55 protein-coding genes, 1 tRNA gene and 1 pseudogene (2 of these 57 cut by a window edge) are annotated in these 55,522 nt (G+C 71.4%); 25 read left to right on the top strand and 32 right to left on the bottom strand.

Translation table 11 applies throughout. The features are described 5' to 3' along the window. The 6 genes from BLT67_RS13150 to BLT67_RS13125 all read left to right on the top strand — a co-directional run. A protein-coding gene (locus BLT67_RS13150; protein ID WP_092667415.1) for a hypothetical protein crosses the window boundary here: on the top strand, positions 1-171 show its 3' portion. It extends 234 nt beyond the left edge of the window; the window shows 171 of its 405 coding nt (coding positions 235-405); the start codon falls outside the window, past its left edge; the stop codon is at positions 169-171. A gap of 93 nt (positions 172-264) precedes the next feature. Next, positions 265-1,164 carry a hypothetical protein gene (locus tag BLT67_RS13145; RefSeq protein WP_092667414.1) on the top strand — a complete coding sequence of 300 codons (900 nt, stop codon included), beginning with the start codon at positions 265-267 and terminating at the stop codon, positions 1,162-1,164. Beyond that, positions 1,161-2,162, top strand: coding sequence for a ParB N-terminal domain-containing protein (locus BLT67_RS13140; protein WP_092667413.1), 1,002 nt, complete (start codon positions 1,161-1,163; stop codon positions 2,160-2,162). Before BLT67_RS13145 ends, BLT67_RS13140 begins: the two co-directional genes overlap by 4 nt. 36 nt (positions 2,163-2,198) lie before the next feature. Continuing rightward, positions 2,199-2,891 (top strand): hypothetical protein, encoded by a 693-nt coding sequence (locus tag BLT67_RS13135; protein ID WP_172802066.1) that lies wholly within the window; start codon positions 2,199-2,201, stop codon positions 2,889-2,891. A gap of 13 nt (positions 2,892-2,904) precedes the next feature. Next, entirely contained in the window at positions 2,905-4,515 is a 1,611-nt protein-coding gene (locus tag BLT67_RS13130; RefSeq protein ID WP_092667412.1) for a M23 family metallopeptidase, read from the top strand. Between the two features lie 6 nt (positions 4,516-4,521). After that, positions 4,522-4,788: a DUF6112 family protein gene (locus BLT67_RS13125; RefSeq protein WP_034224879.1), complete on the top strand. Its 267-nt coding sequence runs from the start codon at positions 4,522-4,524 to the stop codon at positions 4,786-4,788. Between the two features lie 8 nt (positions 4,789-4,796). Here BLT67_RS13125 and BLT67_RS13120 read toward each other — a convergent pair whose 3' ends face one another. Further along, positions 4,797-5,648, bottom strand: coding sequence for a TIGR02391 family protein (locus BLT67_RS13120; protein ID WP_231945514.1), 852 nt, complete (start codon positions 5,646-5,648; stop codon positions 4,797-4,799). 203 nt (positions 5,649-5,851) lie between these two features. On the opposite strand from BLT67_RS13120, the gene BLT67_RS13115 reads away from it, so the two are divergent. The 3 genes from BLT67_RS13115 to BLT67_RS13105 are packed head-to-tail and all read left to right on the top strand — an operon-like array spanning position 5,852 to position 9,026. Beyond that, positions 5,852-6,148 carry a DUF6112 family protein gene (locus BLT67_RS13115; RefSeq protein ID WP_375544631.1) on the top strand — a complete coding sequence of 99 codons (297 nt, stop codon included), beginning with the start codon at positions 5,852-5,854 and terminating at the stop codon, positions 6,146-6,148. Positions 6,149-6,179: 31 nt separating this feature from the next. After that, complete coding sequence (locus tag BLT67_RS13110; RefSeq protein ID WP_092667686.1) at positions 6,180-7,553, top strand: conjugal transfer protein TrbL; 1,374 nt, start codon at positions 6,180-6,182, stop codon at positions 7,551-7,553. Between the two features lie 3 nt (positions 7,554-7,556). Then, positions 7,557-9,026 carry a PrgI family protein gene (locus BLT67_RS13105; RefSeq protein ID WP_034224873.1) on the top strand — a complete coding sequence of 490 codons (1,470 nt, stop codon included), beginning with the start codon at positions 7,557-7,559 and terminating at the stop codon, positions 9,024-9,026. Between the two features lie 49 nt (positions 9,027-9,075). Here BLT67_RS13105 and BLT67_RS13490 read toward each other — a convergent pair whose 3' ends face one another. Together BLT67_RS13490 and BLT67_RS13095 are read right to left on the bottom strand one after the other, a co-directional pair. After that, a complete protein-coding gene (locus tag BLT67_RS13490) occupies positions 9,076-9,894 on the bottom strand; it encodes a hypothetical protein (protein WP_157674362.1) in 819 nt (272 codons plus the stop codon). Between the two features lie 19 nt (positions 9,895-9,913). Next, on the bottom strand, positions 9,914-11,707 hold the full coding sequence (locus BLT67_RS13095) for a hypothetical protein (RefSeq protein WP_197674423.1): 1,794 nt from the start codon (positions 11,705-11,707) through the stop codon (positions 9,914-9,916). Positions 11,708-11,750: 43 nt separating this feature from the next. Between BLT67_RS13095 and BLT67_RS13090 the strand changes: the two genes are divergently transcribed. From BLT67_RS13090 to BLT67_RS13055, 8 genes and pseudogenes are all read left to right on the top strand, one after another. Beyond that, the gene (locus BLT67_RS13090; RefSeq protein ID WP_034224869.1) at positions 11,751-12,581 is read left to right on the top strand and encodes a hypothetical protein; all 831 of its coding nucleotides are present in this window, start codon (positions 11,751-11,753) and stop codon (positions 12,579-12,581) included. Then, a complete protein-coding gene (locus BLT67_RS13085) occupies positions 12,578-14,062 on the top strand; it encodes an ATP-binding protein (RefSeq protein WP_034224867.1) in 1,485 nt (494 codons plus the stop codon). Before BLT67_RS13090 ends, BLT67_RS13085 begins: the two co-directional genes overlap by 4 nt. After that, complete coding sequence (locus BLT67_RS13080) at positions 14,059-14,607, top strand: hypothetical protein (RefSeq protein ID WP_092667411.1); 549 nt, start codon at positions 14,059-14,061, stop codon at positions 14,605-14,607. Before BLT67_RS13085 ends, BLT67_RS13080 begins: the two co-directional genes overlap by 4 nt. Beyond that, positions 14,604-16,382: a type IV secretory system conjugative DNA transfer family protein gene (locus BLT67_RS13075; protein WP_092667410.1), complete on the top strand. Its 1,779-nt coding sequence runs from the start codon at positions 14,604-14,606 to the stop codon at positions 16,380-16,382. The genes BLT67_RS13080 and BLT67_RS13075 overlap by 4 nt, the downstream gene beginning before the upstream one ends. A gap of 80 nt (positions 16,383-16,462) precedes the next feature. Further along, positions 16,463-16,903 carry a single-stranded DNA-binding protein gene (locus BLT67_RS13070; RefSeq protein ID WP_092667409.1) on the top strand — a complete coding sequence of 147 codons (441 nt, stop codon included), beginning with the start codon at positions 16,463-16,465 and terminating at the stop codon, positions 16,901-16,903. Positions 16,904-16,940: 37 nt separating this feature from the next. After that, on the top strand, positions 16,941-17,480 hold the full coding sequence (locus tag BLT67_RS13065; protein ID WP_081794104.1) for a hypothetical protein: 540 nt from the start codon (positions 16,941-16,943) through the stop codon (positions 17,478-17,480). A 4-nt stretch (positions 17,481-17,484) separates the two neighbouring features. Next, complete coding sequence (locus BLT67_RS13060) at positions 17,485-17,712, top strand: hypothetical protein (RefSeq protein ID WP_034224858.1); 228 nt, start codon at positions 17,485-17,487, stop codon at positions 17,710-17,712. Positions 17,713-17,893: 181 nt separating this feature from the next. Continuing rightward, a pseudogene (locus BLT67_RS13055) lies at positions 17,894-18,934 on the top strand (recombinase family protein); the annotation flags it as partial. Between the two features lie 613 nt (positions 18,935-19,547). Here BLT67_RS13055 and BLT67_RS13050 read toward each other — a convergent pair. Then, positions 19,548-19,620 (bottom strand) — tRNA-Ala (locus BLT67_RS13050). Between the two features lie 112 nt (positions 19,621-19,732). On the opposite strand from BLT67_RS13050, the gene BLT67_RS13045 reads away from it, so the two are divergent. Both BLT67_RS13045 and BLT67_RS13040 read left to right on the top strand, forming a co-directional pair. Beyond that, positions 19,733-20,338 (top strand): potassium transporter TrkG, encoded by a 606-nt coding sequence (locus BLT67_RS13045; RefSeq protein ID WP_231945513.1) that lies wholly within the window; start codon positions 19,733-19,735, stop codon positions 20,336-20,338. Beyond that, a complete protein-coding gene (locus BLT67_RS13040) occupies positions 20,331-21,044 on the top strand; it encodes a potassium channel family protein (protein ID WP_231945512.1) in 714 nt (237 codons plus the stop codon). Before BLT67_RS13045 ends, BLT67_RS13040 begins: the two co-directional genes overlap by 8 nt. 152 nt (positions 21,045-21,196) lie before the next feature. Here BLT67_RS13040 and BLT67_RS13035 read toward each other — a convergent pair whose 3' ends face one another. From BLT67_RS13035 to pdhA, 8 genes are read right to left on the bottom strand one after another with little or no spacing between them, the layout of a single operon-like run. After that, entirely contained in the window at positions 21,197-21,514 is a 318-nt protein-coding gene (locus tag BLT67_RS13035) for a hypothetical protein (RefSeq protein WP_157674361.1), read from the bottom strand. Then, the gene (locus tag BLT67_RS13030) at positions 21,511-22,341 is read right to left on the bottom strand and encodes an HpcH/HpaI aldolase/citrate lyase family protein (protein WP_092667405.1); all 831 of its coding nucleotides are present in this window, start codon (positions 22,339-22,341) and stop codon (positions 21,511-21,513) included. Before BLT67_RS13030 ends, BLT67_RS13035 begins: the two co-directional genes overlap by 4 nt. Beyond that, the gene (locus BLT67_RS13025; RefSeq protein WP_092667404.1) at positions 22,338-22,886 is read right to left on the bottom strand and encodes a MaoC family dehydratase; all 549 of its coding nucleotides are present in this window, start codon (positions 22,884-22,886) and stop codon (positions 22,338-22,340) included. The genes BLT67_RS13030 and BLT67_RS13025 overlap by 4 nt, the downstream gene beginning before the upstream one ends. Next, positions 22,883-24,940: an acetyl/propionyl/methylcrotonyl-CoA carboxylase subunit alpha gene (locus BLT67_RS13020; protein WP_231945511.1), complete on the bottom strand. Its 2,058-nt coding sequence runs from the start codon at positions 24,938-24,940 to the stop codon at positions 22,883-22,885. The genes BLT67_RS13025 and BLT67_RS13020 overlap by 4 nt, the downstream gene beginning before the upstream one ends. Before the next feature lie 5 nt (positions 24,941-24,945). Next, on the bottom strand, positions 24,946-26,634 hold the full coding sequence (locus BLT67_RS13015; protein ID WP_092667402.1) for a carboxyl transferase domain-containing protein: 1,689 nt from the start codon (positions 26,632-26,634) through the stop codon (positions 24,946-24,948). A gap of 4 nt (positions 26,635-26,638) precedes the next feature. Further along, positions 26,639-28,048, bottom strand: coding sequence for a dihydrolipoamide acetyltransferase family protein (locus tag BLT67_RS13010; protein ID WP_092667401.1), 1,410 nt, complete (start codon positions 28,046-28,048; stop codon positions 26,639-26,641). Further along, positions 28,045-29,106, bottom strand: coding sequence for an alpha-ketoacid dehydrogenase subunit beta (locus BLT67_RS13005; RefSeq protein WP_092667400.1), 1,062 nt, complete (start codon positions 29,104-29,106; stop codon positions 28,045-28,047). The genes BLT67_RS13010 and BLT67_RS13005 overlap by 4 nt, the downstream gene beginning before the upstream one ends. After that, a complete protein-coding gene (gene pdhA, locus BLT67_RS13000; protein WP_172802029.1) occupies positions 29,103-30,221 on the bottom strand; it encodes a pyruvate dehydrogenase (acetyl-transferring) E1 component subunit alpha in 1,119 nt (372 codons plus the stop codon). Before pdhA ends, BLT67_RS13005 begins: the two co-directional genes overlap by 4 nt. 176 nt (positions 30,222-30,397) lie before the next feature. Between pdhA and BLT67_RS12995 the strand changes: the two genes are divergently transcribed. Next, a complete protein-coding gene (locus BLT67_RS12995; RefSeq protein ID WP_092667399.1) occupies positions 30,398-30,871 on the top strand; it encodes an Lrp/AsnC family transcriptional regulator in 474 nt (157 codons plus the stop codon). Between the two features lie 6 nt (positions 30,872-30,877). On the opposite strand, the gene BLT67_RS12990 is transcribed toward BLT67_RS12995, so the two are convergent. Further along, a complete protein-coding gene (locus BLT67_RS12990) occupies positions 30,878-31,465 on the bottom strand; it encodes a cyclodeaminase/cyclohydrolase family protein (RefSeq protein WP_157674360.1) in 588 nt (195 codons plus the stop codon). An 89-nt stretch (positions 31,466-31,554) separates the two neighbouring features. Here BLT67_RS12990 and BLT67_RS12985 point away from each other — a divergent pair, with 89 nt between their 5' ends. Beyond that, positions 31,555-32,433 carry a VOC family protein gene (locus BLT67_RS12985; RefSeq protein ID WP_231945510.1) on the top strand — a complete coding sequence of 293 codons (879 nt, stop codon included), beginning with the start codon at positions 31,555-31,557 and terminating at the stop codon, positions 32,431-32,433. Between the two features lie 544 nt (positions 32,434-32,977). Here the strand turns inward: BLT67_RS12985 and rsfS are convergent. The 9 genes from rsfS to rplU all read right to left on the bottom strand — a co-directional run bounded on the left by rsfS (position 32,978) and on the right by rplU (position 39,754). Next, positions 32,978-33,355, bottom strand: a complete 378-nt coding sequence (gene rsfS, locus BLT67_RS12980) for a ribosome silencing factor (RefSeq protein ID WP_092667397.1) — start codon at positions 33,353-33,355, stop codon at positions 32,978-32,980. A 14-nt stretch (positions 33,356-33,369) separates the two neighbouring features. Beyond that, complete coding sequence (locus BLT67_RS12975) at positions 33,370-34,530, bottom strand: hypothetical protein (protein ID WP_092667396.1); 1,161 nt, start codon at positions 34,528-34,530, stop codon at positions 33,370-33,372. Then, entirely contained in the window at positions 34,527-35,123 is a 597-nt protein-coding gene (gene nadD, locus BLT67_RS12970; RefSeq protein ID WP_269456968.1) for a nicotinate-nucleotide adenylyltransferase, read from the bottom strand. Before nadD ends, BLT67_RS12975 begins: the two co-directional genes overlap by 4 nt. A 10-nt stretch (positions 35,124-35,133) precedes the next feature. Then, complete coding sequence (locus BLT67_RS12965) at positions 35,134-35,319, bottom strand: hypothetical protein (protein WP_092667395.1); 186 nt, start codon at positions 35,317-35,319, stop codon at positions 35,134-35,136. Positions 35,320-35,405: 86 nt separating this feature from the next. Continuing rightward, complete coding sequence (locus BLT67_RS12960) at positions 35,406-36,656, bottom strand: glutamate-5-semialdehyde dehydrogenase (protein WP_092667394.1); 1,251 nt, start codon at positions 36,654-36,656, stop codon at positions 35,406-35,408. 129 nt (positions 36,657-36,785) lie between these two features. Beyond that, the gene (proB, locus tag BLT67_RS12955) at positions 36,786-37,565 is read right to left on the bottom strand and encodes a glutamate 5-kinase (RefSeq protein WP_092667393.1); all 780 of its coding nucleotides are present in this window, start codon (positions 37,563-37,565) and stop codon (positions 36,786-36,788) included. Next, positions 37,562-39,094: a GTPase ObgE gene (gene obgE, locus BLT67_RS12950; protein ID WP_092667392.1), complete on the bottom strand. Its 1,533-nt coding sequence runs from the start codon at positions 39,092-39,094 to the stop codon at positions 37,562-37,564. The genes proB and obgE overlap by 4 nt, the downstream gene beginning before the upstream one ends. Before the next feature lie 82 nt (positions 39,095-39,176). Next, on the bottom strand, positions 39,177-39,431 hold the full coding sequence (gene rpmA, locus BLT67_RS12945) for a 50S ribosomal protein L27 (protein WP_092667391.1): 255 nt from the start codon (positions 39,429-39,431) through the stop codon (positions 39,177-39,179). 14 nt (positions 39,432-39,445) lie between these two features. Further along, positions 39,446-39,754: a 50S ribosomal protein L21 gene (rplU, locus tag BLT67_RS12940; protein WP_092667390.1), complete on the bottom strand. Its 309-nt coding sequence runs from the start codon at positions 39,752-39,754 to the stop codon at positions 39,446-39,448. Between the two features lie 186 nt (positions 39,755-39,940). On the opposite strand from rplU, the gene BLT67_RS12935 reads away from it, so the two are divergent. Continuing rightward, positions 39,941-40,210 (top strand): DUF4031 domain-containing protein, encoded by a 270-nt coding sequence (locus BLT67_RS12935; protein ID WP_092667389.1) that lies wholly within the window; start codon positions 39,941-39,943, stop codon positions 40,208-40,210. Between the two features lie 14 nt (positions 40,211-40,224). Here BLT67_RS12935 and BLT67_RS12930 read toward each other — a convergent pair whose 3' ends face one another. Both BLT67_RS12930 and leuE read right to left on the bottom strand, forming a co-directional pair. Beyond that, positions 40,225-42,801, bottom strand: coding sequence for an Rne/Rng family ribonuclease (locus BLT67_RS12930; RefSeq protein ID WP_092667388.1), 2,577 nt, complete (start codon positions 42,799-42,801; stop codon positions 40,225-40,227). 190 nt (positions 42,802-42,991) lie between these two features. After that, positions 42,992-43,675 carry a leucine efflux protein LeuE gene (gene leuE, locus BLT67_RS12925; protein WP_092667387.1) on the bottom strand — a complete coding sequence of 228 codons (684 nt, stop codon included), beginning with the start codon at positions 43,673-43,675 and terminating at the stop codon, positions 42,992-42,994. 42 nt (positions 43,676-43,717) lie between these two features. Here leuE and BLT67_RS12920 point away from each other — a divergent pair, with 42 nt between their 5' ends. Beyond that, positions 43,718-44,338: a vitamin K epoxide reductase family protein gene (locus tag BLT67_RS12920; RefSeq protein WP_092667386.1), complete on the top strand. Its 621-nt coding sequence runs from the start codon at positions 43,718-43,720 to the stop codon at positions 44,336-44,338. Between the two features lie 58 nt (positions 44,339-44,396). On the opposite strand, the gene ndk is transcribed toward BLT67_RS12920, so the two are convergent. The 8 genes from ndk to BLT67_RS12880 all read right to left on the bottom strand — a co-directional run bounded on the left by ndk (position 44,397) and on the right by BLT67_RS12880 (position 54,409). Further along, positions 44,397-44,807 carry a nucleoside-diphosphate kinase gene (ndk, locus tag BLT67_RS12915; protein WP_092667385.1) on the bottom strand — a complete coding sequence of 137 codons (411 nt, stop codon included), beginning with the start codon at positions 44,805-44,807 and terminating at the stop codon, positions 44,397-44,399. Positions 44,808-45,145: 338 nt separating this feature from the next. After that, positions 45,146-45,451 carry a GIY-YIG nuclease family protein gene (locus tag BLT67_RS12910; protein ID WP_092667384.1) on the bottom strand — a complete coding sequence of 102 codons (306 nt, stop codon included), beginning with the start codon at positions 45,449-45,451 and terminating at the stop codon, positions 45,146-45,148. 689 nt (positions 45,452-46,140) lie between these two features. After that, a complete protein-coding gene (locus BLT67_RS12905; protein WP_092667383.1) occupies positions 46,141-46,560 on the bottom strand; it encodes a DUF4233 domain-containing protein in 420 nt (139 codons plus the stop codon). Next, positions 46,557-48,041 (bottom strand): bifunctional folylpolyglutamate synthase/dihydrofolate synthase, encoded by a 1,485-nt coding sequence (locus BLT67_RS12900; RefSeq protein ID WP_092667382.1) that lies wholly within the window; start codon positions 48,039-48,041, stop codon positions 46,557-46,559. Before BLT67_RS12900 ends, BLT67_RS12905 begins: the two co-directional genes overlap by 4 nt. Beyond that, the gene (ileS, locus tag BLT67_RS12895; protein WP_092667381.1) at positions 48,038-51,331 is read right to left on the bottom strand and encodes an isoleucine--tRNA ligase; all 3,294 of its coding nucleotides are present in this window, start codon (positions 51,329-51,331) and stop codon (positions 48,038-48,040) included. The genes BLT67_RS12900 and ileS overlap by 4 nt, the downstream gene beginning before the upstream one ends. Before the next feature lie 272 nt (positions 51,332-51,603). Then, positions 51,604-52,494: a DUF4097 family beta strand repeat-containing protein gene (locus tag BLT67_RS12890; RefSeq protein ID WP_092667380.1), complete on the bottom strand. Its 891-nt coding sequence runs from the start codon at positions 52,492-52,494 to the stop codon at positions 51,604-51,606. Then, positions 52,491-53,183 (bottom strand): LuxR C-terminal-related transcriptional regulator, encoded by a 693-nt coding sequence (locus tag BLT67_RS12885; RefSeq protein WP_092667379.1) that lies wholly within the window; start codon positions 53,181-53,183, stop codon positions 52,491-52,493. The genes BLT67_RS12890 and BLT67_RS12885 overlap by 4 nt, the downstream gene beginning before the upstream one ends. After that, positions 53,171-54,409, bottom strand: a complete 1,239-nt coding sequence (locus BLT67_RS12880; protein WP_092667378.1) for a sensor histidine kinase — start codon at positions 54,407-54,409, stop codon at positions 53,171-53,173. Before BLT67_RS12880 ends, BLT67_RS12885 begins: the two co-directional genes overlap by 13 nt. Positions 54,410-54,517: 108 nt before the next feature. Here BLT67_RS12880 and BLT67_RS12875 point away from each other — a divergent pair, with 108 nt between their 5' ends. Together BLT67_RS12875 and BLT67_RS12870 are read left to right on the top strand one after the other, a co-directional pair. Continuing rightward, positions 54,518-55,027 carry a hypothetical protein gene (locus BLT67_RS12875; RefSeq protein ID WP_092667377.1) on the top strand — a complete coding sequence of 170 codons (510 nt, stop codon included), beginning with the start codon at positions 54,518-54,520 and terminating at the stop codon, positions 55,025-55,027. After that, positions 55,024-55,522, top strand: partial view of an aminotransferase class IV gene (locus tag BLT67_RS12870; protein ID WP_157674359.1) — the 5' portion only. 356 nt of this gene lie beyond the right edge of the window; the window shows 499 of its 855 coding nt (coding positions 1-499); the start codon lies at positions 55,024-55,026; its stop codon lies beyond the right edge, outside the window. The genes BLT67_RS12875 and BLT67_RS12870 overlap by 4 nt, the downstream gene beginning before the upstream one ends.

The raw sequence follows: 55,522 nt of genomic DNA, 5'->3' as shown, positions 1-55,522 counted from the left end.
GGCCGCGGTCTCGACTTCCAGGCCGAGCTGGCACGCCGCACCCGCAACCCAATAGGGGCCGGGGTTCGTCGTCTTGGGGACCGCGCCCGTCGGCTGCCGCCGATCTCGGCGTTCGGGCGCAGCACCGCTCTTGCCTCGCAGGTGTCTCGCTCCGGGGTCTCGATGAGTTGACGGCGGTGACAGGTCATGGTTGCGACGGCACCGGCATGCAGGACGCACTCGTGGGAGCGAGTGCGCACCTGCCTGCCAGGAGGTGCCGACACCATGACCACACCAACCCGCACCAGCAGGAACACCAGGGCCGAGCCGACGGCCTTCGGGACTGAGGACTTCACCACCGGAGAGGGCCTGCGCGCCCTGCTCAACCGTCTCGCCGAGGGCGGCGAGGATGCCTGGGTTCACGACCCGGTGGCCCGCGACCTGATGGAGTTCGCCGCCGACAAGTACCGCGCTCTCGCGAGGAAGCACAAGCTCGACACCTGGGAAGCGGTCACGGCGGCGTTCGACGCGATGCAGTACCACTCGACCCGCGAGGCCAACGATCCGTGGGCGATCATCACCCACGCCGTGCGGATCACCTGCGTCTACGAGGAACGCGCCCAGGGATTGCTCTGCTCGGTGCACCAGGCTCGTCGCGCGCACGTCTCGGCGTTCCACGACCCTGAACGGTTCTCCGAACGCGACACCGCGCTGGCCGACTACCATCCCGCGTTCCACACCACCGACCTGCGCCCTAGCGACCTCGAGCCGGAGCCCCGCGACAGTCTCGGGTCGGCGCAGGCGTGCATGTCCGCTGGATCGGCGGCCGAGGGCGCCATCGCGATGCTGTGCCTGCTCGACTGGCCGACCGACACGGCACGGGCTGCGGTCGAGCACGTCTGCGGGGCCTTGATGAAAGCGGGCACCCGCCAGTCCGCCTACGAGACGCTGCGCCGCGACCGGTACGCGCGGGCACTGCTCGACCTGCCGCGCCGCTCCTGGGCCGCGCTGCTGAAGGCACTGCTCGGGAACCCTCACCCGGCCTATTTGGCCACCAGCAGCGGTCGCGGCATCCTGCTCCGGCTCCTGCTGGGCGAGACCCTCGACCTGCTGCTCCGCGACGACGACCTGATCCTCGCCCTCGCACTTGCCGCGCCGAGCGGCGGAGGCGGTGAGTCGTCGTGACCGAGCCACAGATCGGCAGCATCCAGCTCGACCGCACCGTCGATTCGATCCTCGTCGGCACCCGGCACCGCGCAGACCTCGGCGACATCGACGCACTCGCGGCATCCATCGACCGCGACGGACTGCTACAACCTGTCACCATCACCATCGACGGCGTGCTCGTGTGCGGGGCACGACGCCTGGCCGCGATCAAGAAGCTCGGCTGGCGCACCGTCAACGTGTGGGTTCGCAGTGGCCTGTCTGATCGGCTCGGGCAGCTCCTCGCCGAGCAGGACGACAACATGCTCCACAAGCCCTACACCCAGCTCGAAGCCGCCGGCCTCTACCGCGAAATCAAGCAAATGATGGCGGAGGACGCGGCCCGACGGAAGTCCGCCACGCAGTTCAGCAGCGAGAACCAGCCGGGAAACGACGGTGGTGCAAACTTTGCACCACCGTCGAGCGGGCCACTCGGGAAGGCCCGTGAGCAAGCGGCGGCGATGATTCCCGGCGGTGCCTCGCACACGACGCTGGAGAAGATCGGCTACCTCGAAGACATCGCCAACAACCCCACCCAGCCCGAGACGTTGCGCGCCGAGGCTGCCGCCGGGCTGGAGCGGATTGAGGCCGGTGACCCGGTGCATCCGATCTACCAGGCGATCCGCGATGCCGACACCACCGCGCGGGAGCGACGTGAGGCCGAGCTGCACGCTCGCGCCGAAGCAGCCGTGGCCCACGCGAAGTCGATCAAGAAGGGCAAGCGCACGCCACCGCGGCCCCTACCGGTTGTCACGGACAACGGCCAACCCGTCCGCTACCCGCTGCGCGCGTTCATCCAGACCTGGGGCGAACTGACGAAATGGTGGACCCACTACGACGCCGACACCCTCGCAGCCGAGCTGACCGATGAGCAACTCGAGAACTTCCTCGCCACCGCCGACGGCACCGTCCGGTTCGCCGATGCCCTCCGAGCCGCCCGTGAGGCCACGGCGGAGAGGCCACGCCTCCGCGCGCTCTGACCACAGTCCTCGGTGGCGGGTGTGCACCTGCTCGGCATGAGCCCTGCACCCACTGACACCCGGAACCGCCGCCGACTCGTCGCCCTCATCGCCGCCGGCATCGTCCTGCTACTCCTCGCAGGCGTTGGCGTCTACGGACTTCTCGCCGGCCCCCGCAGCAGCACCAGCACCGATGATGGCCCGGAGCCCGGCCCGGTCACCACGGCCCCGCCGACGGTGGCACCGAGCACACCTCGGCCGCCGCGGGTGCCAGCGGTTCCGCGTTCGGCCGATCCCACGACCTTCGCGCAGGGTCTGGCGTCCACGCTGTTCGCATGGGACACGGCTTCGGGGTTGTGGCCGCTGGACTACACCTCGGCGATCCTCGCGGTCGGTGACCCCAGCGGGGATGAACAGGCGGGGCTCGCTTCCGACGTGGCCGCGTACCTGCCGACCCGTGACGCCTGGATCGAGCTGCGGCAGTACGCCACCCGCCAGCACCTCACCATCGACACCGCATACGTCCCCGACGCCTGGGCCGACGCGATAGCGCGGGCACAGCCAGGGCAGCTCGCGCCTGGAACGACGGCCATCACGATTGAGGGCACTCGCCACCGTGCCGGGGTCTGGAACGGGCAGGCGGTCACCAGCGAGCATCCGGTCGCTTTCACCGTATTCGTCGTCTGCGCACCGACCTATCCGACCTGCCACCTGCTGCGGCTGTCTCAGCTCGACAATCCGCTGCGTTGAAGGGGTTGGCGTCGTGTTCCGCAAAGCCGCCATCGCGGCCCTGGCGCTGCTGTTCTTCGCCCCCGCCGCAGCACTGCTCGGGGTTGGGGTGCTGATGAACCCCGCCGCGGCCTACTGTGCAACCCCTGCCGGGATGGTGAACCTCGGCCCGATCCCGGACTCGCTCACCGTCACGACCGCGAACGGCGAGACCTTCACCCTGAATCGTCAACAGCTCACGCACGCGGCCACCATCATCTCTGTCGGCAACGGCATCACCGACGTGGGCCGGCCCGGGATCAAGATCGCGCTGATGGCCGCGCTCACCGAGTCCACGCTGCGGATGCTCACCAACACGAGCGCCTACCCCGAGTCGGCAAACTACCCGAACGACGGCAACGGCGGCGACCACGACTCCCTCGGCCTGTTCCAGATGCGCCCACAGTCCGGGTGGGGTTCGGTCGCCGAACTCATGGACCCCGACTATCAGGCGCGAGCGTTCTTCGGCGGGCCGACCGGACCGAACTACCCCTCGCCGCGCGGCCTGCTCGACATCCCCGGCTGGCAACAGATGGACCCCGGCGAAGCCGCCCAAGCCGTCGAGGTCTCCGCCTACCCCGACCGCTACCGCAACTACGCGCCCGTCGCCGACAGCATCCTCGCCACCCTCACCAGAAGCGGCAGCGCGACTGGCGGCGTTGGTGGCCCGGCAGTGTCGTCGTCGCGGGTGGTGTTCCCGCTGCCCGAGGGCACCTGGGTGCTGACCTCGCCGTTCGGGATGCGCGTGCACCCGATCACCGGCGAACGGAAACTGCACACCGGCACCGACTTCGCAGCGGCCGACGGCACGCCGATCCTCGCCGCCGCGGACGGCACCGTCACCTTCGCCGAGTTCTCCGGTGGATACGGCGGCCTCATCGTCATCGAGCACGCCATCGACGGCAAGACCGTCGCGACCGCCTACGCGCACATGTGGCAGAGCGGCATCCACGTCCGTCCCGGAGACCGCGTGAGCGCCGGGCAGCACATCGGCGATGTCGGCTCCTCGGGCATGAGCACCGGCGCACATCTGCACTTCGAGGTCCGGCCCGGCGGCGCGAACGGCGAGGCCATCGACGCCGCCGCCTGGCTCAACGAGCACGGGGCCGCGAACCTGCCCACGGCGACCAGCGGATCACCTGCCGCCTGCAACACGACCACCGCGGGCACGCCCACCGGCGTCGATGGAGACCCCGACCGGCTCGTCGACGATCCCACCAGCTCGGGCAAGATCACCGCCCGCATGCTCCACCTCTACCAGCAGACCCTCGCCGCGTTCCCCGACACCGGCTGGGGCTGCTACTCACCGCGCCCCGGCACCAAGTCCGAGCACCCCCTCGGGCGGGCGTGCGACATCACCTTCGGCAACCGCATCGGCCAGCGACCCACCCCGGCCCAACTCGACGCCGGCTGGAAGGTCACCAACTGGATGAAGGACAACGCCGACGTGCTCGGCGTCGAGTACCTGATCTGGCAAGGGAAAATCTGGTCCCTCGGCCGCGACGCCGACGGCTGGCGACCCTACAACGGCGGCGGCATGCACGACCCCGCCTCCATCACCGGAGGCCACTACGATCACCTCCACGTCACCGTCAAGGCAGGTTGATCGGCGATGGGTGTCTTCCCCGACTTCGACGGGCTCGGCGGCATCGGAGACCTCCGCGCCGTGGTCGGCGCTCTCCTGACCTTCGTCCTCATCGTCGCCGTCCTCATGCTGATCGTCTCGGCGATCGTGTGGGCCATCGCGACAGCGCACGGCAACTACGCCACCGCCAGCAAGGGCCGCATCGGAGTCCTCGTCGCCGTCGGTGCCGCCGTCCTCGCCGGAGGCGGCGTCGCCTGGATGAACTGGCTACTCACAGTCGGGTCGAGTTTGTAGCGTTGCGGTCATTGATCCGATTCCTCCGCGTCGGCGCTCGCTGTTTCGCACCGGTCGAGCAGGCGCGCGAGGTAGCTGTACGCCGCGAGGCGCTCCATCGCTTCCTGCTCGGACAGTTCGGTGCGCGTGTGGGTCGTCACGTTGCGGACCGTGAGGTTCAGACCAGTGGCCAGCGCGTTGAGTGCCTTCGCGAGCGGCTCAAGACCACCGCGCATGCTCTTCACCGTCTTGTCATCCGACCCTCCCGGCCAGGTGAGCTTCGGCTTGCCCGGTTCAGGTGCGCCTGGCGACAACGTCTGCTGCCAGAAGACCGTGTCATCGACATCGTTCCTGCCGAGACGTTCCTTCCAGTGGACCGTGAGGCCTTCGGCCGCTTCACGAACTGCAACTCGGTACTGATGCGTCGTCCAATGGGCGGAGGCACCAGCCCAGACCACGGGGTGAAACTGTGCGGGAGCGAAGGTCGGAAGGTCAGAGTCCGTACGTGACTCGGCATCGACGATCATCGCGTCGAGCCTGCCCTTGACGTTGGCGGTAGTAGTCCGAATATCCCGAGGCGCGATGGGGGCCTTGGGTGCAGACATAAATGACCAGTTGGAGATTGGGTCGATCGCTCCGAGACCCGCGATCCCAATGTAGGCACCGGTCACTGACACTGCGCTCGCTGCCAGGCCAGCAGCCTCGGCGACACCGAGTTCGAGACGTTGAACCTCGTTCTGTTCCTGACCTTCCTTTGTCCACACAGTAGGAAAGAGGCCGCGCGCCGACATGTGATCTGACTCGACCTGAGTGCTCATCCAAGCGTCGAAGGCTTCCTCGAACTTCTCAACGGCGGCACGCAATCGCTGGAGGTAGTTCACCCCGTACTGACTCATATTCCTTGCACCTCTCGATCCGGCGGTCCCTTGCGGGCGCGCGACGCACAGATGCTCCAAGGCTACGGGCGGCCACCGACGGGGACGGCGACGAGAGCGCACCTGTCGCGTGTACCCCGTCTGCGAGTTCGCGGGCGGACCGCCCGTCGCCAAGGAGACCTACTGTGTTCGATCTGCTCACCAACGTCATGTCCGCGCCCCTACTGGTGCCGATGGACATCAACATCGACCCCAACACCGACGGCCTGCCGGGGATCAATCAGCTGCGCACCATCGTCGGCGCGGTGATGACCGTCGGCCTCATCCTGTCCGTGCTCGCGCTGATCGTGTCCGCGATCGTGTGGGGCTTCGGTGCGAACTCCTCGAACCCGCACCTCGCCTCGCGCGGGAAGATCGGCGTCCTCGTCTCCTGCGGCGCAGCGGTGATCTGCGGCGCGAGCGTAACGCTGATCAACTTCTTCTGGAACGTCGGCCAGTCCGTCTGACCCGCCCCGTCGTCGAGAGCTGGTGTTCGTGATGGGCGTGTGCGACGCTCCCGTGATCTCCTCGGTCTGCGATGCCGTCGGCGAAGGAGCCGCGTCTCTGGTCGCGGCCCCGTTCGACTGGCTCGCCCAGGCGATGGGTGCCGCCGCCGGGTGGCTGTTCGAGGCCGTCTGGTCGGTCTTCGACACCACGACTCTCGTGGATGTCACCAAGCCCGGTTACATCGCCGTCTACAACCTGCTGTTCGGCATCGCGGTCTTCGTCATGCTGATCTTCTTCTGCCTCCAACTCATCACCGGGCTGATCCGCCGCGACCCCACCGCCCTCACCCGAGCCGCGCTGGGGCTGGCGAAGTCCGTCCTCGGATCGTTCGTGGTCATCGCGCTGACAGCGCTGCTGCTCGAAGTCGTCGATCAGCTATGCATCGGGATCGTGCAGGCCGCCGGAGAGACCACTGAGTCGATGGGCGACAAGATCGCCCTCCTCGCCGCAGGGCTGGTCGGGATCAACATCGCCGCACCCGGTGTCGGAGCGATCATCACGATCTTCATGGCCGGCCTCGCGATCACCGCCGCCGCGATCGTGTGGCTGTCCCTCCTCGTCAGGAAAGCGCTCCTTCTGGTGGCGGTCGTGTTCGCGCCGCTCGCGTTCAGCGGCGCATCCTGGGACGCCTCTCGGGGGTGGATCGGGAAGTGGGCGATGTTCGTCGTCGCCCTGATCTGCTCCAAGCTCGTCCTCGTCGTGATGTTCCTCGTCGCGATCACCCAGGTCTCGGCACCGATCGACGCCGACCTCGCCTCGGTCAGTGATCCCATCGCGGGGATCGTGCTGATGGCGATGGCCGCGTTCGCGCCGTACCTCACCTACAAGTTCATCGCGTTCGTCGGGTTCGACATGTACCACGCCATCGGTTCCGAGCAGGACGCCAAGAGCGCACTCAACCGGCCGATCCCCGTCCCGACCAAGCCGCAATCAGGCGGAGAGCCAAAGAAGGTGCTCGACGGAACCAGCGGCGGCGGGAACCCGGGCGGAGGCTCCGCCGGTGGAGGTAGCGCTCCACCGTCGCCGAAGACCCCGGCACCGGCACCCGCCGCGAGCGGCGGAGGGGCCGCCGGTGGTGGGGCTGCAGCAAGCGGAGGCAGTGCAGCCGCGGCCGGTCCCGTCGTGGCAGGCGTCGTGGTCGGGGCGAGTGTCGCCAAGGGTGCCGCGACCGCCGGGCCGGAGGCCGGAACCGCGTTGGGAGCCCAGGGTGAGCACGCCGCAGACGCAGCCGTGCAGACCCCGCCGCCGCCCGCCGCCTCACCTGCGGCACCGCCGTCGAGCCCGGCACCACGACCGCCGAGCACCGACCCGTCACCGCCGCCGAAGCAGCCCCCGCCGCCCGCGCCACGCCCACCGAAGGAGTAGACGATGAGCAGCACGAACCACGACCACCCGACCGCGGGCGAACTCGTGCCGGTGAAGTTCTCCCGCCTCACCCGCCGTGGTGTCCTTCTCGGCCTGTCGCTGACCCAGCTCATCACGCTTGCCATCGGCGGAGCCACGCTCATCGGCGCGTTCTACGCCGGCGGCGGGATGCTCCTCGCCTACACCGCGCCCATCTGGGTACTCGCCGCAGCCCTGACCTGGATACCCATCGCAGGCCGTCCCATCGTGGAGTGGCTACCCATCGCCTGCTGGTGGCTGTGGCGCACCACCGGCGGCCAACTGCTGTACCGGCTCAGGATCGTCGTCCCGCGCCCCGTCGGCACCCTCGCACTGCCCGGCGACATGGCGCGACTGCGCGAGTACACCGACCCCGACACCAGCGCCGGCATGATCCACGACCCCCACGCCGCCACGTTGACCGTCGTGTGCGAGGTCACCCATCCCGCGTTCGTGCTCCTCGATCCCGGCGAGCAGGAACGCCGCGTCAGCTCCTGGGGCCGCGTCCTGGCCACCGTCTGCCGTTCCGGGCGGATCGCGACGCTGCAAGTCCTCGAACGCACCCTCCCGGACTCCGGCACCGGACTGGCCGAATGGTGGGCCACCCACGGCACCCCGGACGGCTCGTGGGCGGCCGACACCTACGCCGAACTCATCGACCGCGCCGGACCCGCCGGCGAACGACACGCCACCACGCTCTCGCTGTCACTGGACATGAAGACCAGTGCCCGTCAGATCAGGACCGCTGGCGGCGGGATACGCGGTGCCGCCGCCGTGCTGCGCCAGGAGATGAACACCCTCGTCGCCGCGCTCCGCTCCGCCGACCTCTCGCCGTCCGGGTGGCTGACACCGGGGCAGATCGCGGTGATGCTGCGCTCGGCCTACGACCCCGCCATCGCCGCCACGCTGGAACGCCACGGGAGGCTCGGCCAGTCGCTTGCGACTGCGGGGCCGGTTGCCGTCACCGAGACCTGGGGCAGGTTGCGCACCGACTCCGCTCACCATGCGGTGCTCTGGGTCAGCGAGTGGCCGCGGTCGCTGGTGTATCCGGGGTTCCTGTCGCCGGTGTTGCTGTCCACTGGCATCCAGCGATCGTTCTCGCTGATCTGCACCCCGATGCGCTCCGATGCTGCCGCTCGCGACATCCGCAAGAAGAAGGTCGAGCACATCTCCGACCAGGCCCAGCGCGCGAAGATCGGCCAGATCGAAGATGCCTCCCAGACCGCCGAGTACCACGACGTGCTCCAACAAGAAGCCGACCTCACCGCCGGACACGGCATCCTTCGCTACACCGGCCTCATCGCCGTCTCCGCACCCACCGTCGAAGAACTCGACGCAGCCGTTGCCGCCATCGAGCAAGCCGCGATCCAGGCATCCTGTGAGACCCGGCTCCTCGTCGGACAGCAAGCCGCCGCGTTCACCGCCGCCGCGCTCCCGCTCTGCCGCCGGGTCTAAGTCAACCGCCACCGCCGCGGCGTGACCCGACCCTTGCTCCGGCAGTGGATCAGGCTCGCGCCTCGATGAACCGAAGCATCGAAACAGGAACCGGCGCGTCTGGGGTTCGTGGCAGATCGACCACGGGAAGCACCAGGGACACGTCTGCGAGGTCGTCGACCCCGAGTTCTAGCCAGTCCGTGCAGTCGGCATGTGGCAAAGCGCTCACCAGCTGGCGATCCGCGAGCAGCAAGCTGAACGGAGGGAAGTGAATCACGGCAGAGATTGTCGGTGTGGTCGTTGTCGTCCATTCATCGTCCCTTCCACCATCCCGCGACAGCTTTACGGCCAAGCCCTCGTGTGCTCCCTCAAGGACCGCCGCCGCTCCGTCCGGCGCGATCGCCGCCAAGAGCCGGATGCCCTCTGGCGCTGGGGCTGCGACTCCATGCCGCACGGCCCCGACCAGGTCAGGGTGTGAATCGATGAGTTTCGGAGTCAGCGCTGTCATGCCCGCGAGCGCGGAGCGGATGAATCGGCCCGGGCGAACCTCGTTGAGCTTTCCTTCAATATGAGTCCGCTCGCCCTTCCATTGGGAGTGGAGCAGGTTGCCTGCGAAGGTGTAGGCCCACCGAATGTACTCGTCATCCCAAGGGGATGTGGCTGCCCGGCAAGGTTCGCAATGCGCATACAGGCTGGCGCCACTGAGTCGTGGACGCCCGTGGGCAAGTCGGTTGCCTGCTGTCGTGCCGCCCCAAGAGAAGCTCCCATTGTTGAATGCAGCTCTCGGTGGCACGTGTGCCTTGGTGAGTCTTGCCCGGGCCCCGCACAGCGCGCACTTGCCGCTCTTTGCCCGCCCACCCGTCGGCCGGAAGCCTTCCTGCTCACTCATGCCTGCACTCGCGCAATCTCTAGGCATCGATGGCGGAGTCTGCTGTGGCAAGTCCTTCAATCGCTGTCGGGGCCGAAACAGCGTGGGGCGTTCTTTCGGAGAGAGCCGCCGCCAAGCTGTCGATGTCCTCGTGCTCCGCGGCGTCGGGGAACATCCAATGCAGATCGCGCTCCTCTGTGGCCACGTCGATAGTGGGTCGGACGCCCGCTCCGCGGTGCGAGCGACCGCGTACATTCCGCACGTCATCCAGGGAGTAGATCGGGCCGAGTTCGCCTCGCTTTAGGAGGTTCCCTGGGTTAGCGGTGACGATCCGTCGGTCAGTCACCGCTACGAACGTGCTCGACGCGAACTTCTCAACGATGGCACTGGCTCTTCCTGGCGCGAGCGCATCCCAGGTCGCATCAACCCTTCTGGCGAGAATGGCCGGCACGACGCCAGCGAAGTTGTGAGTTCCCATTTCGTATGGGAAGGCCACGCTGCGAAGCGTCTCGCCATCCTCAAGGAACCACCGAAGGATATGCAGATACGGATCGAGTTCAAGCCCTTCGGGTGCGCATACCGCCGCTGGTACTGCTGGCATCTCGACTGCTGGCTGGAGCATGTTGGCCAAAGGGTCGATCGCTTCGAGGAGCTGCCTGCAAGTGAGTTGAGAAGCCTTGGCGTCTTTTCGCTTCTTCGTGAGAGGCACGGTGGCGCGGCCGGGGAGTTCGGCGATGATCCGCAACTCGCGGACGAGCGACTCGGTCAGCGATCGGATTTCGGAGAGCGACTCGTCGATCTCGACGGGAGTGTTCCGGGCGATCCGGTCGAAGAGCTGCGCTTCGCTCTCGTCGTTGGTGCTTCGTGTTCTGGCGAGGGCGGCCCGGACAGCCTGGTACTCCGCGTGGGTCTTGAGTGAGCTGAGAAGCGCGTAGGTATCGAAGACGATTGCTTCGGCGTTGGATTCGAGGTACTGGCGGCGAGCGCGACCGTCCAACTTCCCGAGTTCCTGGACATGGCCTGCCACGTTCTTGCGGTATAGCTTCAATTGCTTGCGGATGTTGGGACCGCTGGGAGCGATGGGCTCCCAGACAGAGTCTGTGATGGCGTCGAGTTCGCGGGTCTCCTTGACTGCCTCATCGACGGACTCCGCCAGCCCTTCAAGTTCTGCCCATTGCTCGTTTCGGATGGCCTTGAGCGTCTGCGTCGTGAGCTGGATGTTGGAGCGGACGAGGCCGGAAATCTCGCCGAGCTGCATTTGGAGCGCGATCATGGCGACGGCCGGGCCGATAGCTGCGATCGCCGTGGCGGCCGTCATGGAGGCTGGGATGAATCGCGCCTGGGCGACCAGTTCACCGTTCTTGAAGATCGCCCCGAGCTTGGCGCCGTCCTTTGCTGCCATCTCCCCGCCGCTCTTCAACAGAGACAGCGTCGCATCGTTGACGCGGAAGAGGCCTTGCGCGCTCGATACAGCCTCTGCGACGTTCCCGACGATCGTGCCTGCGTTGCCGAAGGAGCCGAGAGCGGTGGAGAGCTGAGCGCGGTCGAAGGACGGCACCATGTCAAGACTGATGAGTTCAAGACCGTCGGGGACTTCGCCGAATACGACTGCGACGCCTGGCGTCACCTCGACGAGGGTCGTGGACGCTGCGACCTCAAGCGCGTCGGACCTGACCTGACCGTCCTCTGCGGTCTGCCTGCCAACGGCGTCATCATTACCGGACTCGTCGCGCGGGTCGTCCATGTGGCTCTCCTTCTCGCCGGTGACTGCCTCGTGCCTCCCTCCGACGCCTCCATCAAGTATGTCAGCCGCCTTCGACAGCGCCTGGGTCATCGCAGCACACCTCCTGGTCACACGACTTGCGAGGAGGCCGACCATGCCCACGTTCTTCGATTCGACTGCCGATGCCGCTGAGGCGTCCCAAGCCTTGCGCGGACTCACTCACGCGAGCCGGGGGTTCGATCAGCCAGCCGAGATGTATGGGGTTATCGGTGACCTGTCCTCGGGGATGCGGTCGCTGCGGCAGGCGCTCGACCAGATCGCTGATGTTCACGAGCGCAAGGCCGCGCACGCCTTCAACGACGCCGGCAGCCACGAGGCAGGAGTGCGGGACGCGCTCGCCACTGCGGAGGAGTTGCGTCAGGCCGCGAGTCTCGTCGACCGGGCGTATGACCGGCTCGCGGAGGGGTTCATCGCTGCGGGGCGGATCGCTTGGCATCCAGAGCCCGCCGTCGAGGAGGCCGCGCCGTCGCGGTGGGTCAGCGTGGTGTTCCTCCAGGGCGAAGAGGCCGACCGGCCATTGCGCATCCTCGGCGAGCTGGGCCATGTCGATGCGGTGGACTTCCTCGCGCAGTGGGACTACGGCGACGAGACCACGCAGGCCGCGCTGGAGAACGGATACGTCTACGACGAGCCCGGCGAGGGAACAAACGACCGGGTGGCGCTCTCGGGCGACTACGCGCTGGTCGTCAACCCGCACGTCGGCTACGTCTCGTTGCTGCGCCGCTACACCGAACCGGAGGCAGAGACCCACGCCGCCGAACAGATCGAGCCCGAGCCGGTGCAGGGTGGGCCGGAACTGCTGGTGTCGTACTCGTCGCCGGGCGCCCCAGAGCGGGCCGACCTGCCCGCGCCGAAGCGAGACGGGTCGTGGTTCGAGCCGGCCAAGATCACGGCGGTCAAGCAGGCGCGGGGGCTGGTGCGGTGACCGAGGATCGCGCGCGGCTGCACACTGCCGTTCTGGTGGCACCGTCGAAGGAGCGGCGCAAGCTCCGCAAGCAGCGCCGCAAGGCCGAGGCGAGGCTCCACGCCGAGCAGCACAGGACCGCGATCGCCGCCGCGAAGGCGAAGGCTGAGCAGGAGCGCGCCGAGCGCCGCGCGACGATCTACCTGCCGAAGGCGGGCGAGTCCGGTGCTGCGCGGCTGCGCACCCCAGGTCGGTTTCATCTGACGCGGCATCAGGACACGTCGGCGACACTGGCGGGCGCGTACCCGTTCGTCGCCGAGGGCGGTCTCGGCGCCGACGGCGTGTTCGTCGGCCAAGACCTCTACTCGGGCGGGAGCTTCGTCTACGACCCGTGGGTGCTCTACGCACGCGGCATCATCACCGCACCCAACGTGGTGCTGGCCGGGATCGTCGGCTCCGGCAAGTCATCGCTGGCCAAGTCCCTCTACACGCGGTCGCTACCGTTCGGGCGGCGCGTGTACGTTCCCGGCGATCCAAAGGGCGAACACACCGCCGTCGCCAACGCCGTCGGCGGACGCGCCATCGTCCTCGGCCACGGACTCAACACTCGCCTGAATCCACTCGACGAAGGCCACCGGCCCAGCGGACTCTCGGATGAGCAGTGGGCCTCGACCGTCGCTGCGCGACGCCGTGACCTGATCGGCGCCCTCGCGGAGACCGTGCTCGCGCGCGGCTTGTCGCCGTTGGAGCACACCGCGATCGACATCGCCCTGACTCAGACGGTGCGGGAGAACGACGTGCCGATCCTGCCGATGGTCGTTGATCGCATCCTCGCCCCGAGTGCGGATGCCGACGACAGGTTGGCCGAGGACGGCAGGCTTGTCGGCCATGCGCTGCGCCGCCTCGTGGCCGGTGACCTGGCCGGGCTGTTCGATGGCCCTTCGACGGTCGCGTTCGATCCGTCGTTGCCGATGATCTCGCTCGATCTCTCGCGGGTCACCGAGAACTCGACGCTCATTTCGGTGTTGATGACGTGCTCGTCGGCGTGGATGGAGTCTGCGCTGCTCGACCCGAACGGTGGGCAGCGGTGGGTGATCTACGACGAGGCCTGGCGGCTCATGTCCCACCCGGCTCTGTTGCGGCGGATGGATGCGCACTGGCGACTCGCCAGGCACTACGGGATCGCGAACATGCTGATCTTCCACAAGCTCACCGACCTCGACAACGTGGGCGACCAGGGCTCCGCCATGCGCTCGCTGGCCAACTCACTGCTTGCGAACGCCGAGACGCGGATCGTGTACCGGCAGGAGTCCGACCAACTCGGACCGACCGCTACCGCTCTCGGCCTGACCGGCACCGAGCAGCAACTCTTGCCAAACCTCGGCGTCGGACAAGGCCTATGGCGGATCAAGGCCAGAAGCTTCGTCTGCCAACACCAACTCCACCCCGACGAACTCGCACTATTCGACACCAGCAGCCGTGCAGCCGGAGGCCACCGATGAACCTCAATGGCCCACGCCGATCCACCACGACCGACGACGAGAACACGGCTCCCGTCGAGCTGCCGCATGTCCTCGTGACCGTCGCCGAAGACGGCACCCTCGCCGCGATGGTCGATGGGACACCGTTCGCGTCGCCGGACGGGAGCGCTTGGACGCGGGCGACGTTCGGGCCGCTCATGGATGCCATCACCAAGGACCGCACCATCACGGTCCGGGTCGAAGTGCGCGAGAACGATGGCGGCGTCTTCATCGAGATCCTCCGCACCCGCAAGCCCCGACGCGCAGCGGCACCGACCGAGAACCCGGTGCCGGAGACTCGTCGGAGCCGTCACGCCCGACGGATGCCGCGCTTGGCCGAGGTCACCGCGGGCGGGTTCGTCCCCGGCGAGGATGTCGCCGTCGCGACGATCGTCTCCCACACCGACGCCACCGGAACCGGCGAAACCCGGACGCTCATTGACCTCGACGACCTGCCGGACGGCACACACGAGGTGATCCTGTTCGGGCGCATCTCGGGCACGCTCGCGGTGCGGCGGCTGACATGAACCAGCGGCAAGCCGCGGGCATGGGCGACGAACTCACCAATGCCGCCCTCATTGGCCTGATCGGCATGTTCGGGATCGCTCTCGCCCTCCGCGCCGCTGGTAGCGTCGCCGCGTTCCTCACCGGCACACCGCAACCAGACGCCGGCGCAGCGGCGGGGCTCGCCGTACTGTTCAACCCCGGCGATCCAGCGACCGCGCTCGGTGCCGACGGACTCAACCCGGTCGTCTACTGGCTTGTCAGCACGGCACTGCTCGGCGGACTCGCTGCCGGGATCGTCTGGGTGTGGATCGTGCTGCGCCGCCACACGCGGAAGACAGAGACCGACCCGCACCGACTGGCGGGGATCGCGACCAGCCACGAGGTCAAGACCGCCGCATCCGCGAAAGCACTGCTTCACCGCGCGGCCACGCTGCGGCCCTCCTTGGAGTCGCCAGCACCGCAGGATGTCGGCTACCTGCTCGGTGCCAGTCGTGGAACGAAGGTCTGGGCATCGGTCGAAGACTCGATCCTGCTGATCGGCCCGCCCCGCTCAGGCAAGGGCCTGCATGTCGTCATCAACGCGATCCTCGACGCACCCGGAGCGGTCGTCACCACCAGCACCAGGCCCGATAACCTCACCGCGACCCTCCGCGACCGACGCCGCAAGGGCGGGCCGGTCGCCGTGTTCGACCCGCAACACCTCGCCGAGGGCATCCCCGCCGGGCTGCGCTGGTCGCCCATTCGCGGGTGCGACGATCCGCTGACCGCGATGATCCGCGCCAACGGCCTCGCCGCCGCCACAGGCCTCAGTGCTGGCGGGGTCGAGTCCGGCGGGTTCTGGGAGGGCAAGACCCGCACAGCACTCCAGAGCCTGCTGCACGCTGCCGCGCTCGACGGCCGCCAGCCGGCCGAGCTGTTCAGGTGGACTCTTGATCCCAGCGCGGCGTCGGAGGCCGTCGCGATCCTCAACTCGCACCCGAACGCCGCGATGGGCTGGGACGACTCGCTAGCCGCGATGATCGACGCCGACCCCAAGACCCGCGACAGCATCTGGCAAGGCGTCTCCCTCGCGCTCGCAGCCCTCGCCGACCCGCGCGTACTCGATGCTGTCACGCCAGGACCGCACGAACACTTCGACCCCGAGACCTTCCTCACCGAACAAGGCACCCTCTACCTGCTCGCCACCGGTGCCGGAGCGGGAGCCCCCACGTCGCTGGTCGCGGCGTTCGTCGAAGACCTCATCGAAACCGCCCGCCGACTCGCGGCACGCTCACCGGGAGCCCGGCTCGACCCGCCGCTGTTGCTCGCGCTCGACGAGATCGGAAACCTCGCGCCGCTGCCGTCACTGCCGACGCTCATGGCCGAAGGTGGCGGCACCGGGATCACGACCATGCCGGTCTTGCAGTCCCTCGCCCAGGCTCGCGACAGGTGGAGTGAGCATCAGGCCGGCGCGATCTGGGACGCCAGCATCGTCAAGATCATCCTCGGCGGCGCATCCAACAGCCGTGACCTCCAAGACCTCTCCACGCTCATCGGAGAGCGCGACGAGCACACCGACAGCGTGACCCTCGGCGACCACGGCACCCGCTCGAATCAGCGCTCGATCCGCCGCGTCCCGATCCTGCCGCCAGACCGCATCCGAACACTGCCGTTCGGCACCGGCATCACGATGCTGCGCTCTGCGCCGCCCATCGTCACCGACCTGCGCGCCTGGCCGACCCGGCCCGACGCAGCGCAGCTCCGCACTGACCGCGACGAACTCGAAGCGCTTCTGCGCCACCGTCCCGCCTCCTGACGACGCTTGGAAGCTCCAGTGCACCTGCCTGACAGAGCGACCCACACGCAGTTGGTCGCCCGAGTCAGGAGGAGGCCATCATGGCCATTCACACCCAGGAATCGCTGTCAGGCTTCATCGCTTCGGAGCCGTTGCTCACCGAGACGGCAAAGGGAGACGCCAGGTTCTTCGCCCGTATCGGCAAGGAGCACTTCCGCCGCGAGGACGACGGCTCGTTCACGCAGACCGGGACGACCTACCACCACTTGGTGATGTTCGGGCGTTCCGCTGAGCACGCGCACGCGAGCTTCGCCCAGGGCGACAACTTCGTCGCCGAGGGCTACACGCGGCCGGTCAACTACGAGCGCAACGGTCAGGCAATCGAGGGCGAAGAGTTCGTCGCCAAGAAGATCGGCCACGACGCCGCGCGAACCCGCTACGAGGTCGACCGGACGCCGCGCAATGGAGTGGGCCGGGACGCAGCAACGTACGAGCCGACGCAGCGAGCAGCGACCGCGGCGCACGCCCCGGTCAGCATGTGAGTTCGGGAGTCGAAGCACCATGAACGATCAGCATGAGATGGATGAGCCGGACGTCTTCGACGGACCGCCCCGCGTCACGAACGCGGACATGCCCGAACCGCCGCACCCCGTGAACTGGAACCTGCTGACGGCGCACGAGCTGGAGCAGGAATGGCTCGCGCTGAACCGGTGGGTTGACTGGCTGCGGCGCACCTATGGCCTCCCGGTCGCGGTGGTGCCGCCGTTCTGGCACCACCACCCGGAGATGGTCTGGGAGCTGTCGGCGCTGCACCTGCATTGGCTCGCGGCCTACGACCCCGAGCAGAACGCATCCGCGCCGCTCGGTTGGCACCGCGACTTCGCCGACGCTCGAGAGCGGCTTCGCTACTGGGTCACGGCCTGCGGTACTCGTGGGGACCGCGACCGCCCGACCCGGCAAGCTGCGTGGCCCGGTGAGGACCCGGCACCCACGATCCAGGACTTCACCTTCACCGACCGGGACGCCGAGTTCGTCGAGTTCGTCATCGCCCAAGTCCGCAAGCGCCAGGAGGCCGAAGACGAGTTCTACGCCGGCCTGGACGACGACGAAGCGCAGTAGACCGATGAGCCGCTACGCCAAGAAGACCGACCGTCGCCCCTACGAGGAGCGGTCGTTCTCCGTCCGGGCCGTCCACCGCGAACGCGCCGACCTGCACAAGCTCGCCGAGGTTCTCATCCGGCTGACATTGCAGGAGACCGGCGAGAGCCGCGCGGCCCGCGCGGCCGAGCGGGTGCCCGACACCTACCGGGCGGCGCCGGATGGCCTGGCCGCCTCTGAAGCCGCCCGGTAGAATGAACTGTGCAAGCCTCGCGATGCGGGGTGTTGTGGCCTAAACCTCGCCGCTCGGCGGGCGACACGCACCGAGACCATCGGGTCTCGCCCTACAGCCTTCAACGGCTGCTCTCACGATCAACACCCCTCCCACCAACAGTGGGAGCGCGAGGGTCGAACCGCGTGAGAGTGAGCCCCCGATGACCACCATTGCCGACGATCCGGCAGCCAGCCTCATCGACCCGCCCAAGACTGCGGCTGCCGCCGTGTCGTACCTGCGGGTCTCCACCCGCGAGCAGGCCGAGAAGGGCGGGACCGACGAAGGCTTCTCGATCCCTGCCCAGCGCGAAGCGACCCGGCGTAAGGCCGAACAGCTCGGCGCCGGCATCGTCGAGGAGTTCGTCGACGCGGGAGCCTCAGCCAAGTCGTCCGACCGGCCCGAGCTGATGCGGATGATCCAGTATGTCAAGGCCAACAAGGTCGCGTACTGCATCGTTCACAAGGTCGACCGGCTCGCCCGCAACCGCGCCGACGACGTGAGTATCCACCTCGCACTCCAACAGTGCGGGGTCATGCTCGTGTCTGCGTCCGAGAACATCGACGAGACCCCCTCCGGGATGCTGCTGCACGGCATCATGTCCACCATCGCCGAGTTCTACTCCCGCAACCTCGCCACCGAGGTCGCCAAGGGCATGAACCAGAAGGCCATCGGCGGCGGCACGAACGGGCGCGCGCCCATCGGCTACTTGAACGTCCGCAAGCGCGACGAGCTCGGGCGCGAAGTCCGCACCATCGAGCTCGATCCCGAGCGAGCACCGATGATCGAGTGGGCGTTCAAGGCGTACGCCTCGGGCAACTGGAGCGTCAGCCAACTCCACGACGAACTCACCTCGCGCGGGCTGCGCAGCCTGCCCACGCCGAAGAGGCCGGCGAAGCCTCTGGCGGTATCCACCATCCATCGGCTCCTGACCAACCCGTACTACAAGGGCGATGTCATCTACAGGGGCACCCGCTACAAGGGAAGCCACCCGGCACTCGTGCCAGCCGAGGTCTGGTACCAGGTACAGTCCGTGCTCACCGCGCACCAGTGCGCCGTCGAGGCAACCCAAGTCCACGGCCACTACCTCAAAGGCACCATCCACTGCGGCCAGTGCGGCTCCCGGCTCATCGTCTCCAACGCGAAGAACCGCCACGGCAACGTCTACTGCTACTTCGTGTGCTCCGGTCGGCACTCCAAGCGCACCGACTGCACACGCCAGGCGATGCTCATCGAAGACGTCGAGAAGCTCGTCGAGGACTACTACACCCGCGTCCAGATCACGCCCGCCCAGCAGGACGCCCTCGCGGGCATGCTCCACCACGAGTTCGACCGGCTCATGGCCGTCGAAACCGAGGAACTGGAACGCCTCACCACCAACCGTGACCGGCTCGAAAGCGAGCAGGACCGCCTCATGCAAGCGCACTACGCCGACGCGATCCCGCTCTCCGTGCTCAAGCGCGAGCAGGACCGAATCGTCGTCGAACTCAACCAAGTGACCCGCCGCATCGACGCCCACTTCGGCGACTACGCCGACGCCCGAGCCCACCTCGACGACGCCCTCGGCCTACTCGCCAACTGCGCCAACATCTACACCCGCTGCGACGACACCAACCGGCGCCTGTGCAACCAGGCCTTCTTCACCAAGGTCTTCATCGACGAGGACAACGAGCTGCGCGTCGAGCACAACCGGCCCTTCGAGATGCTCCTCGATCCGCAGGTCAACGCCAACGCCCTGACCTGGGCCGCAGACGCGAACAAGGCCCGAACCTCGACCAACGTTTCCGTTGGCAAGGGTTCGAGCCTTGTGCGTGCGGTGGATCTGGGGGGACTCGAACCCCCGACCCCCTGCATGCCATGCAGGTGCGCTACCAGCTGCGCCACAGACCCAGAGCCGCTTCCGACGCTGTCGGAGCAACCCTGCCACTATACATGGCCGCACAGCCGCGTGTCACATCCGCAGGTGCGCCGGATGCGGCCGACAGGCGTATGCTCGGCGCTCGTGCAGACGACAGGCCGGGCACGTCCGGGTCTCATCCAGCTGTGGGAGCGACAGCATCCCGCCAGGCGCATCTTCGGCGGCTTCGTGCTGCTCAACCTCGTCGGCTGGGCGCTGCTCATGCTGCCCGTCTCCCGTCAGGGCAGCGGCGCGGCCACCTGGATCGAAGCGCTCTTCACCGCGGTCTCGGCCGCCTGCGTGACGGGCCTGACGGTCGTCGACACCGCCCTCTACTGGACGCCGTTCGGCCAGGTCGTCATCCTGTTGCTCATCCAGCTCGGCGGCCTCGGCGTCATGGTCTTCGCGAGCCTCATCGGCATCTTCGTGGTGCGTCGCTTGACGCTCGGCTCACGCATCACCACCGCCCAGGAGACGCACCTCGACGGCCCGGGCGGCGTGCGCACGGTGGTCGTGAGCATCCTGCGCATCGCGCTCGTCGTCGAGGGCGTCGTGGCACTCGCGCTCTTCGCGCGCTTCTGGCTCGGCCGCGGCGAGGATCCGTTGCACGCGCTTTGGCTCGCCGTCTTCCATGCGGTCTCGAGCTACAACAATGCGGGCTTCGCGCTCTTCAGCGACAACCTCATGGGGGAAAGGCCCGTCATTGGCTAGGCTCCGCAACCCCTTCGACCCGCGCACGATCGGCTCGGCGACCTCGGTCGCCGTCATCGGGCTCGGCCGCTTCGGCAGCGCGCTCGCGCTCGAGCTCATGGCCAACGGCACCGAGGTGCTCGGCATCGACGACCGAGAGGATGCGGTGCAGGCCCTCAACGGACGGCTCACGGGCGTCGTGGCCGGCGACGCGACGCAGCCAGAGCTCATCGAGCAGCTCGGGCTCGCGGATTTCGATCGGGTCGTCGTGGCGATCGGCACCGACGTGACCGCCTCCATCCTCTGCACGAGCCAGCTGCTGCGGGTGGGCGTGCGACAGGTGTGGGCGAAGGCCGTCGACGAGCGGCACGCGGTCATCCTCGACCAGCTCGGCGTCACCCACGTCGTGCGGCCCGAGGCCGACATGGGCCGGCGCGTCGCCCACATGGTGCGCGGCGCCGTCGAGGACTTCATCGAGATCGAACCGGGCTACGCGGCGGTGCGGCTCGAGGTGCCGGCGTCGCTCGCGGCGGTGCCGCTGCGGGAGCTGAACCTGCAGCAGCAGCACGGCGTCGGCATCGGCGCCGTCAAGCGCGAGGGAGCGTGGGTGCTGGCGAACGCCGAGACGCGCTTCGAGGCAGGCGACACGATGCTCGTGCACGGGCGCACACCCAAGGTCGAGGCGTTCGCGGTGGCGATGGCGAAGCAGCGCCTGCAGCAGGCGTAGACGCCTGGGTACCGGGTGGTCACGACGCGCCGCCGGCGCCCGTGAGCGTGGTCACGACGCGCCGCCGGCGGGCGCCTGCGCGCGGCGTGTCGTGACCACCCTCGGCCGGCGCAGCCGGCGCGCGCGGCGTGTCGTGACCACCCTCGGCCGGGTCAGCGGGTGGGAGCGGCGGGCGGCTCGAACATCATGAACATGTCGCCGTACTGCTCGCCGACGATGCGGAACTCGCCCCAGCGGACGCCGCCCGCCTCCTGGTGCTCGAGGCCGATCCAGTCCCACCCCATGATCGCGGGGTTGTCGTCGCTGCACGCAGGCGGCTCTCCCCCGCCGGTGCCGTCGAGGCACAGCAGCGCGAGCCCGTCGCCGCCCTCGAGCACGGTGATGCGCTCGTAGGCCTGCGTCGTGTCGGCGCAACCGGCGAGCGCCACCGCGACGACAAGCGCTCCTGCTGCCGCGGCGAGCCTCCTCATGCCCCCAGCGTATGGGCGCGCGCAACGACGCTGCGCGCGTGCCGCAGGATCGGCTCGTCGACCATGCGGCCCTCGAACGAGAAGACACCCGGCGTCGCCTCGGCGGCTGCGAGGATGCGCCGCGCCTCGTCGAGCTGCTCGGCCGTCGGCGCGAACGCGCGCCGGTACGGCTCGACGTGGTTGGGGTGGATCGCGGCCTTCGCGCCGAAGCCGGAGGCGGCCGCATCCACCGCCTCGGCGTGCGCGCCGTCGAGGTCGGCGATGTCGGTGCGGATCGCGTCGATCGCCGTCTTCCCGAAGGCGCCGGCGGCCAGCAGGATGCGGCTGCGGGCGTGCACGGCGACGTCGCGGTAGGCGCCGGACGCGTCGCGGCTCGAGGTGCCGCCGATCGACGCGACGAGGTCCTCCGCGCCCCACATGACGCCGACGACCGCCTCGTGCGCGACGAGCGGCTCGACGGCGAGCACGCCGCGGGCCGTCTCGACGAGCACCACCACGCGCGCGCCCGGCACCGCGGCGACCACGCGGTCGACCTGCGCGGCCGACTCGGCCTTCGCGAGCATCACGGTGCGGAAGGGCGACGCGGCGACCGCCGCGAGATCGTCCTCGAAGCCGTCGGCCGACGCGTCCTGCACGCGCACGATCGTCCCCGCGGGGTCGAGCGACGCCGCCTGCACCGCCTCGCGGGCGGCAGCCTTGGACTCGGGCCCGACGGCGTCCTCGAGGTCGAGGATCACCGCATCCGCCCGGTCTGCGGCATTCTGGAACCTGTCGGGCCGGTCGCCGGGGCAGAACAGCAGCGCGGGGCCCATGCCGAGGAGCGTCATGCCTGCTCCCCCGCGGCCTCGCCCGAGGCGCCGGGGCTCCCCTGCATGAGCACCTGCCGCACCGCCTTCGCGACGACGTCGCCGTGCTGGTTGCGCGCGAGGTGCTCGAAGGTCGCGATGCCCTGGCCGGGCCGCGACTTCGAGGGGCGCTTGGCGGTGACGCGCGTCTCGCAGTAGATCGTGTCGCCGTGGCGCACCGGCGCCGGGAACGACACCTCGCTGAAGCCGAGGTTGGCGACGATCGTGCCCTGCGTCAGCTGCCCCACCGACAGCCCGACCATGGTCGCGAGCGTGTGCATCGAGTTCATGAGCGGCTCGCCGAACTCGGTCGTCTCGCTCCACGCGCGGTCGAGGTGCAGCGGCTGCGGGTTCATCGTGAGCGTCGTGAACAGCACGTTGTCGGTCTCGGTCATCGTGCGGCCGGGCCGGTGCTCGTAGACGACGCCCTCCTCGAGCTCGTCGAAGTAGAGGCCGCGCTGCGTGATGCGGCGCTCGGATGCGGCGGCTCCGGTGGGCGCGGCGGATGCGGTGCGGTCCTCGGTCATGCGGCCTCCTCGGCGTCGCCCGGGCTCCCGGGCGTGACGGTCGCGAGCTCCTGCCCGCGCGCGACCTGCGCGCCGCTGACGGCATGCAGGTGCACGGTGCCGGCGACGGGTGCGCGCAGCACGTGCTCCATCTTCATGGCTTCGACGCTGATCACGGCGGCACCCTCGGCGACCGTGTCGCCGTCGGCGACGTGCACCGCCACGACGGTGCCGGGCATGGGGGATGCGAGGCTCGGCTCGGCGGGACCGCGTCCGCGCCGGGTGCGCGGCGGCGCCTCGACGAGCCAGTCGCCGTGCTGCGTCGACACCCACATGCCGTCGGGGGTCTCGAAGGTCGGACGCTCGAGAGGCAACCGCGAGAACCGCTCGACCGTGCCGTCGGCGCGGCGGATCTCGATATCGACGTCGCGCAGCTCGACGAACCGGTGCTCCTGCGGCTCGTCGATGCGGCGCACCCGCACGGTCGCGACGCCGTCGCCGTCGGCGAAGCGCGCGACGCGGCCGACCGCGCCGCTCATGCGCCAGCCGTCGCCCGCCCACGGTCCCTGCTGCGGCACCGCGCCGCCCTGGAGGGCACCCGCGACGGCGAGCACCTCGGCCGGGAGCCGCCCCACGACCGCGAGCTCTGGGTCGGCGTGGTCGCCGAGCGAGGCGGCGATGCGCTCGCCCTCGCGGTCGATGAAGCCGGTGTCGAGCTCGCCCGCCCACACGCTCGGCTCCCGCAGCAGCGCCCGCAAGAAGCCGCGGTTCGTGACCACGCCGAACAGGTGCATCTCGCGCAGCGCGTCGCGCAGCCGCTCAATCGCCTGCTCGCGGGTGGGCGCGTGCGCGATGACCTTCGCGATCATCGGGTCGTAGCTCGAGCCGACGGTCGTGCCGACCTCGACGCCCGCGTCGATCCGCAGCCCGCCCGTCTCATCCCACGGCCACTGCAGGTCGACGACCTCGCCGCCGGTCGGCAGGAAGCCCGCCGCGGGATCCTCGGCGTAGAGGCGCGCCTCGATCGCGTGCCCGTCGAGCACGATGTCGCCCTGCGCGATCGCGAGCCGCTCCCCCGCAGCGATCCGCAGCTGCTGCTCGACGAGGTCGACGCCCGTGACCATCTCGGTGACCGGGTGCTCGACCTGCAGGCGCGTGTTCATCTCCATGAAGAACGGCTCGTCGGGCCGGTCGCCCGCGACGATGAACTCGACCGTGCCGGCGCCCACGTAGCCGACCGAGCGGGCGGTCTCGACCGCTGCCTGCCCGATCGCGGCGCGCTGCGCCTCGCTCAGCAGCGGGCTCGGGGCCTCCTCGATCACCTTCTGGTGGCGCCGCTGCAGCGAGCACTCGCGCTCGCCCAGGTGGATGACGCCGCCGTGCCGGTCGGCGAGCACCTGCACCTCGATGTGGCGGGGATGCGTCACGAAGCGCTCGATGAAGAGGGTGTCGTCGCCGAACGACGCCGCCGCCTCGCGGCGCGCCGTCGCGAGCGCATGCGGCAGGTCGGCCGGGTCGTCGACGCGGTGCATGCCCTTGCCGCCGCCGCCCGCCGCTGGCTTGATGAGCACGGGGAAGCCGACGCGCTCGGCGCCCGCGATGAGCGCCGCGTCGTCGAGGCCGGGCTCGGCGATGCCCGGCACCGTCGCGACGCCGCGCGACTCGACCGCGTGCCGGGCGGAGATCTTGTCGCCCATCGTCTCGATCGCGGATGCGGGCGGGCCGATGAAGACGATGCCCGCCTCCTCGCACGCGCGGGCGAAGGCGGCGTTCTCGCTCAGGAACCCGTAGCCCGGGTGGATGGCCTGCGCGCCCGACGCGCGCGCCGCATCCAGGATCCGCTCGATCGAGAGGTACGTGTCGCGCAGCGGCCCGGAGCCGAGCGTCACGACCTCGTCGAAGTGCGCCGGATGCGGCGAGGGGTCGTCGTCGGCGCGCACCGCCACCGAGCGGATGCCGAGGTCGCGGAGCGTGCGCGCGACGCGGATCGCGATCTCGCCACGGTTGGCGACGAGCACGGTGTCGAACATCTGGGCGGTGTCGAACATCTGGGCGTCATCCATCTGGTCTGCCATCCCCATCACATCCGGAACACGCCGAAGCGCGGCTCGGGCAGCGGCACGGCGGTCACGACGTCGAGCGCCATGCCGAGCACGCGGCGGGTGTCGGCCGGGTCGATCACGCCGTCGTCCCACAGCCGGGCCGACGCGTAGTAGGGGTTGCCCTGCCGCTCGTACTGCTCGCGCACCGGGCGCTCGAACTCGGCCTGCGCATCCGCCGACCACTCCTGCCCCGCCGCCTCGAGCTGCTCGCGCTTGACGGTGGAGAGCACGGATGCGGCCTGCGGCCCGCCCATCACGCTCACGCGGGCGTTGGGCCACAGCCACAGGAACCGGGGGTCGTAGGCGCGGCCGCACATCGAGTAGGTGCCGGCGCCGAAGGAGCCGCCGACGACGACGGTGAGCTTGGGCACGCGCGTGGTGGCGACGGCCGTGACCATCTTGGCGCCGTGCTTGGCGATGCCGCCGCGCTCGGCCTCGGAACCGACCATGAAGCCGGTGATGTTCTGGAGGAACACGAGCGGCACGCCGCGCTGGTCGCACAGCTCGATGAAGTGCGCGCCCTTCATCGCCGACTCGCTGAAGAGCACGCCGTTGTTGGCGACGATGCCGACCGTGTGGCCGTGCAGCTCGGCGAAGCCCGTGACGAGCGTGTCGCCGTAGCCGGCCTTGAACTCGTGGAACTCGCTGCGGTCGACGATGCGCGCGATCACCTCGCGCACGTCGTAGGGCGTCTGCAGGTCGGGCGGCACGACGTCGTAGAGCGTCGAAGGGTCGACCGCCGGGGCCGCGTCGTCCTCGAGCGCGCTGAGCGGCGCGTACGCGAACCAGCCGAACGCCTGCCGCTTCGCGGGCACGACGCCCGGCTGCGCGGCGCGATCCTCGGGCGGGAGCGCCGCGACCATATCGCGCACGATCTCGAGCGCGTGCTCGTCGTCGTCGGCGAGGTGGTCGACGACGCCCGAGACCTCGGCGTGCAGCTGCCCGCCGCCGAGCGACTCGGCGTCGATCACCTCGCCGGTGGCGGCCTTCACGAGCGGCGGGCCGCCGAGGAAGATCGTGCCCTGCTCGCGCACGATCACCGTCTCGTCGCTCATCGCCGGCACGTAGGCGCCGCCGGCGGTCGAGGAGCCCATGACGGCCGCGAGCTGCGGGATGCCCTGCGCCGAGAGCTGCGCCTGGTTGAAGAAGATGCGGCCGAAGTGCTCGCGGTCCGGGAACACCTCATCCTGCATCGGCAGGAACGCGCCGCCCGAGTCGACGAGCGCGATGCACGGCAGGCGGTTCTCGCGCGCGATCTGCTGCGCGCGCAGGTGCTTCTTCACCGTGAGCGGGTAGTAGGTGCCGCCCTTCACGGTCGCGTCGTTCGCGATGACCATCACGTGCCGGCCGTGCACGAGGCCGATACCGGCGACGATGCCGGCCGAGGGCGCGTCGCCGGGCTCACCCTCGGCGGGGTCGCCGTAGACGCCCCACGCCGCGAGCGGCGCGACCTCGAGGAAGGGGCTCCCGGGGTCGAGCAGCCGGTCGATGCGCTCGCGCGCGAGCAGCTTGCCGCGCGCGACGTGCCGCTCGCGGCTCGCCTCGGGACCGCCGAGCGCCGCGGTGCGGAGGCGCTCGCGCAGCTGCGCGACGAGCGCCTCCATGGCGGCGCGGTTGGCCTTCGCCGCGTCGGCGGTGACGTCGACGTGGCTCGTGAGTGCGTGCATGCCCCTACCGTGCCAGCGCCAGGCTGGGCTTCTCCAGCACCGCGGCGATGTCGGCGAGGAATCCGGCGGCCTCGCGGCCGTCGAGCACCCGGTGGTCGAACGACACCGTCACCGTGCACACGTCGCGCAGCACGATCTCGCCGTCGAGGTTCCAGGGCAGCTTGCGGATCGCGCCGAGCGCGATGATCGCCGACTCCCCCGGGTTCAGGATCGGGATGCCGCCGTCGACGCCGAAGACGCCCACGTTCGAGATCGTGATGTTCGACGAGGTCAGCTCCTCCATCGTGAGCTTGCCCTCGCGCGCCCGCACGGCCCGGTCCTTGATCTGCGCGGTGAGCTCGACCGCATCCATCGCCTCGGCCTCGTCGATCGAGGCGACCACGAGGCCGCGATCGGTCGAGACGGCGATGCCGAGGTTGACGTGCGCGAAGCGCTCGAGCTCGTTCGTGTCGGCGTGGAACGCGGCCGTCACGTCGGGCCAGCGCTTCGCGGCGAGCAGGATCGCGCGGCTCGCGAGCGCGAGGAACGACGCGTCGCCGCCCTTCGCGAGCGCGAGCGTCTCGGTCACGTCGACCTGGTGGAACGTCGCCGCGTGCGGCACGGTGAGCGCCGACTGCGTCATCGCGGCGGCCGTGTGCTTCCGCAGGCCCGTGACCTTCTCGCGCGTCGAGGCGGGCGCTGCCGCGGGCGCGGCGGATGCGGTGCCGTGGCCCTCGACGTCGGCGCGGGTGACGAGGCCGTCGGCGCCCGAGGGGCGCACCGACTGCAGGTCGATGCCGCGATCCTTCGCGAGCTTGCGCACCGGCGGCATCGCGCGGTTGGGGCCGCGCTGCTCCTGCCGCACGAACGGCTCGGCCTCCCACGTGCGCTTCGCGCGCGTGGGCTTGCCGCCATGGACGGTGATGTGGCCGACGAGCACCGAGACCTTCTCGGGCTTCGCGTCGGCGCCCGAGGCGGCCTCCGCCTGCGCGGCGACGTTCTCCTCGGGAGCGGCGGCGGGCGCGGTCACGACGTCGGGCTCGTCGCCGACGGGACCGGGCGCGTCCGGTGCCTGGTCGGACGGAGCCTGGCCGGACGGAGCCTGCTCGGGCGTGGCCCGCTTGGCCGTCTCGGCCGCCGCACCCGCCTGCGCGGCCGGGGCCGACGCATCCGTCGTCGGGGCCGGAGCGCCCGCGTCGTCGCCGAGGTCGAAGTCGATGAGCGGGGCGCCGACGTCGACCGTCTCGCCCTCGCCCGCGTAGAGCTTGGCGATGCGGCCCTCGTAGGGGCTCGGCAGCTCGACGACGGCCTTGGCGGTCTCGATGTCGGCGAGCGGCTGGTTGAGCTCGACGGTGTCGCCCTCGGCGACGCGCCAGGCGACGATCTCGCTGTCGGTGAGGCCCTCGCCGAGGTCGGGCAGCAGGAAGGTCTTCATCGGGCGCCCCCAGTCGTGACGGATGCGTAGTCGAGCCCGGTGCGCGAGTTGCGGCGGCCGAGGGTGCGGTCGACCGCGTCGAGCAGCCGGTCGAGGCTCGGCAGGTAGTCGTGCTCGACGGCCGACGGCGGGTAGGGCGTGTCGTAGCCGGTGACGCGCTCGGGTGCGGCCTCGAGGTGCTGGAAGGCCCGCTCGGCGACGGAGGCGATGAGCTCGGCCGAGACGGACGACTCGTTCGGCGCCTCGTGCGTGACGACGAGCCGGCCGGTGCGGCGCACCGACTCGACGACGGTGTCGACGTCGAGCGGCGAGATGGAGCGCAGGTCGATCACCTCGACCTCGATGCCCTCGTCGGCGGCGGCGACCGCGGCGCGGAGAGCCGTGTCGACGGTCGGCCCGTAGGCGGCGATCGTCACGTCGCGGCCGCTCGCGACCACGTGCGCGGTCTCGAGGTCGCGCACGATCGACCGGTCGACCTCGCCCTTCGTGTAGTACTTGCCCTTCGGCTCGAAGAACAGCACCGGGTCGTCGCTCGCGATCGCCGCGCGCAGCGTCGAGTACGCCTCCTGGGGGGTGGATGCGGTGACGACGCGGAGGCCCGCGGTGTGCGCGAAGTACGACTCGGGGCTCTCGGAGTGGTGCTCGACCGAGCCGATCGCGCCGCCGTAGGGCACGCGGATCGTCAGGGGCATGGTCACGCGCCCCTTCGAGCGGTAGCGGAGCTTCGCGACCTGGGCGACGATCTGGTCGAACGCCGGGTAGATGAAGCCGTCGAACTGGATCTCGGCGACCACCCGGAAGCCGCGGTAGCTCATGCCGATCGCGGTGCCGATGATCGCCGACTCGGCGAGCGGCGAGTCGATCACGCGCTGCGGGCCGAAGCGATCCTGCAGGCCGTCGGTGACGCGGAAGACGCCGCCGAGCTTGCCGATGTCCTCGCCCATGAGGAGCACGCGGTCGTCGTCCTCGAGCGAGTCGGCGAGGGCGGCGTTGACGGCCTTCGCGAGGGTGAGGGTCTCGGTGCCCGTGGTGGTGCTGGCGGTGGTGGCGGTGCTCACTGGGCTCCCTCGATGCTGCTGCGGAACGCGCGGTGCTCGAGGCGCTGGCGCTCGAGGCGCTTCGTCGGCTGCGCGTAGACGTTGTCGAAGATCTCGTCGGCGGCCGGCGGCTCGGCGTGCTCGGCGGCGGCGCGGAACTCCTTCGCGAGCTCGTCGGCGCGGATCTTCGCCTCCTCGCGCACGGCGTCCATGTTCGCGCCCATGCGGGTCAGCGCCCGCTCGACGCGGTCGATCGGGTCCTTCGCCGTCCACGCCTCGACCTCGGCCTCGTCGCGGTAGCGCTTGGGGTCGTCGGTCGTCGTGTGGGGGCCGCGGCGGTAGGTGACGGCCTCGATGAAGGTGGGGCCGCCGCCGCTGCGGGCGCGGTCGAAGGCGATGCGGGCTGCGGCGTGCATCGCGAGCACGTCGTTGCCGTCGACGCGCATCGACGGGATGCCGAAGCCGGTGGGGCGCAGGGCGAGCGGCACGCCCGACTGCACCGCGACGGGCTCGGAGATCGCGTACTGGTTGTTCTGGCAGAGGAAGACGACGGGCGCCTGGAACGCGGAGGCCCACACGAGCGCCTCGTTGACGTCGCCCTCGCTCGTCGCGCCGTCGCCGAAGGTCGTGAGCGCGACCTCGTCGGCGCCGTCCATCTTCGCGGCCATCGCGTAGCCGGTGCCGTGCAGCGTCTGCGCGCCGATGATGATCTGCGACGGGGCCATGCGGATCTCCTGCGGATCCCAGCCGCCGTGCGCGTACGCCTTCCAGATGCGCGCGAACTCGGCCATGTCCGCGCCGCGCAGCAGCGCGAAGCCGTGCTCGCGGTAGGAGCCGAACACCCAGTCCTGCGGCGCGAGCGCGCGGGCGGGGCCGACCTGCGCGGCCTCCTGGCCCAGCAGCGGCGGCCACAGCACGAGGTGGCCCTGGCGCGTGAGCGCGAACGCCTCGGTGTCGAGCCGGCGCACGCGCACGAGGTCGACGTAGAGGTTCGTGAGCGCGTGCTCGTCGATGTCGGTGAGGTGCGGGTCGAGCAGCTCGTTCGGCAGGCGGGTGCCGTCGAGGTCGAGCACGGTCAGCGGGCAGTCGAGGCCGACGGCGAGCTCGGGGTCGGGGGCTGGCACGGTGATCGACACGGTCGAACCTCCTCGTTCGAAGCGCTTCGTGGGCGCCGGTCGGATCCGCGGAGCGGGGTCGCCCGCGGGTCTGTGCAGTCACGCTAGCCCCGAGTCGCACTTCGCGCAATCAGCGACACGCTTGCTGCGCATCGAGCGCATTCCTCGCGCGCCGCACCTGCGCTAGATTGCGCACCATGCGCATCGTCGATGACACCGACCGGAGGATCCTCCTCGAGCTCACGCGGCATCCGCGGATCACGAACGCCGCGATCGCCGAGCAGCTGGGCCTCGCGCGCAACACGGTGCAGAACCGGGTCGCGGCGCTCGAGGCGTCGGATGCGCTGCAGGGCTTCGACCGCAGGTTCCACGCGGCGGCCCTCGGCTACCCGCTCACGGTCTTCATGGCGACGCACGTCGACCAGCCCCGCATCGACGAGGTCGTCGAGCAGTTGCGGCAGATCCCCGAGGTCGTGCAGGCCTTCGGGCTCTCCGGTCAGGCGGATGTGCTCGTGCGGGTCGTGTGCCGCGACGCCGAGGACCTCTACCGCGTCAACAAGCTCGTGCTCGCGTGCGACGGCGTCGAGCGCACCGAGACGTGGCTGTCGATGGGCGAGCTCATCCCCTTCCGCCTGGCACCCGTGCTCGAGCGCGACCTGGGGCGGCGCTAGGCGCTCCTAGGGGCGCTCCGGGGCGGCGTCCCTCGGGCGCAGGGCGTCGTCGAGGCGCGTGGTCGTCGTGCGCAGCTCCCCCGCCCCGGACGCGTCGCGCGACTCGAGCGCGTCGACGTTGAGCGACGCGGCGAGCAGCGCCGTGCGCGCGGCCGCCCGCAGCAGCTCGGCGCCCGCGCGCGCATCGCTCACGAGCGCCTCCTTCACGAGCGGCGCCGCCGCCTCGGCGAGCGCGATCGCCTCCACGAGCGCGTCGGCGAGGTCGAGCGGCACGGCGGCGGCCCGCGCGGTCGCGGCGTCGGTCGCCGTGTCGCTGCCGCCATCGTCGGCCTCCGCCCCGCGCGCCTCGACGAGCGCAGCGAACGCCTCGGCGTCGCGGTCGGCCGACGCGACCACGCGCTCGAGCAGCGCCTCGGCCCGCGCGCGCACCGCAGCGCATCCGTCGTCGTCGGTGATGACGAGCGCCTTCACGACGAGCGCGAGGCCGAAGGCGCCCGCGACCGAGGCGGCCGCGCCGCTGCCGGGGGCCGGCTCATCGGACGCGGTGCGGCGCAGCAGCGCCTCGGCGGGCAGCGACCACAGGCTCTCGCTCATGGTCGGCGAGCGTAGCCGGGGCGGCTCGGAATGCCCGGCGTTCGGAATGCCCGGTGCGCCGGGGCGTTGCATCCACCGGAAGGGATGCCATGACCACGATCGACCTGCTGCCCGACGCCACCGACATGGGGCCTGTGATGCTGAAGACCGCGAAGCTGTCGCGGCTCGTGCACTGGTACACCGCCGGCGTCGGCCTCGAGCACGTCGCCGAGCGCCCGGGCGTCGTCGAACTCGGCGTCGACGGCCGCACGATCCTCGTGCTCGAGGAGGCGCCCGACCTGCGCGGCCCGAACCCCGCCGACGCGGGCCTGTTCCACACCGCGATCCTCTACCCCACGCACGCCGCCCTCGCGGCCGCCGTCGTGCGGATGACGCAGATCCCCAACATCCAGTTCGCCGGCACCGGCGACCATCACGTGTCCGAGGCGTTCTACTTCGCCGACCCCGACGGCAACGGCGTCGAGCTCTACGTCGACCGGCCCCGCGACCAGTGGCACTGGTCGAACGGCCAGGTCTACATGACCACCGAGTTCATCGACCCCAACCGCTTCGTGCAGCAGCACCTCGACCGCGGCGCGTTCGGCGCCGGCCAGTCGGCGACCGCGCCGATCGAGGCGAAGGTCGGCCACGTGCACCTGCAGGTCGGCGACGTCGACACGGCGCGCGCGTTCTACGTCGACGCGCTCGGCTTCGCCGAGACCACCTCGCTCGGCAACACGGCGCTCTTCGTGAGCGCCGGCGGCTACCACCACCACATGGCGATGAACGTGTGGAACTCGCGCGGCGCCAGCCGTCGCGCCGACACCCTCGGCCTCGGCCGGGTCGAGATCCGGGTGCCCGATGCGGATGCGCTCGGCGCGGCCCGCGAGCGGCTCACGGCGAAGGGCGTCGCGGTCGCCGACGACGGCCGCAGCCTGCGCTTCGACGACCCCTGGGCGAACGTCATCACGCTGACGCCGGCGGCGTAGCGCCGCGTCTTCTCCGCTCGTCGAGGAGCGCCGTAGGCGCGTATCGAGACGCACGCCAGGGTCTCGATACGCGCGACTGCGTCGCGCTACTGGACGAGGGTGGTGGGGGCTCGCCGCTCTGTCCGCTGGTCGAGGAGCGCGCCGGCGCAGCCGGCACGCGTCACGAGACCGAGGAGCGAACCGCCGACCCTCCGGTTTCGTGACGGCAGCGAGCCTCCGGCTCGCGGCCTCCTCAACCTACGGGGCTCCTCGCCGCCCTGTCCGCTGGTCGAGGAGCGCGCCGGCGCAGCCGGCACGCGTCACGAGACCGAGGAGCGAACCGCCGACCCTCCGGTTTCGTGACGGCAGCGAGCCTCCGGCTCGCGGCCTCCTCAACCTGCGGGGCTCCTCGCCGCTCTGTCCGCTGGTCGAGGAGCGCGCCGGCGCAGCCGGCACGCGTCACGAGACGGAGGAGCGGTTCGCTGACCCTCCGGTTGCGTGACGGCAGCGAGCCTCCGGCTCGCGGCCTCCTCAACCTGCGGGGACGGCTCGCGGCCTCCTCAACCTACGGCGCGGCGGGGTGCTCGGGCAGCTCGAGGTCGACGACGGGCGCATCCCGCCACAGCCGCTCGAGCTGGTAGTAGGTGCGCTCCTCCTCGTGGAAGATGTGCACGACGATGTCGGAGAAGTCGAGCAGCACCCAGCGGCCGTCCGCCCGGCCCTCGCGCCGCACGGGCTTCGCGCCCTCGAGCAGCAGCGCATCCTCGATCTCGCGCGCGATCGCGCTCACCTGACGCTCGTTGCGGCCGGTGACGAGCAGGAACACATCGGTCAGCGGCAGCTGCCCCGACACGTCGAGCGCCACCTGGTCGACGCCGAGTGCCCTGTCCGCCGCGCGGGCGGCGGCGCGCGCGAGCGCGATCGCCTTGTCGTCCGCGCTCATCGTGTGTGCTGCATTCAGAGGATCCCCTGGGTCAGCGCCCAGATGAGCACGCCGCCGACGCCGACCACGAACGCACCGGCGCCGACGCCGATCGCGACGGGCCAGGCGTTGGAGCGCTGCTTCTGCGGCGCGATCTGCACGCGTGCGTTCGCGTAGGACGAGACCGCCTTCGAGGCGCGCACCGGCGCCGTCTCGGGGCTCGACACCTCGCCCTCGGCGACATCGGAGTCGACGTCGTTGCCGTCGATCGAGGCGCGGCCGCGGCCGCTCGAGGCGAAGCCGTCGGGCACGTCGATCGAGCCGGTGACGAGCAGGCCGTCGTCGCCCTCGAGCGTGAAGTCGGGGCTCTCGCTCCCGGCGGGCAGCACGAGCGCGTTCGCGGTGATCGACGACGTCGATGCACCGCCCGAGCCCGCGACGCCCTGCTCGCGCAGGTCGGCGATGTGGTGCTCGGAGGTGTCGGGCACGACGTTGACGATGACGGGCAGGCGCTGCGACTGGCCGCGGCTCGGCCCGGTGACGATGATCTCGTCGGCGTCGGCCTGCTTGGCGCGGCGGTCCTCGAGCTCGGCGGGCGTGACGTCGGCGATGCGGCGCGACGAGACGCGCGGCTGCTCGACGAGCACCTCGTCGATCTCGAGCGAGTCGACCTGGGCGTCGTCGACGGTGTCGAGGCCCTGCACGTCGTCGATCTGCGCGCTCGAGCGGCGCGCCGACCAGGGCGCGGGCACGGATGCGCCACCGCGGCCGGGCGCGCTGGGCGACGCGGGAGCGGGCGGCTCGTGCAGCTGCGCCTCGACGATGTCGAGGCCCTGCGCGGCCGGGTCGACGCGCTCCATGGCGACGGTCGCTTCGGTGACGTCGCCGCCCTTGTCCTTCTTGCGGCCGAAGAAGCGGCCGATCGGCTTGGTCGCCGTGTCGTCCTGCTGCGGCGCCGCCGGAGCGGGGCGCGCGGGCGCCGCGGTCTGCGCGTCGAGCGCGCGCACGTCGGACTCGGCCGCAGGCACGCTCGGCGTGGAGTGGCGGCCGACGCGCGCGGGCATCTCGTCGGCTGCGCGACGCTGCTCGGCGTCGGGCACGGGCGGCGTGCCGCCCGACTTGGCGAGCTCAGCAGCGCGTTCGCGCGCGCGAAGCTCCCGCCGCGTGAGCGGCCGATCCTCGTTCGCGTCGGTCATGCTGACAGTCTCCGGTACAGATCGTGCTTGCTGATGTATTGAACCACCCCGTCGGGCACGAGATACCAGACGGGATACCCGGCGCGGACGCGCGCTCGGCAATCGGTCGAGGATATCGCAAGTGCGGGGATCTCCAGCAGTGAGACTCGCTCGCGGGGGTACTCCGACAACGAGAGCTGGTGCCCCGGGCGGGTGACCGCGACGAAGTGCGCGAGCTGCCAGAGCTCGTCCGCATCCTTCCACTCGACGATCGACGCGAACGCATCCGCACCCGTGATGAAGAAGAGATCGGCGTCGGGGTGCTGCGCGCGCATGTCGCGCAGCGTGTCGATCGTGTAGGTGGGCCCGCTGCGCTCGATGTCGGCGCGGCTCACGGTGAAGCGCGGGTTCGACGCGGTCGCGACGACCGTCATGAGGTAGCGGTGCTCGCTCCACGAGACGGCGCGCTTCTGGTACGGCTCTCCGGTCGGCACGAAGACGACACCGTCGAGCTCGAAGTGCTGCGCCACCTCGCTCGCGGCCACGAGGTGACCGTGATGGATGGGGTCGAAGGTGCCGCCCATGATGCCGAGGCGGCGGCGGCGGTCTGCCACGAGCCGGGCGTCAGTGGTGCGGGTCGGCGGCGGTCGTCGCGTTGCCGGCGGAGCGGTGGGCGACGTCGCGGAAGGAGCGCAGCACGATGGCCGAGATGATGAAGACCGAAGCGGTGATCGCGCCAGCGATGTAGGGGGCGAACTCGGCGCCGGCCGATTCGGCCTCAGCGGCGGTCGCGAGCAGAAGCAGGTGCATGCCTCCAGCCTAGCGCGGTCGGCGGGGCGGCGGGCTCAGGCGCGGCGGGATGCGGCGGATGCGGCGGGATGCGGCGGCGGGGCCCCTCAGGCCCGCACCTGCCCGGTGCCCCGCACGATCCACTTCGTGCTCGTGAGCTCCGGCAGGCCCATGGGGCCGCGCGCGTGCGCCTTCTGGGTCGAGATGCCGACCTCGGCGCCGAAGCCGAACTCGCCGCCGTCGGTGAAGCGCGTGGATGCGTTGTGCATCACGACCGCCGAGTCCACCTCCGCGAGGAACCGGCCCGCCGCATCCGGGTCGTCGGTGACGATCGTGTCGGTGTGGTGCGTGCCGAAGCGGTTGACGTGCTCGATCGCGGCGTCGAGGTCGTCGACGACGCCGATCGCGATGTCCATCGAGAGGTGCTCGGTCGACCAGCCGCCCTCGCCGAGCGGCTCGGCGCCCTCGACGCCCGGCAGCGGCGCGTCGGCGTGCACGGTGACGCCTGCTTCGCGGAGCGCCTCCGCGAGCGCGGGGACGGCGGTCTCGGCGATCTCGCGGTGCACGAGCACCGTCTCGAGCGCGTTGCACACGCTCGTGCGCTGCGCCTTCGCGTTCAGCACGATCTCGAGCGCCATCGGCAGCTGGGCGGCACGGTCGACGAAGGCGTGCACGACGCCGGCGCCGGTCTCGATGACCGGCACCGTCGACTCGGTGACGACGCGCTCGATGAGGGCGGCGCTGCCGCGCGGCACGAGCAGGTCGACGAGGCCGCGGGCGCGCATGAGGCGGCCGGCGCCGTCGCGGCCGAAGCGGTCGATCGTCTGCACCGACTCGCGCGGGAGGCCGGCGCCCTCGATCGCGCCCTGCATCGCCTCGACGAGCACGGCGTTCGTGCGCTCGGCGGCCGATCCGCCGCGCAGCACGACCGCGTTGCCGGAGCCGAGCGCGATGCACGCGAGGTCGACCGTGACGTTCGGGCGCGCCTCGTAGATGACCCCGATCACGCCGAAGGGCACCCGCACCTCGGTGAGGTCGAGCCCGTTGGGCAGCGTGCGGTGGCGCAGCACCTCGCCGACCGGGTCGGGCAGCTCGGCGAGCTGTCGCGCCGCGGCGGCGAGCGAGGCGATGCGGGCGTCGTCGAGCAGCAGGCGGTCGAGCAGCCCCTCGGCGAGACCGCTCTCGCGACCGCGCGCGATGTCCTCGGCGTTGGCCGCGAGGATGGCGCCGGCGGAGCGCTCGATCGCCTCGGCGATTGCCTGGATCGCCGCGTGGCGGCGCTCGGCAGGGGCGACGCCGAGCGCGCGCGCGGCGCGCTGCGATGCGGTCAGCAGCTGCTCGAAGTCGTCGTCGGCCATGCCTCTGATCCTAGGCCGCGGCGGATGCTGGGCTCGGCCCGGCCGGCCCGCCCCGGCTTCCGCACGTCCCCGCACGCCCACCGGATCGGCACCGCGCAACACGCGCCCGTTCGGCCAGCCGCCCGCCGCTCAGCGCTCGGGCGCGGGGTTCGGCTCGAACTCGGTGCCGAGCCGCTCCCCCGCGACGAGCCGCGCGAGCAGCGGCGTCGCGGTGACCGTCACGCGCACGCCGGCGTCGGCGGCGAGCCTCGCCGCATCCACCTTCGTCATCGCGCCGCCGGACCCGATGTGCGAGCCCGATGCGCCGAGGCGCACGCCCTCGAGCGGGTCGCCGTAGGGCACGACGCCGATCGGCTCGGAGCCCGGCTCCCCCGGCGGCGCCGTGCGCAGCGCCTCGATGTCACTCAGCAGGATGAGGCGGTCGGCGCCGACGAGCTTCGCGACGAGCGCCGCGAGCCGGTCGTTGTCGCCGAAGCGGATCTCGTGCGTCGCGACCGTGTCGTTCTCGTTGACGATCGGCAGCATCCGCAGCTCGAGCAGGCGCTCGAGGGCGTTCCGCGCGTTGACGCGGTGCGAGTCCATGTCCATGTCGGATGCGGTGAGGAGGATCTGCGCCGCGATCACCTCGTGGCGCGAGAGGCTGCGCTGGTAGCGGTTCATCAGCACGTTCTGCCCGACCGCCGCGGCCGCCTGCTGCATCGGCAGGTCGGCGGGGCGCTCGTCGAGCCCGAGGAACGGCATCCCGGTCGAGATCGCACCGGAGGAGACGAGGATGACGCGGCCGGTGCGGTGCAGGGCGGCGAGCGCGTCGACGAGCGGCTCGATCTGGCCGCGGCGCTCGCCCGAGATCGACGAGGAGCCGACCTTGATGACGATCAGCTCGGCCGCGGCGCGGTCGAGCGTCGTCATGCCTCCTCGTCCCAGCGCTGCACCTCGAAGCCCTCGTCGTCGTTCCAGAGGCCCGCCTCGCGCTCGCTCGCGAGGTCGTCGCGGGCGGCCTGCTTCGCGTCCATGCGGCGGTGGTACTCGTCGCGGCGCTCCTGCGTCGTGCGGCGCGAGCTCTGGTCGAGGCGCGGGTCGGTGCCGCGGTTGCCGACGAGCTCGGCGGCGGAGGCGATCGTCGGCTCCCAGTCGAAGACGATGCCGGCGCCCGGGCCGATCACGACGGTCGCGCCCGCGACGGCACCAGCCTTCAGCAGGGCCTCCTCGGTGCCGAGCTTCGCGAGGCGGTCGGCGAGGTAGCCGACGGCCTCGTCGTTGCGGAAGTCGGTCTGCGCGACCCAGCGCTCGGGCTTGGCGCCGAGGATGCGGTAGACCGGCCCCTCGTGCGAGCCCTCGACCTTGATCTCGAAGCCGGCGTCGTCGATCGCCTTCGGCCGCAGCACGATGCGCTCGGGCTCGGGCTCGACGGCCTTGGCGGCGCGGTCGGCCTCGACGATCTCGGCGAGCGCGAACGACAGCTCGCGCAGGCCCTTGCGGGCGACCGTCGAGATCTCGAAGACGCGGAAGCCCATCGCCTCGATGTCGGCGCGAACGAACTCGGCGAGCTCCTCGGCCTCGGGCACGTCGATCTTGTTGAGCGCGACGAGCTGCTGCCGCTCGAGCAGCGGCGTGTGGCCCGCGGGCACGTCGTACGCCTCGAGCTCGCGCAGGATGACCTGCAGGTCGCTCACCGGGTCGCGGCCCGGCTCGAGCGTCGCGCAGTCGATCACGTGCAGCAGCGCCGAGGCGCGCTCGACGTGCCGCAGGAACTCGAGCCCCAGGCCCTTGCCCTCGCTCGCGCCCTCGATGAGGCCCGGCACGTCGGCGATCGTGTAGCGCGTCTGCCCCGACTCGACGACGCCGAGGTTGGGGTGCAGCGTCGTGAACGGGTAGTCGGCGATCTTCGGCCGCGCGGCGCTCATCGCGGCGACGAGGCTCGACTTGCCGGCGCTCGGGAAGCCCACGAGCGCCACGTCGGCGACGGTCTTGAGCTCGAGCGTGACGTCGCCCTCGAAGCCGGGCGTGCCGAGCAGCGCGAAGCCAGGGGCGCGGCGCTTCTGGTTCGAGAGCGCGGCGTTGCCGAGCCCGCCCTGGCCGCCCGCGGCGACGACGACCCGCATGCCCGCGTGCGCGAGATCCGCGAGCTGCTCGCCCTGCGCATCCCGCACCACGGTGCCGACGGGCACCGGCAGCTCGAGGTCGGCGCCGGTGGTGCCCGAGCGGTGGTCGCCCATGCCCGGCTGGCCGTTCTCGCTCGTGCGGTGCGGCGAGCGGTGGTAGCCGAGGAGCGTCGTGACCTGCGGGTCGGCGACGAGCACGATGTCGCCGCCGTCGCCGCCGTTGCCGCCGTCGGGGCCGGCGAGCGGCTTGAACTTCTCTCGCTTGACGGAGACGCAGCCGTGGCCACCGTTGCCGGCGCGCAGGTGCAGCGTCACCTGATCGACGAACGTCGCCATGGATGCCTCCTCAGATACGAGAACGGGGCGAGCCGAAGCCCGCCCCGTTCCGGAAATCGTGTGTCCGCGTCAGCGGCGTCGCCTACTGCGCGGCGACGATGTTGACGACCTTGCGGCCGCCCTTGGTGCCGAACTCCACCGAGCCCGCCTCGAGGGCGAACAGGGTGTCGTCGCCGCCGCGGCCGACGCCGGCGCCGGGGTGGAAGTGGGTGCCGCGCTGGCGGACGATGATCTCGCCGGCCTTGACGACCTGGCCGCCGAAGCGCTTCACGCCGAGGCGCTGCGCGTTCGAGTCACGACCGTTGCGGGTGGACGATGCGCCCTTCTTGTGTGCCATGTCTGGTCAGCCCCTTACTTGATCTCGGTGACCTTGAGGCGCGTGAGCTCCGAGCGGTGGCCCATGCGGCGCTTGTAGCCGGTCTTGTTGCGGTAGTGCTGGATGCGGATCTTCGGGCCGCGCAGGTCGGTCACGACCTCGGCGGTCACCTTCACCTTGGCGAGCGCATCGGCGTCCGACGTCACCTTGTCGCCGTCGACGAGCAGCACGGGGGCGAGCTCGACGTTGCCGTTGTCGTCACCGGCGATGCGGTCGACGACGAGCACCGAGCCGACCTCGACCTTCTCCTGCCGGCCGCCGGCGCGCACGATTGCGTACACCACGTTGGATCCTCACTGTTGGAACGACTCCCGACCGGGTCGGGACGAAGCTTGCGGCGCGCGCGATAGTGCGACTTGCGCCAGCGAACAACGATACAGGCACCGAGCACCCTCGGTCAACACGACCGCCCCGCGCGTCGCGCATCCGCCGGCCGCACGCGCGCGTCGCGGGCGGGCTACGGTGGCGGGATGGCGATCCTGGTCGACGACCCGCTCTGGCCCGCGCACGGGCGCATGTGGGCGCACCTCGTGAGCGACACGAGCCTCGACGAGCTGCACGAGTTCGCGCGCCGCGCCGGCATCCCCGAGCGCGGCTTCGACCACGACCACTACGACGTGCCCGAGGAGCGCGTACCCTCGCTCGTCGCGATGGGCGCCGAGCACGTGCCCCCGAAGGAGCTCGTGCGCCGGCTCATCGCGAGCGGGCTGCGCGTGAAGGAGCGCGACCGGCGGCACTGACCGCCCGCCGGCCATCAGCGCGCGTCGTCCTCCGGCTTCGCGGTGATGACGCCCGACGAGGCGCGGCGCGAGCGGCGGGCCGCCTTGCCGGTGCCGGGCGCGGGCGCCGCGAGGGCGTCGAGCGCGCTGCCGAGCAGCCCGTCGAGGTCGGCGCTCGTGCGAGGCGCCTGCGGCTCCTGCTTGGGCTCGACCGGGATGTCGAGGATCGTCACGACCGGCTCGGCCGCGACCGCCTCGACCGCCTGCTTCGACGGTTCGACGATGCCCGACTTCGTGGCCGCGTCGCGCTGCTCGGCGGCCGGCTGCTCGTGGGCCTGCTGCTCGTGGTGCTCGGCGGGCTTGCCCTTCGCGGCGGAGGCGATCTGCGACAGGCCCTTGCGCATGTCCTCGGTGATCGCGTGCGTGCCGCCGCCGTTGGTCTGCTGCTGCGGCGCCTGCTGGTGCTGCTGCTGCTCGCCCTTGCCGCCGCCGCGGCCGCGGCGGCGACCGCTGCCTCCGCCGCTCTCGCCCTGCGCGCGCTGCGGCTTGGCGATCGGCTCGTGGTGCACGATGATGCCGCGGCCCGCGCACACCTCGCACGGCTCGGAGTACGACTCGAGCAGGCCCAGGCCCAGCTTCTTGCGCGTCATCTGCACGAGCCCGAGGCTCGTGACCTCGGCGACCTGGTGCTTCGTGCGGTCGCGCGAGAGGCACTCGATCAGGCGGCGCTGCACGAGGTCGCGGTTGGACTCGAGCACCATGTCGATGAAGTCGATCACGATGATGCCGCCGATGTCGCGCAGCCGCAGCTGGCGCACGATCTCCTCGGCCGCCTCGAGGTTGTTCTTGGTGACCGTCTCCTCGAGGTTGCCGCCCGCGCCGACGAAGCGGCCGGTGTTAACGTCGACGACCGTCATCGCCTCCGTGCGGTCGATCACGAGCGAGCCGCCGGAGGGGAGCCACACCTTGCGGTCGAGCGCCTTGTCGATCTGCTCGGCGATGCGGAAGCGGTCGAACGGGTCGTCGTCGCCCTCGAACGCCTCGACGCGGTCGAGCAGGTCGGGCGCGATCGCCTCGAGGTACTCGCGGATGGTGCTGAGCGCCTCGGAGCCCTGGATGACGAGCTTGTGGAAGTCCTCGTTGAAGACATCCCGCACGATCTTCACGAGCAGGTCGGGCTCGGCGTGCAGGCGCTGCGGGGCGCTGCCGGACTGCTTCTGCTGCTGGATGCGCTCCCACTGGCGCGTGAGGCGCTCGACGTCGTTCGTCAGCTGCTCCTCGGTCGCGCCCTCGGCGGCGGTGCGCACGATGACGCCGACGCCGTCGGGCAGCACCTGCTTGAGGATCTTCTTGAGGCGCGCGCGCTCGGTGTCGGGGAGCTTCCGCGAGATGCCGTTCATCGAGCCGCCGGGCACCGACACGAGGTAGCGGCCAGGCAGCGAGATCTGGCTCGTGAGGCGGGCGCCCTTGTGGCCGACCGGATCCTTCGTGACCTGCACGAGCACGGTGTCGCCGGGCTTGAGCGCGAGCTCGATCTTGCGCGGCTGGCCCTCGAGCTCGGCGGCGTCCCAGTCGACCTCGCCCGAGTAGAGCACGGCGTTGCGGCCGCGGCCGATGTCGACGAAGGCCGCCTCCATGCTCGGCAGCACGTTCTGCACACGGCCGAGGTAGACGTTGCCGATGAGGCTCGACTCCGACGACTTCGCGACGTAGTGCTCGACGAGCACGCCGTCCTCGAGCACGGCGAGCTGCACGCGGTCGTGCTTCGAGCGCACGATCATCTGGCGCTCGACCGCCTCGCGGCGGGCGAGGAACTCGGTCTCGGTCACCACGGTGCGGCGGCGGCCGGCGTCGCGGCCCTCGCGGCGGCGCTGGCGCTTGGCCTCGAGGCGCGTCGAGCCCTTGACCTTCTGCGGCTCGGTGATGAGCGGCTTCTCGTCCTCGACGGTGCGGCGCGAGCGGCGCGACCGACGCGAGCGGCGCGAGCCGCGCTGCGACTCGTCGTCATCCTCGTCGTCGTCCTCGCGGTCGTCGTCGACGTGCAGCGAGGGCAGCGTCGGCAGCGCCGAGAGGTCGGGCGCGTGGAACAGCAGGCCGAAGGGGCCCTCCGGCACCTCGGGCAGCACCATCGCGGCGGCGAGCGGGTCGTCGGCATCGGTGGCGGATGCGTCCGCCTCGGCCGCGTCGGGAGCCGACGTCGCGGGGTCGGTGAGGCCGGGCTCGTGGCCGGGCTCGAGCTCGCCCGGTGCGAGGTCGGCGCGCGGCTGCGCGGCGGGCGCGGCGGGCTGCGAGGCCTCCCCGGGCAGCGCTGCCGCGGGCGGCGCGGCGGGCACCTCTGCGGCGGACGGCTGCTCCCCCGTCTCCACGGGCGCTGCGCCGGCGGCGCCGGCCGTGCCGTGCTCGGCCGCGGCGTCGACGGCCGCGTCGGCCGACGCATCCGTCGCCTGCGCCTCGGCGGGCGCCTTCCTGCGCGTCGAGACGCGCTTGCGCTTGGGCTTCTCGGCGGCCGCGGGCTCAGCCTCGGGCGCCGGTGCCTGCTGCGTCTCGATCTCGGTCTGCTCGGCGTGCTCCGCCGGCTGGGTGCCCTCGGGGGCTGTGGTGTTGTCGGCCATCGCTGGCGTACTCCTGTCGCGACCGGCGCCGCCGGTCACCATCTCGCTCGCGATCGGGGCGTGCCCCGTGCGAATCCTCCCTGTCACCCCCTCGCGGGGGCGGCCCGGGCCAGTCTCGCCGCCCGGAAAAACCTGTGCGTGCGCCCGTCGGGCGCGCTGGGGTGCAGTCTACCGCACGCGCGCGAGGCGGTCAGGGAACCACGACGCGCACGGCGAGCGCGACGAACGCCGCCGCCGCCACGAGCGTGCCGACGATCGCGAGCCAGCCCTGCGGCTGCACGCGCTTGCCGATGCGCGCTCCGACGAGCACGAGCAGCGTGAGGTAGGCGGCCGAGCACACCTCGAGGATGAGCATGAGCACCGCGAGGTCGCCGAGCGGCGTCGGCGAATCCGGGTCGATGAACTGCACGAAGTACGACGCGAAGAACAGGATCGCCTTCGGGTTGAGCAGGCTCGTCACGAGCGCGGTGCGGAACGGCGCGAGCCGCGGCTGGGCGATGATCGGGTTGGGGGCGGTGAGCGGATGCGTCGGGTTCTCGGTCGGGGCGGGCTCGGCCGTGCGGCGCCGCTTCGCGCGGATGCGCGCCACGGCGCTGCGGACGAGCCCGAGCGCGAGCCAGCACAGGTAGGCGGCGCCCGCCCAGATGAGGATCCGGTAGATCACGGGGTTGGCGGAGAGCGCCTGCGCCGACAGCACGGCGAGCACCATGAGGATCGCGTCGCCGAGGAAGACGCCGAGCATCGCGCGGAAGCCGGCCGGGCGCCCGCCGCGCAGCGCCGTCGTCGCGACGTAGAGGCTGTTGGCGCCCGGCAGCAGCACGATGACGATGACGCCGCCTATGAATGCCGCCAGCGTCGCGGCGTCGAGGCTCATCGGAGGCCTCGCCCGCTGGTTGAATGATGCGCAGGAGGTCTCATGAACGACACTCGCCCTGCGGTCCACGCCGCGCCGATCTGGCTCGGCGTCCTGCTCATCGTCACGGGAGCCGCAGGGCTGCTCGGCGCGTTCTCGCTCTCGGTCGAGCGCGTCGAGCTGCTGCTCGATCCGCAGCACACGCTCGGCTGCGACCTCAACCCGTTCCTGACCTGCTCAGGCGCGATGGAGTCGGCGCAGGGCTCCGCGTTCGGGTTCCCGAACCCGTTCATCGGGCTCATGGCGTTCCCGGCTCCGATCATCATGGGGGCGCTCACGCTCGGGCGCGTCGCGATGCCGCGCTGGGTGTGGACGGTCTTCTCGATCGGCGTGCTGGGCGGCCTCGTGTTCGTGCTGTGGCTCGCCCAGCAGTCGATCTTCTTCCTCGGGTTCGTGTGCCCCTGGTGCTTCCTGGTGTGGATGGCGATGTACGCCATGTCGTTCCCTCTGTGGGTGTGGGGCTTCGGCTCCGGCGCGCTGCCGGCGCCGAGCGGCCTCCGCCGCACCGCCGCGAAGGTCTCGTCGTGGGGCTGGGTGCTCTCGCTCGCGCTCGCCGTGATCGTCGTGGTGACGATCATGGTCGTGCTGCCCGGCATCCCCCGGTTCCTCTTCAGCGGCTTCTGACCGACGGGTGCGCTGCGGTCGTCGAGTAGCCCCGAAGGGGCGTATCGAGACGACTCGCTCAGTCGAACCAGAGCGCGAGCTCGCGCGCGGCCGACTCCTCGGAGTCGGAGCCGTGCACGAGGTTCTGCTGCACCTTGAGGCCCCAGTCGCGGCCGAAGTCGCCGCGGATGGTGCCGGGAGCCGCGGTCGTCGGGTCGGTCGTACCGGCGAGCGTGCGGAAGCCCTCGATGACGCGGTCGCCCTCGAGGCGGATCGCGACCGACGGGCCCGAGAGCATGAACTCGACGAGCGGCTCGAAGAACGGCTTGCCGCGGTGCTCGTCGTAGTGCTCCTCGAGGCGCGCCCGGTCGGGCTGCACGAGCCGCAGGTCGGTGACGACGTAGCCCTTGGCCTCGATGCGGGCGAGGATGGCGCCCGTCAGCTGGCGCTTGACGCCGTCGGGCTTGATGAGGACGAGGGTGCTCTGCATGCCAGCAACCCTACCGAGCGCCGCCGCCCCCGATGGCCGCCCGAGACGGTCTCCGCACGTCGAGGAGCGCGCCGCCCACCCTGGCAGGTCGAGGAGCGCTCGGGCGAAGCCCGAACGCGTCACGAGACCGGCTCCCCTCCCTCGCGCCGCCCTACTTCGTAGGTCGAGGAGCGCTCGGGCAAAGCCCGAACGCGTCACGAGCTGTTCAGCGCGCTGGCGCGCGCCCTGGATGGGCGAACAACGTGTTGGGGTACACGTTTTTCCTAGGAGACCGGCTCCCCTCCCTCGCGCCGCCCCACTTCGTAGGTCGAGGAGCGCTCGGGCGAAGCCCGAACGCGTCACGAGACCGGCTCCCCTCCCTTGCGCCGCCTCGCGCGCGACCCCGATCCCGGCAGCTCGTCCGCCCGCCCCTCGATCAGCATCAGCCGCTTGCGCCTCCCCCATCCCTGCACCTGCTTCTCGGCCAGGTAGGCGTCCTCGATGCGGTCGAACCACTCGGCGTAGACGAGCTCGACCGGCCGTCGCCGGCGGGTGTACGCGGCGCCGATGCCCTGGTTGTGCTCGGCAACGCGTCGGTCGGCATCCCACGAGCTACCGACGTACAGCGAGCCGTCGGCGCAGCGGACGATGTACATGAACGGCATCGCGGCAGTGAAGCGGCTGCGGTGCAGCGGGCGCGGATGCGGGCGTCGCGGCTGTGGATGGCCCCGAAGGTCGAGGAGGCCGCGGGCGCAGCCCGCTGCCGTCACGAGACCCCTTGCGCCGGCGGCTCGCTCCTCCGATCTCGTGACGCGTGCGGCCGCAGGCCGCGCGCTCCTCGATCTACGGACAGGGCCGCTCGCTCCTGCGATCTCGTGACGCGAGCGGCCCGAGGCCGCGCGCTCCTCGATCTGCGGACAGGGCGAGCTGCCGCGTCGCGCGCTCCGTTCACCCGCCGGTCGAGGAGGCCGCGGGCGCAGCCCGCTGCCGTCACGAGGCCCCTTGCACCGGCGGCTCGCTCCTGCGATCTCGTGACGCGAGCGGCCGCAGGCCGCGCGCTCCTCGATCTACGGACAGGGCAACTCGCTCCTGCGATCTCGTGACGCGAGCGGTCGGAGGCCGCGCGCTCCTCGATCTACGGACAGGGCAACTCGCTCCTCCGATCTCGTGACGCGAGCGGCCGCAGGCCGCGCGCTCCTCGATCTGCGGACAGGGCCGCTCGCTCCTGCGATCTCGGCACGCGAGCGGCCTGAGGCCGCGCGCTCCTCGATCTGCGGACAGGGCCGCTCGCTCCTTCGATCTCGTGACGCGGGCGGCCGGAGGCCGCGCGCTCCTCGATCTACGGACAGGGCGGCTACTGGCCGGGGGCGCCGCGGGGGTCGAGGCCGGCGGCGCGGCGCGAGCGCTCGATGCCGCGTGCCTTGGCGAAGCAGTAGAGCCACAGGCCGATGAGCACGGCGGCGACGACGCCCCACACCGGCTCGACGAAGGCCAGCGCCGCGACCGCGACCTGCGCGACGAGGCTCACGATCCAGCCCCACGCGTGGCGCAGCAGCGGCATCGTCGCGACGAGCAGCACGCCGACCGCAGCGAACGCCACGGGCGCCGGCCAGTCGCGCGTCACGCCCCACACCGCGAGCGTGCCGAAGGCGATGCCGGATGCCTGCAGGCCGTGCACGATGCGCAGCAGCGCCTCCATCGCGCCCCGCTGCGGGCGCGGCTTACGTGCCTTCGCAGCCTCCGCGGGCTCGGGCGTCGGGTCGGCCTTGCTCACTGCTCCTCCTCCAGCCCCAGCTGCTCCTCGAGCTCGGGCGCGTCCAGCTGCACGGTCGCCGCCTGGCGGCGCGCATCGGGCCGCACGAGCCAGCCGGCCTCGCGCGCCTGGGCGAGCACGTCGCCGAGCAGCGTGATCGATCCCGTCACGACGACGGCGCCGCCGCGGTCGCTCGCCGCGTCGCGCGCCGTCTCGACCGCGGTCGCGAGGTCGGGCTCGACGAGCACGCGGTCGGCACCGAGCACCGCGACCGCGTGCGCGGCGAGGTCGTCGGCGTCGAGCGCCCGCTCGGAGGTCGACTGGGTCACCACGACCTCGTCGATCACCGGCTCGAGCTCGGTGAGCACGCCGACGGCGTCCTTGCCGGCGAGCACGCCGAGCACGAGCGTCACGCGCTCGAGCCCGAAGTACTCCCCGAGCGCCGCGCGCAGCGCCGCCGCGCCGTGCGGGTTGTGCGCGGCGTCGATGACGACGAGCGGATGCGCGCCGATCGTGTCGAGGCGGCCGGGCGACGTCGCCGCCGCGAGGCCGTCGGCGAGCACGTGCGCCGTCATCGCCTGCGCGCCGCCGCCGAGGAACGCCTCGACGGCGATGAGCGCGAGCGCGGCGTTGCGCCCCTGGTGCGCCCCCATGAGCGGCACGAGCTGGTCGAGGTACTCGGCGGCGAGGCCGCGCACGCTGATGAGCTGCCCGCCGACCGCGACCGACTGCTCCTCGAGCGAGAAGTCGCGCCCGTCGACGAGCAGCCGCGCGCCCACCTCCGCGGCCCGCTCCTCGAGCGCCGCGAGCGCCTCGGGCGCCTGCGCGGCCGAGACGACGATCGCGTCGGGCTTGATGATCCCGGCCTTCTCGCGCGCGATCGCCCCGACGGTCGTGCCGAGCCGGTTCGTGTGGTCGAGCGCGATCGGCGTGATGACCGCGACGTCGCCATCGGCCACGTTCGTCGAGTCCCACGTGCCGCCCATGCCGACCTCGACGACGGCCACGTCGACCGGCGCATCCGCCATGATCGCGAACGCGAGCACCGTGAACGCCTCGAAGAACGTCAGCCGGCGCTCCCCCTTCGCCGCGAGCTCGGCGTCGACCATCTCGAGGAACGGTGCGATGTCGTCGTAGCCGCGCGCGAACGCCTCGTCGGAGACCGGCTCGCCGTCGATCATGATGCGCTCGTTGACGCGCTCGAGGTGCGGGCTCGTGAGCATGCCGGTGCGCAGCCCGTGGGCGCGCAGCAGCGCGTCGGCGATGCGGGCGGTCGAGCCCTTGCCGTTCGTGCCGGTGATGTGCACGACCCGGAACGAGCGCTGCGGATCGCCGAGCAGCTCGACGGCCCGGCGCGTCGCCTCGATGCGCGGCTCGACGGCCTGCTCCCCCGCGCGCTCGAGCAGCGCCTCGTACGCCGCGCGGGCCGCGTCGGCGTGCCCGAGCGACTCGAGGATGCGGTCGTCGACGTCGGGCTCGTCGCCCGGCCGGTCGTCGGTCATGCCTGCGCCTCCGCCCGCGCCTCGACGCGCTCGAGCGCGATCGCGAGCGGCGAGCCGTCGCCCACGCGGTGCGCCGTGCGGCCGTCGGCGAGCTCGCCCATCGTGTCGTCGACCCGGTCGAGCACGAGTTCGACCGCGAGGGTCTCGGCCATCACGAGCTCGCGGTTCGCCTCGAGCGCTGCCACGCCGTGGGCGTCGCTGCCGAGGGTGAGGCGGATGCGGTCGCTCACGTCGAGGCCCGCGTCCTTCCGCGCCGACTGCACGGCACGCACGACGTCGCGCGCGAGGCCCTCGGCCTCGAGCTCGGGCGTCGTGGCGGTGTCGAGCACGACGAAGCCGCCGCCGGGCAAGAACCCGACCGCCGCTGTCTCGTCGGCGACCTCGAGCGCGAGCTCGTACTCGCCCTCGACGAGCCCGATGCCGCCCGCGACGACCGACTCGCCCTCGACCGACCAGTCGCCCGCGCGCGCCGCCTGGATGGCCTGCTGCACGTCCTTGCCGAGGCGCGGCCCCGCCGCGCGGGCGTTGACCTGCAGGCGGCGCGAGATGCCGTAGCGCTCGAGCGCGTCGTCGCCCGCGGCCTCGAGCACGACCTCGCGCACGTTGAGCTCGTCGCGCAGCACGCCCGTGAACGCCGTCACGTCCTCCGCGCCGACCACGGTGAGCGTCGGCAGCGGCAGGCGCACGCGCTTGCGCGCCTGCTTGCGCAGGGCGTTCCCGATCGAGGCGATCGAGCGCACCGCGTCCATCTGCGCGACGAGCGCGTCGTCGGCGGGCAGCGCCGACGCATCCGGCCAGTCGGTCAGGTGCACCGAGCGCCCGCCCGTCAGCCCCCGCCAGACCTCCTCCGTCACGAGCGGCGACAGCGGCGCGGCGAGGCGCGTGAGCGTCTCGAGCACCGTGTAGAGCGTGTCGAAGGCGCCGGATCCCGAGCCGTCGGCGGCCACGCCCTCCCAGAAGCGGTCGCGCGAGCGCCGCACGTACCAGTTGGTGAGCACGTCGAGGAACTCGCGCACCGCGAGCGTCGCCCCGGTCGCGTCGAGCCGGTCGAGCGCGGCCGTCGCGGTCTCGACCGTCCCGCGCAGCTTCGCGAGGATGTAGCGGTCGAGCACGTCGTCGGATGCGGTGGAGTGCTTCGCGAGGTAGGGCTCGCCATCGGCGGCGCGGTTGGCGTAGGTCGCGAAGAAGTACCACGTCGACCACAGCGGCAGGTGGAACTGCCGGAGCGCCTCGCGGATGCCCTCCTCCGAGACGACGAAGTTGCCGCCCCTGAGGATCGAGCCCTGCAGCAGGTTCCAGCGCACCGCATCCGATCCGTACGCGTCGAACGACTCGTTGACGTCGGGGTAGTTGCGGCGCGACTTCGACGCCTTGAAGCCGTCGTCGCCGAGGATGATGCCGTGGCTGATGACGTTCTCGAACGCCGGCCGCCCGAAGAGCGCGACCGACAGCACGTGCATGACGTAGAACCAGCCGCGCGTCTGCCCGATGTACTCGACGATGTAGTCGGCGGGGCTGTGCTCGGCGAACCACTGCTCGTTCTCGAACGGGTAGTGGAACTGCGCGAACGGCATCGAGCCCGAGTCGAACCACACGTCGAGCACGTCGGGGATGCGCCGCATCGTGCTCTTGCCGGTCGGGTCGTCGGGGTTCGGCCGCGTGAGCTCGTCGATCGCCGGGCGGTGCAGGTCGGTGGGCCGCACGCCGAAGTCGCGCTCGAGCTCGTCGAGCGAGCCGTACACGTCGGTGCGCGGGTGGTTCGGGTCGTCGCTCACCCACACCGGGATGGGGCTGCCCCAGTAGCGGTTGCGGCTGATCGACCAGTCGCGCGCGCCCTCGAGCCACTTGCCGAACTGCCCGTGCTTGACGTTCTCGGGCACCCAGGTGATCTGCTCGTTCGCGGCGAGCAGGTCGTCCTTGATGTCGGTGACGCGCACGAACCAGCTCGAGACCGCCTTGTAGATCAGCGGCGTGCGGCAGCGCCAGCAGTGCGGGTAGGAGTGCACGTAGCTCGCCTGCCGCAGCACGCGGCCGGCCTCCTTGAGCATCTTCGAGAGCTGCTTGTTGGCGTCGAAGACCTGCTGGCCCGCGACGGGCGCGACGACGTCGAGGAACCGCCCGCCGTCGTCGACCGAGAGGATCGTGGGGATGCCCGCGGCGGTCGCGACGCGCTGGTCGTCCTCGCCGTAGGCGGGTGCCTGGTGCACGATGCCCGTGCCCTCGCCGGTGGCGACGTAGTCGTCGACGAGGATCTGGAAGGCGTGCTCGGTGCCCCAGACGGATGCGTCGGCGAAGAAGTCGAACAGGGGCTCGTACGTGAGCCCTGCGAGCTCGGCGCCGGCGAGCGTGCGCGCGGTCGCGGCGATCGCCTCCTCGGCGGAGTCGTAGCCGAGGTCCTTGAAGTAGGCCGGCACCGTGTCGGCGGCGAGCAGGAAGGCGCCCGAGCCGGCGGTCGTGCCGTTCGTGCCCGCGGGCACGACGGCGTAGTCGATCGCGGGGCCGACCGCGAGCGCGAGGTTGGTCGGCAGCGTCCACGGCGTCGTCGTCCACGCGAGCGCCTGCACGCCCGACAGCCCCAGCGCATCCGCCCGCTCGCCCGTGAGCGGGAACGTGACGGTGAGCGTCGTGTCCTGGCGATCCTGGTAGACGTCGTCGTCCATGCGGAGCTCGTGGTTCGACAGCGGCGTCTCGTCGCGCCAGCAGTACGGCAGCACGCGGTAGCCCTGGTATGCGAGGCCCTTGTCGTAGAGGGTCTTGAACGCCCAGATGACGCTCTCCATGTAGTCGAGGTCGAGCGTCTTGTAGCCGCCGTCGAAGTCGACCCAGCGGGCCTGGCGGGTGACGTAGTCCTCCCACTCGTCCACGTAGCGCAGCACCGACTCGCGCGCCTTGCCGTTGAAGACGTCGACGCCCATGGCCTCGATCTCGGCCTTCTCGGTGATGCCGAGCTGCTTCATCGCCTCGAGCTCGGCGGGCAGCCCGTGCGTGTCCCAGCCGAACACGCGCGGCACGTACTTGCCGCGCATGGTCTGGAACCGCGGGAAGACGTCCTTCGCGTAGCCCGTGAGCAGGTGGCCGTAGTGCGGCAGGCCGTTGGCGAAGGGCGGGCCGTCGTAGAAGACCCACTCCTCGCAGCCCTTGCGCTGCTCGACCGAGGCGCGGAAGGTGTCGTCGCCCTTCCAGAAGGCGAGGATGCCGCGCTCGACGGCGGGCAGGTTCGGGCTCGCGACGACGGGCTCGTCGCTCGAGAGCGGGTAGCGCTGCTGATCGGTCACTGCGGTCTCCTGCATCCTGTCGTTCCTCGGATGCGGGGACGCTCTCGCGCGGTACCACCCCGCTTGCGGCCCGATCGCTCGGGTCGCCGCTTCGTGCCTGCAGCTGCGCAGGCGCTCCGGCTGTGACGGGCCTGCCCCGTTCGGATCTACTGAGCGGCCGCCGCCCCTCTCGGTGCGTCAGCCGCCGTTCTCCCGACCGCTCCCCGGTGATGGCCGGATCGGTGCGTGTAGGTCGATCCTACCGCGCCGATCCGGCCGTCGTCACGTCGCTCGTGCGGCCGGGTGCGTCAGTCCTGGCCGCTCAGGCGCACGCTGCCGGCGCTCACCTCGACGTCGATCGTCGAGGTCGCGCTCGGGTCGTCGACGACGCGCACGTCGGAGCTGCCGGCGGAGGCGTCCTCGGTGACGGCGTACTCGCCGTCGGGGATCGTCAGCTCGACACTGCCTGCGCTCACCGTCGCGTCGATCGCGTCGGGCTGGTCGCCCGAGATCGCACCGACCACGCGGCCCGCGCTCACGTCGATGCCGACGGTGCCGACGTCGGCGACGTCGAGGCGCGCCTCGCCCGCGGCGACCTGCACGGTGAGGTCGTCGGCCGTGCCGCCGATGTCGACGTTGCCGGCGCTGAGGTCGACGGATGCGGTGCCCCAGTCGGCGGATGCGTCGAGGCTGCCGGCCGAGACGGTCGCGGTGAGGTCGACGCCGTCGTGCTCGAGCGCAGCGGGGAGGGTGAGCACGGCCTGCTCCTCGCCGACGCGGTCGCCGAACATGATGCCGAAGCCGAACCAGCGCCAGCCGCGGTCGCTGTCGACCACGAGGGCGTCGCCCGAGCGCTCGAGGCGCCACTGCTGGGCGGGGCCGCCCGCCGTCGTGACGTCGAGGGTGGCCTCCTCGACGTCGGCGAAGCGGATCTCGAACGCGGCTGCGGAGCTGTCGATGCGCAGCTCCTCGACGCCGGCGGCGTCGGCGGTCGCGCTGCTGCTCGTCGCCGCGTGCGACGAGAAGCCCTGTACGAGCCCGCCGGCGATCGCCCACAGGGCACCGATGGCGCCGAGCACGATGAGCAGGACGGCGATCCAGCGGCCGGGCCGGTTGGAGGACGGGGGTGCCGGCTGCCACGCGGGCGACGGCTGGGGTGCGGGCGACGGCTGGGCAGCGGTCGGGTTGGGGACGGTCATCGGGGGCCTCCGGTGGCGTGGGGCGCGCTGGGCGGGTCGGTGAGGGTGGGGGCGTCGAGGTGGGCGAGCACCGCGAGCACGCGGCGGTTGCCGTCCTCGGGGTCGAGCTCGAGCTTCTGGAACACCGCCGAGATGTGCTTCTCGACGCTGCCGGCGGAGACGTACAGGCGGTCGGCGATCGTCTGGTTCGACGCGCCCTCCGCCATGAGGGCGAGCACCTGGCGCTCGCGCGGCGTGAGCCGCTCCATGCGGGTGTCGCGCCGGCGCCTGGCGAGCAGCTGGCTGACGACCTCGGGGTCGAGCACCGTGCCGCCACCGGCGACCTGGTCGACGGCCCGCAGGAAGTCGGCCACGTCGGCGACGCGGTCCTTCAGCAGGTAGCCGAAGCCCGCGGGGCCCGCGGCGATGAGGTCGGCCGCGTAGCGCTCCTCGACGTACTGCGAGAGCACGAGCACGCGGGGGCGGTCGCCGCGCGAGCGGATGCCGATCGCGGCGAGGATGCCCTCGTTCGTGCGCGTCGGCGGCATCCGCACGTCGAGGATCGCGAGATCGGGGTCGGTGGCCCTGATCGCGGCCTCGAGGGCCGTCGCGTCGGGCAGCTGGGCGACCACGTCGTGGCCGGCGTCGGTGAGGAGGCGGGCGATGCCCTCGCGGAGGAGGACGCTGTCCTCGCAGATCAGGATGCGCACGGGACGTCCACCTCGATCGCGGTCGGGCCCCCGGCGGGGCTGGAGAGGGTGAGGGTGCCGCCGACGCCCGCGATGCGGTGCGCGAGGCCGTCGATGCCGCCGCCGGGCAGCCGCTCGGCGCCGCCGACGCCGTCGTCCTCGACGCGCGCCCACAGGGTCGCGGGCGCGCCCTCGGCGTGGCGGGTGCGGATGGCGATGCGGATGCGGCTCGCGCGTGCGTGCTTCTGGGCGTTCGTGATGCCCTCGGCGATGGCGAAGTAGACGGCGGTCTCGGCGTCGCGGCTGCAGCGGCCCTCGATGCGGGCGTCGATCTCGACCGGGACGACGCTGCGGGCGGCGAGCGCCGACACGGCGGCGTCGAGGCCGCGGTCGTCGAGCACGGCGACGTGGATGCCGCGCGCGACCTGGCGCAGCTCCGTGACCGCCGACTTGGACGACGCGTGAGCCTCGTCGATGAGCCGCATGGCCGCAGCGGGGTCGGACTCGATCTTGTCGCGCGCCATGCCGAGCTGCATCGCGATGGAGACGAGGCGGGGCTGCACGCCGTCGTGGAGGTCGCGCTCGATGCGGGTGCGATCGAAGTCGGCGGCGCGCACGGCTCCGTGGCGGCGCTCGCGCTCGGCACGAGCCTCGCCCTCGAGTCGCTCGCGCTCGTCGGGCACGAGCAGGCCCACGGTGATGTTGCGGTGCGCGAGCGCGAGCCCGATGGTGCCGGCGACGCCGGCGGCGAACGCGAGCGGGCCGACGAGCGGCGCCCAGGCGACCGGCACGGCGATCGTCGTGAGCGGGATGGCGATCGACTCTGCGGCGCCGAGGCCCGCGAGCGCGAGCGGGATGCCGAGGCCGACGAGGCCCAGCAGCGGCAGCGTGAACGCGCCGAAGAGGCTCGCGAGGAAGAAGCTGAGCAGCGCCTTCCAGTGCTCGCCGTCGCTGACGATGCGCAGCAGGCGGTGCGGCACGCGGAGCCAGTCGCTGCGGGGCGACTCGCGCCAGACGGCGGGCGGCACGGGCTCGCCGTAGAGGCCGGCGACGCGCTCGCGCTCGAACCAGGCGACGCCGAGCATCGCGAGCATCGCGAGCGCGAGCAGGAGGAAGCCGACGAGCACGACGAGCGTGCCGACGCCGACGGCGGCGATCGTGACGATGCCGATGAGGACGGGGATGCCGATGCTGCCGAGCAGCGCGAGGTGCGCGACGGTGGCGAGGAGGGAGCCGGTGCGGTGCATGGCTCCACGCTAGGACGCGCCCGAGCCCGCGCACCGGCGGAGATCCGGAAGCCTTCTGGGGGCTATCCCCCACCGGTGCCCCATAGCCCGCGCCGGTACCCTCGCCGCATGACCGATCCGCACCGCACCGGCCCCCGGCTCCGCGCCGTCACCGCCGCCGTCGCCATGGCCGCCGCGCTCCTCCTGAGCGGCTGCGGGATGCTGCCCTCGCCGTCGCTGCCGACGCCGTCCGCGACCGCGCAGCCCGCACCCGAGGGCGAGCAGAGCGGCGAGCAGGAGGGCTCGCAGCCCGAGCAGTGCCGCCGCGTCATCGCCGACCTCGAGGGCATCGCCGCCGACGCGAGCCGCATCGCGACCACGGCGGGCACCGACCCGATCGGGGCGCTCGCGCTGGTGCGCGGCATGTCCGACCGCATCGGCGGGCTCGAGGCGCGCGTCACCGACCCCGAGCTGCTCGACCGCATCGAGCGCATCCAGACGGGCTGGGATGCCGTGTTCGCCGATGCCGGGGCCGCGACGTCGGGCGACCCCGAGGCCCTGCAGCGCGCGACCGACGGCCTGACGCAGCTCGGCGAGCAGGTGACCGCGCTCCAGGAGCTGTGCGCGGGGACGGCATGAGCGCGCCGCTGCTGGCCCTGCTCGACGGCTCGATCGTCGACGTGACGCAGCCGATCGTGCGCGCCGACGACCTCGGCGTCGTGCGCGGCGACGGCGTCTTCGACGCGACGCTCGCCCGCCGGGGCGCGGACGGGGTGCCGGAGGTGCGCGACCGCGAGGCGCACCTCGACCGCCTCGAGCGCTCCGCGCAGATCCTGCAGCTGCCGGTGCCCGACCGGGCCGGGTTCGAGCGCGCCATGGACGCGCTCGTCGCCGCGTGGGACTTCGACGCCGCACCCGAGGCGATCATCCGGCTCGTGCTCACGCGCGGGCCCGAGGGCGGGGGCGACCCCACGGCCTTCGCGCTCATGGCGCCGCTCGGCGCATCCGCGATCGCCGAGCGCGACCGGGGCGTATCGGTCACCCTGCTCGGCCGGGGCCACGACGGCGACGAGGTCGCGGCGATGCCGTGGCTGCTGCCCGGCGCGAAGAGCCTCTCGTACTCGATCAACATGG

The organism is Agrococcus carbonis, assembly GCF_900104705.1.
GTDB classification, from domain to species: Bacteria; Actinomycetota; Actinomycetes; order Actinomycetales; family Microbacteriaceae; genus Agrococcus; species Agrococcus carbonis.
Note: the sequence above shows the minus strand (reverse complement) of the source record. Positions and strands in the feature narration are given on the sequence as shown.

Bases quoted from the DNA above. Each gene is read 5' to 3' on its own strand.
- BLT67_RS13145 (WP_092667414.1), top strand. From the start codon at position 265: ATGACCACACCAACCCGCACCAGCAGGAACACCAGGGCCGAGCCGACG.
- BLT67_RS13135 (WP_172802066.1), top strand. From the start codon at position 2,199: ATGAGCCCTGCACCCACTGACACCCGGAACCGCCGCCGACTCGTCGCC.
- BLT67_RS13125 (WP_034224879.1), top strand. From the start codon at position 4,522: ATGGGTGTCTTCCCCGACTTCGACGGGCTCGGCGGCATCGGAGACCTC.
- BLT67_RS13115 (WP_375544631.1), top strand. From the start codon at position 5,852: ATGTCCGCGCCCCTACTGGTGCCGATGGACATCAACATCGACCCCAAC.
- BLT67_RS13110 (WP_092667686.1), top strand. From the start codon at position 6,180: ATGGGCGTGTGCGACGCTCCCGTGATCTCCTCGGTCTGCGATGCCGTC.
- BLT67_RS13105 (WP_034224873.1), top strand. From the start codon at position 7,557: ATGAGCAGCACGAACCACGACCACCCGACCGCGGGCGAACTCGTGCCG.
- BLT67_RS13490 (WP_157674362.1), bottom strand. From the start codon at position 9,894: ATGAGTGAGCAGGAAGGCTTCCGGCCGACGGGTGGGCGGGCAAAGAGC.
- BLT67_RS13095 (WP_197674423.1), bottom strand. From the start codon at position 11,707: ATGACCCAGGCGCTGTCGAAGGCGGCTGACATACTTGATGGAGGCGTC.
- BLT67_RS13090 (WP_034224869.1), top strand. From the start codon at position 11,751: ATGCCCACGTTCTTCGATTCGACTGCCGATGCCGCTGAGGCGTCCCAA.
- BLT67_RS13080 (WP_092667411.1), top strand. From the start codon at position 14,059: ATGAACCTCAATGGCCCACGCCGATCCACCACGACCGACGACGAGAAC.
- BLT67_RS13075 (WP_092667410.1), top strand. From the start codon at position 14,604: ATGAACCAGCGGCAAGCCGCGGGCATGGGCGACGAACTCACCAATGCC.
- BLT67_RS13070 (WP_092667409.1), top strand. From the start codon at position 16,463: ATGGCCATTCACACCCAGGAATCGCTGTCAGGCTTCATCGCTTCGGAG.
- BLT67_RS13065 (WP_081794104.1), top strand. From the start codon at position 16,941: ATGGATGAGCCGGACGTCTTCGACGGACCGCCCCGCGTCACGAACGCG.
- BLT67_RS13060 (WP_034224858.1), top strand. From the start codon at position 17,485: ATGAGCCGCTACGCCAAGAAGACCGACCGTCGCCCCTACGAGGAGCGG.
- BLT67_RS13035 (WP_157674361.1), bottom strand. From the start codon at position 21,514: ATGAGGAGGCTCGCCGCGGCAGCAGGAGCGCTTGTCGTCGCGGTGGCG.
- BLT67_RS13030 (WP_092667405.1), bottom strand. From the start codon at position 22,341: ATGACGCTCCTCGGCATGGGCCCCGCGCTGCTGTTCTGCCCCGGCGAC.
- BLT67_RS13025 (WP_092667404.1), bottom strand. From the start codon at position 22,886: ATGACCGAGGACCGCACCGCATCCGCCGCGCCCACCGGAGCCGCCGCA.
- BLT67_RS13020 (WP_231945511.1), bottom strand. From the start codon at position 24,940: ATGGCAGACCAGATGGATGACGCCCAGATGTTCGACACCGCCCAGATG.
- BLT67_RS13015 (WP_092667402.1), bottom strand. From the start codon at position 26,634: ATGCACGCACTCACGAGCCACGTCGACGTCACCGCCGACGCGGCGAAG.
- BLT67_RS13010 (WP_092667401.1), bottom strand. From the start codon at position 28,048: ATGAAGACCTTCCTGCTGCCCGACCTCGGCGAGGGCCTCACCGACAGC.
- BLT67_RS12995 (WP_092667399.1), top strand. From the start codon at position 30,398: ATGCGCATCGTCGATGACACCGACCGGAGGATCCTCCTCGAGCTCACG.
- BLT67_RS12990 (WP_157674360.1), bottom strand. From the start codon at position 31,465: ATGAGCGAGAGCCTGTGGTCGCTGCCCGCCGAGGCGCTGCTGCGCCGC.
- BLT67_RS12985 (WP_231945510.1), top strand. From the start codon at position 31,555: ATGACCACGATCGACCTGCTGCCCGACGCCACCGACATGGGGCCTGTG.
- rsfS (WP_092667397.1), bottom strand. From the start codon at position 33,355: ATGAGCGCGGACGACAAGGCGATCGCGCTCGCGCGCGCCGCCGCCCGC.
- BLT67_RS12975 (WP_092667396.1), bottom strand. From the start codon at position 34,530: ATGACCGACGCGAACGAGGATCGGCCGCTCACGCGGCGGGAGCTTCGC.
- BLT67_RS12965 (WP_092667395.1), bottom strand. From the start codon at position 35,319: ATGCACCTGCTTCTGCTCGCGACCGCCGCTGAGGCCGAATCGGCCGGC.
- BLT67_RS12960 (WP_092667394.1), bottom strand. From the start codon at position 36,656: ATGGCCGACGACGACTTCGAGCAGCTGCTGACCGCATCGCAGCGCGCC.
- proB (WP_092667393.1), bottom strand. From the start codon at position 37,565: ATGACGACGCTCGACCGCGCCGCGGCCGAGCTGATCGTCATCAAGGTC.
- obgE (WP_092667392.1), bottom strand. From the start codon at position 39,094: ATGGCGACGTTCGTCGATCAGGTGACGCTGCACCTGCGCGCCGGCAAC.
- rpmA (WP_092667391.1), bottom strand. From the start codon at position 39,431: ATGGCACACAAGAAGGGCGCATCGTCCACCCGCAACGGTCGTGACTCG.
- BLT67_RS12935 (WP_092667389.1), top strand. From the start codon at position 39,941: ATGGCGATCCTGGTCGACGACCCGCTCTGGCCCGCGCACGGGCGCATG.
- BLT67_RS12930 (WP_092667388.1), bottom strand. From the start codon at position 42,801: ATGGCCGACAACACCACAGCCCCCGAGGGCACCCAGCCGGCGGAGCAC.
- leuE (WP_092667387.1), bottom strand. From the start codon at position 43,675: ATGAGCCTCGACGCCGCGACGCTGGCGGCATTCATAGGCGGCGTCATC.
- BLT67_RS12920 (WP_092667386.1), top strand. From the start codon at position 43,718: ATGAACGACACTCGCCCTGCGGTCCACGCCGCGCCGATCTGGCTCGGC.
- ndk (WP_092667385.1), bottom strand. From the start codon at position 44,807: ATGCAGAGCACCCTCGTCCTCATCAAGCCCGACGGCGTCAAGCGCCAG.
- BLT67_RS12910 (WP_092667384.1), bottom strand. From the start codon at position 45,451: ATGCCGTTCATGTACATCGTCCGCTGCGCCGACGGCTCGCTGTACGTC.
- BLT67_RS12900 (WP_092667382.1), bottom strand. From the start codon at position 48,041: ATGACCGACGACCGGCCGGGCGACGAGCCCGACGTCGACGACCGCATC.
- ileS (WP_092667381.1), bottom strand. From the start codon at position 51,331: ATGCAGGAGACCGCAGTGACCGATCAGCAGCGCTACCCGCTCTCGAGC.
- BLT67_RS12890 (WP_092667380.1), bottom strand. From the start codon at position 52,494: ATGACCGTCCCCAACCCGACCGCTGCCCAGCCGTCGCCCGCACCCCAG.
- BLT67_RS12880 (WP_092667378.1), bottom strand. From the start codon at position 54,409: ATGCACCGCACCGGCTCCCTCCTCGCCACCGTCGCGCACCTCGCGCTG.
- BLT67_RS12875 (WP_092667377.1), top strand. From the start codon at position 54,518: ATGACCGATCCGCACCGCACCGGCCCCCGGCTCCGCGCCGTCACCGCC.